The 57,671-nt window shown below is 39.0% G+C and carries 53 protein-coding genes (1 of these 53 running past the window's edge); 34 read left to right on the top strand and 19 right to left on the bottom strand.

Translation table 11 applies throughout. The annotated features are described in order from the left end of the window. From HMPREF1210_RS10380 to HMPREF1210_RS10370, 3 genes are all read right to left on the bottom strand, one after another. Positions 1-526 carry the 5' portion of a glycerophosphodiester phosphodiesterase family protein gene (locus HMPREF1210_RS10380; RefSeq protein WP_016428633.1) on the bottom strand. Its footprint begins 359 nt before the window's first position, so the window shows 526 of its 885 coding nt (coding positions 1-526); it begins with the start codon at positions 524-526; its stop codon lies off the left edge, out of view. 192 nt (positions 527-718) lie between these two features. Then, positions 719-1,702, bottom strand: coding sequence for a GMP reductase (gene guaC, locus HMPREF1210_RS10375; protein WP_016428632.1), 984 nt, complete (start codon positions 1,700-1,702; stop codon positions 719-721). Positions 1,703-1,850: 148 nt separating this feature from the next. Beyond that, positions 1,851-2,039 carry a hypothetical protein gene (locus tag HMPREF1210_RS10370; protein ID WP_016428631.1) on the bottom strand — a complete coding sequence of 63 codons (189 nt, stop codon included), beginning with the start codon at positions 2,037-2,039 and terminating at the stop codon, positions 1,851-1,853. A gap of 224 nt (positions 2,040-2,263) precedes the next feature. Between HMPREF1210_RS10370 and HMPREF1210_RS10365 the strand changes: the two genes are divergently transcribed. The 5 genes from HMPREF1210_RS10365 (at position 2,264) to HMPREF1210_RS10345 (ending at position 6,259) form a co-directional block, all read left to right on the top strand. Continuing rightward, entirely contained in the window at positions 2,264-2,677 is a 414-nt protein-coding gene (locus HMPREF1210_RS10365) for a hypothetical protein (RefSeq protein ID WP_016428630.1), read from the top strand. A 394-nt stretch (positions 2,678-3,071) separates the two neighbouring features. Next, a complete protein-coding gene (locus HMPREF1210_RS10360) occupies positions 3,072-3,974 on the top strand; it encodes an ABC transporter ATP-binding protein (RefSeq protein ID WP_147640306.1) in 903 nt (300 codons plus the stop codon). After that, entirely contained in the window at positions 3,975-4,712 is a 738-nt protein-coding gene (locus tag HMPREF1210_RS10355) for an ABC transporter permease (protein ID WP_016428628.1), read from the top strand. It abuts the gene before it with no gap. 199 nt (positions 4,713-4,911) lie between these two features. Beyond that, positions 4,912-5,259: a PadR family transcriptional regulator gene (locus HMPREF1210_RS10350; RefSeq protein ID WP_016428627.1), complete on the top strand. Its 348-nt coding sequence runs from the start codon at positions 4,912-4,914 to the stop codon at positions 5,257-5,259. Continuing rightward, positions 5,246-6,259 (top strand): hypothetical protein, encoded by a 1,014-nt coding sequence (locus HMPREF1210_RS10345; RefSeq protein ID WP_016428626.1) that lies wholly within the window; start codon positions 5,246-5,248, stop codon positions 6,257-6,259. The genes HMPREF1210_RS10350 and HMPREF1210_RS10345 overlap by 14 nt, the downstream gene beginning before the upstream one ends. A 232-nt stretch (positions 6,260-6,491) precedes the next feature. On the opposite strand, the gene HMPREF1210_RS10340 is transcribed toward HMPREF1210_RS10345, so the two are convergent. After that, on the bottom strand, positions 6,492-7,037 hold the full coding sequence (locus HMPREF1210_RS10340) for a hypothetical protein (RefSeq protein WP_016428625.1): 546 nt from the start codon (positions 7,035-7,037) through the stop codon (positions 6,492-6,494). A gap of 120 nt (positions 7,038-7,157) precedes the next feature. On the opposite strand from HMPREF1210_RS10340, the gene HMPREF1210_RS10335 reads away from it, so the two are divergent. The 9 genes from HMPREF1210_RS10335 to HMPREF1210_RS10300 all read left to right on the top strand — a co-directional run bounded on the left by HMPREF1210_RS10335 (position 7,158) and on the right by HMPREF1210_RS10300 (position 17,699). Beyond that, complete coding sequence (locus tag HMPREF1210_RS10335; RefSeq protein ID WP_016428624.1) at positions 7,158-7,763, top strand: TetR/AcrR family transcriptional regulator; 606 nt, start codon at positions 7,158-7,160, stop codon at positions 7,761-7,763. A 206-nt stretch (positions 7,764-7,969) separates the two neighbouring features. Beyond that, complete coding sequence (locus tag HMPREF1210_RS10330; RefSeq protein ID WP_016428623.1) at positions 7,970-8,503, top strand: sigma-70 family RNA polymerase sigma factor; 534 nt, start codon at positions 7,970-7,972, stop codon at positions 8,501-8,503. Then, entirely contained in the window at positions 8,487-9,647 is a 1,161-nt protein-coding gene (locus tag HMPREF1210_RS10325) for a hypothetical protein (protein WP_016428622.1), read from the top strand. Before HMPREF1210_RS10330 ends, HMPREF1210_RS10325 begins: the two co-directional genes overlap by 17 nt. A gap of 436 nt (positions 9,648-10,083) precedes the next feature. Then, the gene (locus HMPREF1210_RS10320; protein WP_016428621.1) at positions 10,084-13,911 is read left to right on the top strand and encodes an AAA domain-containing protein; all 3,828 of its coding nucleotides are present in this window, start codon (positions 10,084-10,086) and stop codon (positions 13,909-13,911) included. 4 nt (positions 13,912-13,915) lie between these two features. Next, a complete protein-coding gene (locus HMPREF1210_RS10315; RefSeq protein WP_016428620.1) occupies positions 13,916-14,704 on the top strand; it encodes a hypothetical protein in 789 nt (262 codons plus the stop codon). A gap of 239 nt (positions 14,705-14,943) precedes the next feature. Further along, a complete protein-coding gene (locus HMPREF1210_RS10310) occupies positions 14,944-15,396 on the top strand; it encodes an HIT family protein (RefSeq protein ID WP_016428619.1) in 453 nt (150 codons plus the stop codon). A 237-nt stretch (positions 15,397-15,633) separates the two neighbouring features. Continuing rightward, positions 15,634-16,770 carry a DNA polymerase III subunit beta gene (gene dnaN, locus HMPREF1210_RS10305; RefSeq protein WP_016428618.1) on the top strand — a complete coding sequence of 379 codons (1,137 nt, stop codon included), beginning with the start codon at positions 15,634-15,636 and terminating at the stop codon, positions 16,768-16,770. A gap of 141 nt (positions 16,771-16,911) precedes the next feature. Then, positions 16,912-17,058 (top strand): hypothetical protein, encoded by a 147-nt coding sequence (locus HMPREF1210_RS18055; protein ID WP_016428617.1) that lies wholly within the window; start codon positions 16,912-16,914, stop codon positions 17,056-17,058. Next, on the top strand, positions 17,055-17,699 hold the full coding sequence (locus HMPREF1210_RS10300) for a hypothetical protein (protein WP_016428616.1): 645 nt from the start codon (positions 17,055-17,057) through the stop codon (positions 17,697-17,699). The genes HMPREF1210_RS18055 and HMPREF1210_RS10300 overlap by 4 nt, the downstream gene beginning before the upstream one ends. Positions 17,700-17,947: 248 nt before the next feature. Here HMPREF1210_RS10300 and HMPREF1210_RS10295 read toward each other — a convergent pair whose 3' ends face one another. The 4 genes from HMPREF1210_RS10295 to HMPREF1210_RS10285 all read right to left on the bottom strand — a co-directional run bounded on the left by HMPREF1210_RS10295 (position 17,948) and on the right by HMPREF1210_RS10285 (position 20,194). Further along, positions 17,948-18,208: a helix-turn-helix domain-containing protein gene (locus HMPREF1210_RS10295; protein WP_016428615.1), complete on the bottom strand. Its 261-nt coding sequence runs from the start codon at positions 18,206-18,208 to the stop codon at positions 17,948-17,950. Continuing rightward, the gene (locus tag HMPREF1210_RS10290; RefSeq protein ID WP_016428614.1) at positions 18,208-18,825 is read right to left on the bottom strand and encodes a sigma-70 family RNA polymerase sigma factor; all 618 of its coding nucleotides are present in this window, start codon (positions 18,823-18,825) and stop codon (positions 18,208-18,210) included. Before HMPREF1210_RS10290 ends, HMPREF1210_RS10295 begins: the two co-directional genes overlap by 1 nt. Positions 18,826-18,898: 73 nt before the next feature. Next, complete coding sequence (locus HMPREF1210_RS17710; RefSeq protein ID WP_016428613.1) at positions 18,899-19,057, bottom strand: YvrJ family protein; 159 nt, start codon at positions 19,055-19,057, stop codon at positions 18,899-18,901. A 174-nt stretch (positions 19,058-19,231) separates the two neighbouring features. Beyond that, positions 19,232-20,194, bottom strand: coding sequence for a S8 family peptidase (locus HMPREF1210_RS10285; RefSeq protein ID WP_016428612.1), 963 nt, complete (start codon positions 20,192-20,194; stop codon positions 19,232-19,234). A gap of 327 nt (positions 20,195-20,521) precedes the next feature. Between HMPREF1210_RS10285 and HMPREF1210_RS10280 the strand changes: the two genes are divergently transcribed. Next, on the top strand, positions 20,522-22,549 hold the full coding sequence (locus tag HMPREF1210_RS10280; RefSeq protein WP_016428611.1) for a penicillin-binding transpeptidase domain-containing protein: 2,028 nt from the start codon (positions 20,522-20,524) through the stop codon (positions 22,547-22,549). 59 nt (positions 22,550-22,608) lie between these two features. Here the strand turns inward: HMPREF1210_RS10280 and HMPREF1210_RS10275 are convergent, their stop codons facing one another. Then, the gene (locus tag HMPREF1210_RS10275; RefSeq protein ID WP_016428610.1) at positions 22,609-23,673 is read right to left on the bottom strand and encodes an NAD(P)/FAD-dependent oxidoreductase; all 1,065 of its coding nucleotides are present in this window, start codon (positions 23,671-23,673) and stop codon (positions 22,609-22,611) included. A 161-nt stretch (positions 23,674-23,834) separates the two neighbouring features. Here HMPREF1210_RS10275 and HMPREF1210_RS10270 point away from each other — a divergent pair, with 161 nt between their 5' ends. From HMPREF1210_RS10270 to HMPREF1210_RS10220, 10 genes are all read left to right on the top strand, one after another. Continuing rightward, entirely contained in the window at positions 23,835-24,626 is a 792-nt protein-coding gene (locus tag HMPREF1210_RS10270; RefSeq protein ID WP_016428609.1) for an ABC transporter ATP-binding protein, read from the top strand. Between the two features lie 6 nt (positions 24,627-24,632). Continuing rightward, positions 24,633-25,562, top strand: a complete 930-nt coding sequence (locus HMPREF1210_RS10265; RefSeq protein ID WP_016428608.1) for an iron-hydroxamate ABC transporter substrate-binding protein — start codon at positions 24,633-24,635, stop codon at positions 25,560-25,562. A gap of 3 nt (positions 25,563-25,565) precedes the next feature. Next, positions 25,566-26,576, top strand: coding sequence for an iron ABC transporter permease (locus HMPREF1210_RS10260; protein WP_016428607.1), 1,011 nt, complete (start codon positions 25,566-25,568; stop codon positions 26,574-26,576). Then, a complete protein-coding gene (locus tag HMPREF1210_RS10255) occupies positions 26,573-27,580 on the top strand; it encodes an iron ABC transporter permease (RefSeq protein ID WP_016428606.1) in 1,008 nt (335 codons plus the stop codon). Before HMPREF1210_RS10260 ends, HMPREF1210_RS10255 begins: the two co-directional genes overlap by 4 nt. Before the next feature lie 458 nt (positions 27,581-28,038). After that, complete coding sequence (locus tag HMPREF1210_RS10250; RefSeq protein ID WP_016428605.1) at positions 28,039-28,767, top strand: GntR family transcriptional regulator; 729 nt, start codon at positions 28,039-28,041, stop codon at positions 28,765-28,767. Continuing rightward, positions 28,764-30,314 (top strand): gluconokinase, encoded by a 1,551-nt coding sequence (gene gntK, locus HMPREF1210_RS10245; protein WP_016428604.1) that lies wholly within the window; start codon positions 28,764-28,766, stop codon positions 30,312-30,314. The genes HMPREF1210_RS10250 and gntK overlap by 4 nt, the downstream gene beginning before the upstream one ends. A gap of 18 nt (positions 30,315-30,332) precedes the next feature. Next, positions 30,333-31,679, top strand: a complete 1,347-nt coding sequence (locus HMPREF1210_RS10240; protein WP_016428603.1) for a GntP family permease — start codon at positions 30,333-30,335, stop codon at positions 31,677-31,679. Positions 31,680-31,697: 18 nt separating this feature from the next. Beyond that, positions 31,698-33,095: a decarboxylating NADP(+)-dependent phosphogluconate dehydrogenase gene (gnd, locus tag HMPREF1210_RS10235; protein WP_016428602.1), complete on the top strand. Its 1,398-nt coding sequence runs from the start codon at positions 31,698-31,700 to the stop codon at positions 33,093-33,095. 366 nt (positions 33,096-33,461) lie between these two features. Beyond that, positions 33,462-34,121 (top strand): GTP pyrophosphokinase family protein, encoded by a 660-nt coding sequence (locus HMPREF1210_RS10225; protein ID WP_016428601.1) that lies wholly within the window; start codon positions 33,462-33,464, stop codon positions 34,119-34,121. A 448-nt stretch (positions 34,122-34,569) separates the two neighbouring features. Then, the gene (locus tag HMPREF1210_RS10220) at positions 34,570-38,763 is read left to right on the top strand and encodes a S8 family serine peptidase (RefSeq protein WP_016428600.1); all 4,194 of its coding nucleotides are present in this window, start codon (positions 34,570-34,572) and stop codon (positions 38,761-38,763) included. A 350-nt stretch (positions 38,764-39,113) separates the two neighbouring features. On the opposite strand, the gene HMPREF1210_RS10215 is transcribed toward HMPREF1210_RS10220, so the two are convergent. Further along, complete coding sequence (locus tag HMPREF1210_RS10215; RefSeq protein WP_016428599.1) at positions 39,114-40,337, bottom strand: helix-turn-helix domain-containing protein; 1,224 nt, start codon at positions 40,335-40,337, stop codon at positions 39,114-39,116. A gap of 594 nt (positions 40,338-40,931) precedes the next feature. Beyond that, the gene (locus HMPREF1210_RS10210; RefSeq protein ID WP_016428597.1) at positions 40,932-41,516 is read right to left on the bottom strand and encodes a biotin transporter BioY; all 585 of its coding nucleotides are present in this window, start codon (positions 41,514-41,516) and stop codon (positions 40,932-40,934) included. Positions 41,517-41,701: 185 nt separating this feature from the next. Here HMPREF1210_RS10210 and HMPREF1210_RS10205 point away from each other — a divergent pair, with 185 nt between their 5' ends. After that, the gene (locus HMPREF1210_RS10205) at positions 41,702-42,340 is read left to right on the top strand and encodes a DUF2238 domain-containing protein (RefSeq protein ID WP_036659903.1); all 639 of its coding nucleotides are present in this window, start codon (positions 41,702-41,704) and stop codon (positions 42,338-42,340) included. A gap of 53 nt (positions 42,341-42,393) precedes the next feature. On the opposite strand, the gene HMPREF1210_RS10200 is transcribed toward HMPREF1210_RS10205, so the two are convergent. Both HMPREF1210_RS10200 and HMPREF1210_RS17370 read right to left on the bottom strand, forming a co-directional pair. Beyond that, positions 42,394-43,227: an alpha/beta fold hydrolase gene (locus HMPREF1210_RS10200; protein ID WP_016428595.1), complete on the bottom strand. Its 834-nt coding sequence runs from the start codon at positions 43,225-43,227 to the stop codon at positions 42,394-42,396. A 43-nt stretch (positions 43,228-43,270) separates the two neighbouring features. Next, complete coding sequence (locus HMPREF1210_RS17370) at positions 43,271-43,621, bottom strand: helix-turn-helix domain-containing protein (RefSeq protein ID WP_231391132.1); 351 nt, start codon at positions 43,619-43,621, stop codon at positions 43,271-43,273. A 249-nt stretch (positions 43,622-43,870) separates the two neighbouring features. Between HMPREF1210_RS17370 and HMPREF1210_RS10190 the strand changes: the two genes are divergently transcribed. The 3 genes from HMPREF1210_RS10190 to HMPREF1210_RS10180 all read left to right on the top strand — a co-directional run bounded on the left by HMPREF1210_RS10190 (position 43,871) and on the right by HMPREF1210_RS10180 (position 46,550). Then, positions 43,871-45,133: an ATP-binding protein gene (locus HMPREF1210_RS10190; RefSeq protein WP_016428593.1), complete on the top strand. Its 1,263-nt coding sequence runs from the start codon at positions 43,871-43,873 to the stop codon at positions 45,131-45,133. A 380-nt stretch (positions 45,134-45,513) separates the two neighbouring features. Further along, positions 45,514-45,852: a hypothetical protein gene (locus HMPREF1210_RS10185; protein ID WP_016428592.1), complete on the top strand. Its 339-nt coding sequence runs from the start codon at positions 45,514-45,516 to the stop codon at positions 45,850-45,852. 41 nt (positions 45,853-45,893) lie between these two features. After that, positions 45,894-46,550: an alpha/beta family hydrolase gene (locus tag HMPREF1210_RS10180; protein ID WP_016428591.1), complete on the top strand. Its 657-nt coding sequence runs from the start codon at positions 45,894-45,896 to the stop codon at positions 46,548-46,550. A 162-nt stretch (positions 46,551-46,712) separates the two neighbouring features. Here the strand turns inward: HMPREF1210_RS10180 and HMPREF1210_RS10175 are convergent, their stop codons facing one another. Continuing rightward, the gene (locus HMPREF1210_RS10175; protein ID WP_016428590.1) at positions 46,713-48,002 is read right to left on the bottom strand and encodes a hypothetical protein; all 1,290 of its coding nucleotides are present in this window, start codon (positions 48,000-48,002) and stop codon (positions 46,713-46,715) included. A gap of 353 nt (positions 48,003-48,355) precedes the next feature. On the opposite strand from HMPREF1210_RS10175, the gene HMPREF1210_RS10170 reads away from it, so the two are divergent. The 3 genes from HMPREF1210_RS10170 (at position 48,356) to aceA (ending at position 52,066) form a co-directional block, all read left to right on the top strand. Beyond that, the gene (locus HMPREF1210_RS10170; protein WP_016428589.1) at positions 48,356-50,524 is read left to right on the top strand and encodes a malate synthase G; all 2,169 of its coding nucleotides are present in this window, start codon (positions 48,356-48,358) and stop codon (positions 50,522-50,524) included. 36 nt (positions 50,525-50,560) lie between these two features. Then, entirely contained in the window at positions 50,561-50,719 is a 159-nt protein-coding gene (locus HMPREF1210_RS18050) for a hypothetical protein (RefSeq protein WP_016428588.1), read from the top strand. 63 nt (positions 50,720-50,782) lie between these two features. Beyond that, positions 50,783-52,066 carry an isocitrate lyase gene (gene aceA, locus HMPREF1210_RS10165; RefSeq protein ID WP_016428587.1) on the top strand — a complete coding sequence of 428 codons (1,284 nt, stop codon included), beginning with the start codon at positions 50,783-50,785 and terminating at the stop codon, positions 52,064-52,066. A 198-nt stretch (positions 52,067-52,264) separates the two neighbouring features. Here the strand turns inward: aceA and HMPREF1210_RS10160 are convergent, their stop codons facing one another. From HMPREF1210_RS10160 to HMPREF1210_RS10150, 3 genes are all read right to left on the bottom strand, one after another. After that, positions 52,265-52,987, bottom strand: a complete 723-nt coding sequence (locus HMPREF1210_RS10160; RefSeq protein ID WP_016428586.1) for an amino acid ABC transporter ATP-binding protein — start codon at positions 52,985-52,987, stop codon at positions 52,265-52,267. Next, a complete protein-coding gene (locus HMPREF1210_RS10155; protein WP_016428585.1) occupies positions 52,974-53,639 on the bottom strand; it encodes an amino acid ABC transporter permease in 666 nt (221 codons plus the stop codon). Before HMPREF1210_RS10155 ends, HMPREF1210_RS10160 begins: the two co-directional genes overlap by 14 nt. A 61-nt stretch (positions 53,640-53,700) precedes the next feature. Beyond that, positions 53,701-54,486 carry a transporter substrate-binding domain-containing protein gene (locus tag HMPREF1210_RS10150; protein ID WP_016428584.1) on the bottom strand — a complete coding sequence of 262 codons (786 nt, stop codon included), beginning with the start codon at positions 54,484-54,486 and terminating at the stop codon, positions 53,701-53,703. A 410-nt stretch (positions 54,487-54,896) separates the two neighbouring features. On the opposite strand from HMPREF1210_RS10150, the gene HMPREF1210_RS10145 reads away from it, so the two are divergent. Beyond that, positions 54,897-55,139 carry a YqhV family protein gene (locus tag HMPREF1210_RS10145; protein ID WP_016428583.1) on the top strand — a complete coding sequence of 81 codons (243 nt, stop codon included), beginning with the start codon at positions 54,897-54,899 and terminating at the stop codon, positions 55,137-55,139. 228 nt (positions 55,140-55,367) lie between these two features. Here HMPREF1210_RS10145 and HMPREF1210_RS10140 read toward each other — a convergent pair whose 3' ends face one another. Continuing rightward, complete coding sequence (locus HMPREF1210_RS10140) at positions 55,368-56,093, bottom strand: BsuPI-related putative proteinase inhibitor (RefSeq protein ID WP_016428582.1); 726 nt, start codon at positions 56,091-56,093, stop codon at positions 55,368-55,370. Positions 56,094-56,259: 166 nt separating this feature from the next. Between HMPREF1210_RS10140 and HMPREF1210_RS10135 the strand changes: the two genes are divergently transcribed. Then, a complete protein-coding gene (locus HMPREF1210_RS10135) occupies positions 56,260-57,108 on the top strand; it encodes a class I SAM-dependent methyltransferase (protein WP_016428581.1) in 849 nt (282 codons plus the stop codon). A gap of 92 nt (positions 57,109-57,200) precedes the next feature. Here HMPREF1210_RS10135 and HMPREF1210_RS10130 read toward each other — a convergent pair whose 3' ends face one another. Next, positions 57,201-57,575: a hypothetical protein gene (locus HMPREF1210_RS10130; RefSeq protein WP_016428580.1), complete on the bottom strand. Its 375-nt coding sequence runs from the start codon at positions 57,573-57,575 to the stop codon at positions 57,201-57,203. Positions 57,576-57,671 lie beyond the last annotated feature (96 nt).

Genomic DNA, 57,671 nt, shown 5'->3' with positions numbered 1-57,671 from the left:
CACCCCTATTTAGGAGGTTATGTTCACGTAATTGTTTCAACAGCTCCTCTTCGATCCCTGGATACGTTTTGGGTGATTTTATTTCAATGTAATAATTGACGGTATCACCGAAATGAAGGAGAATCTCCTCCAAATCAACAATTCGCAAATCATCATAATGCGGTAGGGTGTACTCAAGATGGTTTTTATCGAACGCTTTTTCAGGAGAATGAAGCTGGATTTCATCAAACGTGACATCCGTTACCGCTTGTTGAGCGTTGTGAAAAGTGACGACAGTATCATGCATCGCTACTAATTTTCCGTCTTTCGTCATTTGAAGATCAATTTCAATGTAGTCAGCACCCATCTGGATGGCCATCTCGTATGAAGAAAGTGTGTGCTCTGCAGCATAGGCAGATGCACCGCGATGGGCAATGATCAGAAAATCATTCTTGGGAAGAGTCGTACGCTCAGTTGGAGGTTCACTAGGTGGTTGCGTGCATCCATATGTGAAAAGCATGACAATAAGGAGCAACATTTTTTTCATGGATTCCAACCTCCGCACAAAAAATAAAAGAGTCCTAAAGGATATGGCGGTAAGTAGGAAAACATTCGATAACGGTCTTATTTACTTGAATTTTTAGAGAAAACGGGCGGCTGAAGTACAATCTTCAGCCGCCCGTTTTATATGAATATGCCAATCATTTTACTGGAAATTCATAAGAAATTCAGCGTAATCTTAATACACTTTGTCACCGTTAAAAATAGAATTCTTGACGATTACATAATCCACGTTGCGGATGGCTTCTAACTTGTTTCCACCCGAATAGGAGATAGCGGATTGAAGATCTTGTTCCATTTCCATCAACGTATCTTCCAAAGAACCTTTATGCTCAACAAACATTTTCTTGCCTTCAACATTCTTCTTTTCGCCTTTTTGGAATTCCGAAGCGGAACCAAAATATTCTTTAAATAGCTTGCCATCTTTTTCAACTGTTTCTCCTGGAGATTCATCATGACCGGCAAATAATGAACCAATCATAACCATGGAAGCACCAAATCGGACTGATTTCGCAATATCGCCATGTGTACGAATACCACCATCAGCAATAATCGGCTTGCTTGCAGCTTTGGCACACCAACGAAGTGCAGCCAATTGCCAACCACCCGTTCCAAATCCGGTCTTAATCTTTGTGATACAGACTTTCCCTGGTCCAATGCCCACTTTAGTCGCATCCGCACCTGCATTCTCTAATTCTCTAACTGCTTCCGGAGTTCCGACATTTCCGGCAATAACAAAACTTTTAGGCAAGTGCTTCTTGATATGCTGAATCATCTCAATCACAGCGTTAGAATGCCCGTGAGCAATATCAATCGTGATGTATTCCGGTATAAGTTGCTCATCAGCCAATTGTTGGATGAAATGATATTCTTCTTCTTTGACTCCAACACTAATTGATGCGATTAATTCACGGGAATGCATATCTTTGATAAAGTCTACTCGCTTCTCAGGTTGAAAACGATGCATTACATAGAAGTAACCATTTTCAGCTAAGTAAATCGCAATCTTTTCGTCAATAATCGTCTGCATATTTGCTGGCACCACAGGCAACTTGAAAGTATGTTCGCCCAAAGCAACTGTTGTATCACATTCTGACCGACTATTAACTATACATTTTGCCGGAATCAATTGAATATCTTCATAATCAAACACATTTTCCATAATAAGCACCCCTAAACACGAATATTAAAGCTAAGTTAATTGTAATTGTTCGTCCATAGGGTAACTTATAACAAATTAACTTGTATGTCAAAGTTTTTATCAAGATAATGAAAGAAGTAACGCAATTCCCTCATGCTTATCTAAGCTTCTAGCAATTTTCACAATAATCGTCCTTGCTATTTCTTCGGTTGCTGAACGTTTTCTTGAACAGTTCCAACAGACTCAAACTTTCTTTTGTCTGCTCTCCCTGTAAGAAATAAGACTGCATTTCAATTTGACGATCTATCTCCATTCTTTTCGCTTCCATCATTTGTTGCAATTCATAATGATTAATCATGTACTCACCTTCTCTTTTTAGTTTTTGCGTATGATCATTTCATTACATGTCATTCTAATGAAAACATGGTTTCAATTTTGACCACATTCAATATGTATATGCCATAAATAATCAAATGATACAAAAAATAAAAAAATAATTGGTAAAAATTGAACAGATGTAAGCTGTTACTTTTTGTGTTCCCAGACGTCTGTTATAGAATGCACCGTAAAAGGAGTGAGAAGATGAAGAAATTGTTAGTTGTAATCCTGATTTTAGGACTAGCAGGCTATGGACTTTATTATTTCGGAACCAATGTCGCTTCGGAAAAAGTGGTTGATTCCGTTTCAACGGAACTCGAGGCTAGTGGGCAAATAAATGAAGTGAAATCCTATATAGAAAATGACCCTGAACTGATGGAAATGATGAAGGAAGCCGAGTCGGCAGATGAAAGTACATTGCCTTTTACTACTAAAGGAGAAGCCACACGCGTCCTGGTCAAAAAGGTTGGCGTCACTAAGCTTCAAGATTTACAAGCAAAAGTGAAAAGTGGATCTGCATCTAAAGAAGAAGTATTGCAGGCCCTCAACGAGGACTTAACGGAAGAAGAAATGTTGGCGTTGCAAGTCATTGCTTATAAAGAAATCTATAAGAAGTAATTGATCATGGTCAGTCCAATGTGGATTGGCCATTTTTTTGTGTAAAGGACCAACTCGTCCAACCAGAGCCAACATGGACTACACATTAGTTAATAGAGAAGGCATGGCGCGGGATAACTTAGCGAAACTTTATATTAGTTATTGTAAAAAAGAGGGATTTCTGTAACTCTTAACGAAAACAAAAATGTACACTTGCGCAATTGTTTACATGCATGAAGGAATTTATAACAAGTCATTGATAATGGACATTCAACTAGTGGGATTCATTTTGCCATCGAGATGGAAGGGATGTAACAAAGGGGAGAGCCAAATGCGTGTATCTCAAGACATAATCGACTGGATATGAACGTAAATTTCAAAGAGAAAAAGCATAATGCTAATGGGGGCTGAAGGATTGGGAAAAGTTGTTGAAATTATAGGACTTACAAAAACATTTAAAGACAATAAAGCGGTGGACGATGTTTCGTTTTCGGTTGAGAAAGGAGAAGTCGTTGCGATTCTAGGTCCTAATGGGGCTGGCAAGAGCACGACCATCCTCATGATGCTTGGCCTATTGCATCCGACAAGTGGCGAATCCAAGTTGTTCCAATCAAATGCGAAAGAGTTAAAGGTTCGTGAAAGAATAGGCGTGATGCTGCAGGAAGTCAGTCTGATGGATGGTCTAAAGGTGAAGGAAATCATCCGTCTGTTTAGAAGTTACTATCCAGAACCGCTGTCGCTCGATCAGCTAATCGGCTTAACGGGATTAAACGAAGAAGAATTGAACAAACGAACTGAAAAGCTATCGGGTGGCCAAAAACGTAGAGTCGGATTTGCTTTAGCACTTGCGGGTAATCCGGATCTTTTGTTTTTTGATGAGCCGACGGTCGGAATGGATATAGCAGCACGTAAAGTTTTTTGGGATACCGTGAGAACACTGGCCGACCAAGGAAAGACGATTCTATTTTCCACGCATTACTTGCAAGAAGCGGATGATATAGCTGACCGAATCATTTTATTCCATAAAGGAAAAATAGTTGCGGACGGAAGCCCTGAAAAAATCAAAGGCAATCTTTTGACTCAGTCTATTTCATTCATTGCCTCAAAAGTGGAATCTGAAATGCTTTTCCTTCAAGAGCCCTACGTGTCAAAAGTCCTTGAAAAGAACGGACGGATTCATGTGTTCACCAGTAACACAGATGCGGTCTTACATAAAATTTTTGAATCTAAATTTGAAGTAAGTGATATTGCGGTTGAAAAAGGACGTCTTGAGGAAGCATTTGAACAATTGACAATTGAACCGCAGGAGGTCATCTAAATGAATATGTTCCTAAATCAATGCAAAATTGAAGGTTTACGGATTTTCCGTAACCCATATTATCTTTTCTGGTCACTTTTTATGCCAATTGTGTTTTATGTGATCTTTACAAAAATCATGAATACGGATGTTCCTGACAGAGAACTATGGAATGCTCACTTCCTGATGTCCATTACGACGTTCAGTGTAATGGGAAGTGCCATCATGACGTTGGGCATACGGATGGTACAGGAACAATCACAGGGCTGGACAACATTCATGAAAGTGACGCCGCTCTCTGGAATGGTCTATTTCCTGTCGAAAATGTTGGGGCAAACGATGATTCATGTATTGTCAATTGTTGTGCTTTTCGTTGCAGGGGTTTTGATTAATGGGGTATCCTTGCCTGCGATGGACTGGATAATGAGTGGATTGTGGATTTTATTGGGTTCTATTCCTTTCCTTGGTATTGGTGTCCTGGTTGGGACAATGAAGAAGGTAGAAACAGCAAGTGGGGTCAGTAACATGGTTTATATGCTTCTGGCTATCACAGGTGGTATGTGGATGCCAATGGAAGTCTTGCCGAAAACAATCCAAACATTGGGGTCTTGGTTGCCCGCATACAATTACGGCAACGGGGCATGGGAAATCATTCGTGGAAATGTCCCTGAAGTGAAAAACATAGCCATTTTGGCATTTTATCTAGTATTGTTCATGTGTCTGTCCCTGTATATTCGTAAAAAACAGCAAGCGGTGTAAGAAATCTGGCGATAATGATTAAGTTCCCGTGATTCATTTTTTCTTTCAGCTACAAAAAGAGACTTTCAATTAATAATTAATTGAAAGTCTCTTTTTCTTTTTCATAAGTCTTCATTTTAATTTACTATTCAGAATACAATAATGTATGATGTACAGTATGAAGGTGTGCGACATACAGTATAGAGAAAGAGGTGAAATAATGAATCAACTATTGGGTTCTTTGACGACTGAATTGCGCAGGGGGACATTAACTTTGGCGGTATTGAGTCAATTGAGAACTCCACAATACGGCTATTCACTCGTCCAAAGATTGGAAAAGAACGGCATCAAAATTGATCAAAGTACACTTTATCCATTATTGAGGCGTTTAGAAAAACAAGAGCTCGTGACCAGTACATGGGAGACAACAGAGAGCAGACCGCGCCGATATTACGTATTGAGTGCATTCGGTGTGAAAATTTTTGAACAGCTAAAAGAAGAATGGGAAAAAACATCACAAGAACTGTACGGATTATTGAAAGGAGACGAACAAGATGAAGTGGATTGATTTGTACATCCATGAAGTTACAAGAAGGTTGCCTGAAAACACAAGGGAAGACATTGCTTTAGAATTGCGTTCTACCATAGAAGACATGCTTCCCGATGAACCGACCGAAGCTCAAGTGAAGGCAGTGCTCGCCGAGCTTGGCAATCCGTCAGTGATGGCACACAATTATTTGGATCGGCCCATGCATCTAATCGGACCGAAGTATTTCGATATATATATCAATCTGTTGAAACTTATCCTACCAATCGCTTTGACAATCACACTGATTGCTTCGGTGGCGGATGCACTTGTTTCGGTTAAAGGGGATGAAGAAATAATAACCGTCATTTTCAACGTTTTCGGAATAGCCATTTGGAAATTGTTGAGCACGGCCATGCAAACAGCGTTTTGGTTGACTTTGGTCTTTGCTGTCATTGAATGGACGGACAAATCCAGAGACCAGGCACCACTCACGATGAGTATGAAGAAATGGACTCCGGAAGATTTAAAGGACGTAAATCCAATTCCAAAGAAAAAAGCCATTCAAAAATGTATGATTTTAGGCAGTCTAATATGGACGGCCACCTGGGTAGCTATTTACTTCAACGCTGCTAAATTGGTAGGAATCTATGAAGATGGAGCGAACGGAATCAAATTTCAATTCCCCATTTTTAATCAGGAAATACTGAATTCTTACTGGCTGCTAGTAGTCCTTGTAATTGTATTGGAGGTAGCTCTGGCATTGTATAAAGGTTTTGTCGGACAATGGACGATAAAAGTTGCAAGTCTGAATACCATTACACACCTCATTACTTTGGTGGTTTTAGCGACAATCATTGGAAACGATTCGATTTTGAGTGAGCAGTTCGTTGTCTATTTGCAACAACTGAAGATTGATTCCAACCTGTATGATTGGGCATATCAAAGCATCATCATCGTGTGTGTAGTGTTTGCGGCCATTGATATTTTTGAGGGATACCGAAAAGCAAAAATTTCACTACTGGGTCCACTTAAACAATAAGCTTGGCTTTTATTAGGTTGAACATAACTTAACTGGCCATAACATGCGTAACGAAAAGCGTCCGCTTGGTGTTAAAAAATGAGAAACTATAACATATGCAGGCGTTAAAATTCATTTCTTATATCCAATATCAAGCAAATTAAAAGAGACTTTCAATTTATGGAGTCTCTTTTAATTATGGCTGAATTTCACTTGTAAAGCTGTTCCTTTATTTTTATCAATACTTGCAGAGTTAGGCTGAATGCCTCGCTGGGCGTGGCCAGATAAAGTAACTCAAGGTGATGAGTAAATCAATGCCGAGTACAATCGCCCATACGCAAAGAATTTGTTGAAAAGCTTCCGTTCTGTCGGCATTGCCCACCCATATTGTCAAACCGAGTAATAACCCAGCACCGATTAAAAAGGCGAAGAGATGCCTAATCCAATTGAGGAAATCTTGTTTAGCAAAAGCCATTCCCGTTTTTTTTGCGGGCTTCTTCCTGCTTTTTAGGATATAAAAACAAAACTGATCATCAGCCCAGCGAATCATCGATTTACCGTAAGCCACGGAAACCCCGATGTAGATAGCAGCAATTCCATGTGCCATCGTGGCAGTCGAACCTCTGTACAAGTCGAATCCCGTTAATACAAGTAGTGCCAAATCCACCAAAGGTGTCATTGCTAAAAGTATAAACCCAAGTTTTTCTCTTTTTCCTAGATAGCGAACAACAAGCCCACTGACGATAAATAACCAAAATAAAATTTCACAGATGACAATGGCCCAAGCAATTCCATTCATGTGCACACCTCCATGTTTTATTTAGTACGTTCGTATTAATTAAAATATACCACAAGTTTTATTTAATACAAGTGTTCTAAAAAGATTGTCTGACTGTACATTAGTCGCTATAATAAACCTATGCCAAAACAAGTGAATCACGAAGAACGAAGACAAATTATTGCAGAAGCCACGTGGGAAATGATTATGAAGAAAGGGATTGAAGGAACAACTGTCCGGGCGATTGCCGATGAAGCCAATCTATCATTAGGTTCTTTGCGCCATTATTTTTCTTCTCAAGAAGAGCTGTTGAGCTATTCGATGGAGTTGGTGAAAGAAAGAGTGACGGAACGGATTGAGAAAAAGTTTGCACAGGACATACCAATGGATGAGTTGCTTGTTCATTTCTCTTTGGAAATTATTCCTTTGGATGACCAGTCCCGTCTCGAAATGACAGTTTGGTTCCACTTCATGGCCAATGTCCAATTCCGTCATAAATTCGAGGGAGATGATGGGATTTTGCAGGCGCTAGAGCAACTCCTTTCTCTACTGGAAGCACACGGAAGATTGAAACCAGGAATTGAACTTCAGGAAGAAATCGAAACACTGTATGCGTTGGTGGATGGACTCGCCATCCATTGCCTGTTTGCACCTGTGCGCCTGACGAGAGAGCGTATCGTTCCTATTATTGTTAAACACGTTAATCTCCTACTTCTTCATCCATTAAATAGTTCTATATTTTTGTGAATTGAATTGAAAAAGAAGCACCTCCAATCGACTGTCAATCCGATTAGGGGTGCTTTTCTATTAATAACAGGGATGGTATCCAGAAGAAAAACTTCTTGGATCGTATATCCATCCAAAATGCAAAAGAATTTTCAAAAAAATGAAACCAACATTCGTTTTGCTTTGTCTAACAGGTAAGAAAGAAAGAAAGAAAGGAGGGGAAGGATTTGGATAAGCAAGAAAGAGACAGATTACTGACCGCAGCAATGAATGAATATGGACATTATTTAATCCGCCTCGCCTATGCCTTTGTAAAAGATCAGACAAAAGCAGAAGATATTGTCCAAGAAGTATTTATCCGCTATTACATACACCTTGAAGACTTTGAGGGACGCTCCAGTGTCAAAACATATTTATATAGCATAACAGTCAACGAATGTCATAACTACTTTAAAAGCTGGACTTACCGAAAGACAGAACTGACCAATCTGGCGGGAGCTTTGCTTGTAAATATACAAACTCCGGAAGACACGTTGTTAAAGAATGAAAGCATCCATTATGTAGCACAATTGATTGAAAAACTTCCCCTTAAAAATAAAGAAGTATTGTGGCTTCATTACTATGCCGAACTTTCGGTCAAAGAAATCGCAGAAGTGTTGAAGTGTTCCGCAAACACAGTGAAAACTAGATTGGCCCGAGGCCGGGAAAAAGCGAGATTAACGATGAGCGAGGAGGAGATTGAACATGCAAGAGAACATTAAACGTCAATTGGACGCTACTATACCAGAACAACTTACGTTATCCGAAGAGCACAAACGTAAAATTTTGATGGAAGCGAACCAACGAATGTCTCGACCGAACATTTTCAATCAGCGGCTTTTGAAACCCCTCGTTGGCGTGGCAATTATTGGCTTGTCCTGTTTTCTTGCATTCCCGTATATACAAGAATGGTCTGAGGAAAAAGCGTTGCATTCATCTGAACATGATTTGTTAACAGAAGTCACCATTCCAGGTGTTGAGTATGATTCGTTAATCAACGCTCACTATGTGGATGAAACAAATGAAATGATATACACCGATCATGAAGCCATTTATTCTTATTCAATTGCGACAAAGACGAAAGAGGTATTAATTGAACCAAAAGAAGACGCTCGTATTTTTAACCTGGCCGTCAATGATGAATGGCTCGTATGGGAAGAAATTAGCTCATTGAAATTATATGTATTAAATCGGACGAGTTCGGAAATCAAAGAATTTCCAAATATGGGTCTCAGTGATCTGCAAATAGAAGGAGATACATTGACATATATGTTTATGGGAAATGAAGATCACAGTTATACAGGTTATGTCGCGATGGATTTACCGACTGGAGAAACAAAAGAGATCCAGGAACTGGTGAACGGATCAAATAGTAAAGCGGCTATTAATGATGGCTTGATTGTAATTCCTGAAAGACAGCAATTCGGTGAAGATGGCATGGTGACATTCTATGTACACGATTTGCAAGGATCCTCAGAAGTGAGGGAATACACGGTACCTTATGAAATGGCAGTAAATGTTACGCTGACCAACGATAAAATATTTGCTCAGCTCCAAAACGAGGATGAAGAAGTAGTCCTAGGCTATATCGATTTTAAGGACGGTAAATTTTATGAAGTAGACGTACCAACATTTGAAGCTTACGCCGTGTATGGTGATTATGTAGCCCTGAGTGTTCCAGTAAAAGATACAAATACAGTGAAATTGTTTCAATTCAAGAAAGATGGTGTTGTAGCACTTTCGACTTTCGAACAACTAAACGAACGACTCGTGAAACCCAGATTCACGAAGGACGGCACATTAGTTGTGAATGGGGAAGGTGCGCAACGCTCGATGTACCTGCATAAAGTTAATGAATCTAAATAGGTGATCGAGGATAGTCAGCCCACTCATGCTGGGTTGACTATTTTTGGCATTTTAAAAGAAATCAGCTTGGTTGTTTCTTTGAATACATAAGTGAGACAAAAAAACGAAAAAAATTATAGCATACTAGGTCATATAGAAGTTTAGTAACCATCTTCTTTTGTAAAACTCCCATGAAAATTCGATGGTTGATGGTACATTATTTGAACAAGAACACCTTAAAAGGGACCTTATAATTCCTTAAAATAAGATCATTGAAATATTGTTGGAATTTCATAACGAAATTCGAAAGCGGCTGAAATACAACTTCAGTCGCTTTTTTCTGTGATAATGAATTCCAAAAAAGGGCAAAAAGGATTCTTCATGAGCGGTCGATTTGAGGACAACTATCCTTTACAATAGGAAGATATGGTTTGGACGGGTTAGGAGTGTTTTAGAGGTGAGTGTGATAGTAAGTGAAATAACACGGTGTAACTTAGCCGTGAGCAGCCGGTTTAAGAAAAATAAACCGAAAATGGCTGAAGAGATGACGAACTTGTTGAATGTATCTCCAGTTGTGGATGTTCATATGGAACGCCTTTCAGATGGACAGACGAATCAAAAACGCGTGTCTTTATATATAGAGTCAGAAGCCATTGAAGGTACGCCAGTCATGGAGTGCGAATGGATTGGTAACGGACTTGAGGTCGTTCATTTCTATATAACTAAAAAGCGTATTCAATTAGGAAATAACCGCCATTTGCAGATGAGGATGGCATTTGACCGTAAAGGTTTGGTGTCTACGGAAATGACGCTCGCTCTTTATAGGATTATTCAGTCTCTACCTATTGCTTCCGACCGATCGGAGTACGTAAAAAAACGGATTTCAAGCTGGGAATCTTATTTACGGGTAATGGAGCGTAATGCCGATGTAGAAAGACTTGAAATTGGCATCCGGAATGCCCGTTTAAGTCTGGATTTCCGTAAAGTCACATTTGAGCTACACAAACTGCCGAATGGGTTTGATAAGTATTACAAAAAGTCGGCTGTTAAGTTAGTAGCTACGAACCAAAGTCTTGGGAATGTTGTGCAGGTGCAAATGGGCAAACGAACCATTGATGTAGAACTTGCTAGGGATCTTCAGGAAAAAGCACGAACGGGAAAATGGCGAGTGCCGGCAAACGGGAAGCTCGCATTCGATAATGTAGCGGAAATGGCACAAATTAATCGTTTGAAAGATGGGTTCAAGCGTCTGGAAAATGGCTGGGCAGTTAATGCGAACCTGGAAAAGCTGTTATTCGAGAAACGTCCGACTGTGCGAAAAGGGAAGGTTCCGGAAGATTTGACCTTCAAGCAAAATCTGAATGAATTTCAGCGACAGGCAGTAGAAGGCGCTATTGCCGCACAGGATATGTATGTCATACAAGGGCCACCCGGAACAGGAAAGACCACGGTTATTTCTGAAATTTGTTATCAGCATGCGAAAATGGGTTTGAAAACGCTAGTAGCCTCACAATCGAATTTGGCGGTTGATAATGCACTGGGTAAATTACTGACGGATCAGGACATTCGAATTTTACGAATCGGTCGAAGTGAAAGCATCGAGGAAGAAGGGCAGCGTTTTGTTGAAGAACAAGTTGCTCTTTACTGGAAGCAACAGACGCTTTTGTCGATCCAGACGCATGTAAACCAGTTTGAAAAAGATGGACAGGTTCTTCTTACTTCTATTAAAGAAACTGAAGCAACAATCGACCGTCTGAAGGGTGAAATAGAGACTCTTGAAACGAAGAAAACGGAAAAGAATCAAGCCAAAGAAAATTTGAACAGACTTCAGCACGAACTGAAGTCAAGTCAGTCATACGTTCAAGAGTTGAAGCGAAAAAAAGATCAATTTGATTTTCAATTGATTATGAGTCAGGACATTTTTGAGGATGCAAAAAGCCGATATGAACGGTTGAATGACCAAGTATCTCTTTTTTCGGGCACAGGTGAATTTGCTAAACTTCACATTAAACTCAATGATGAAGTTCAAGTACTTCAAAAACAGTTAGCATATTTACAAACGGCAACATCTCTTCAACAGAGAAGAAATGAGCATCAGGATTATGTGGACCAATTGAAGAAGGCCTCTGCTCAGCAAGCGACTTTAGAACATATAGCGAAACAAATCCCAAATGTTAAGAAAATCCCTGAATTACAAAAGTTGATGGGGCAGGAATCATGGGCTCGTTCTTCTGAAATCAACTCGATTCTTCATCATATGGAACAGTTGCGTATGAACTATCAAGCTTCGATTCAAACTGGGAATCATTCCGAAGTGGATGACACGTTGAATAAAGCCATTATTTATGCAGAACAGCAACTAAACGCGCATCAATACAATATGAAGATGCTCGCAAAAAAGATATCGATGATGCCTCATGTTGTTGGAGTGAAGCTTGAAGATCGGTATGTAAAAAAAGTGGTAGACGCATTTCGGGATTATGCCAAACAAATGAACGCATTCCGGGAGCCGTTAAATCAAACGGACCGACAAAAATTGTCGGCAATTTATGAACATATGATGGTCCTGAAAGCATCCAGAAATGTTGGATTAACACGTAATGGTGCACAAGGAAACGAGCAAATAAAGAATGAAATTTTGACTTCATTTGAACAGCTGAAAGAAGTCGTTGGACAAACTCTTGTAACACGTCTGCAGGAGTTAGCTTCAGAGACCACTTTATTGACTCCAAAACTTTCTGCACTGGTTGAAGAAATTGATTCTATTGAAAAGAATCTTTCCGGTATGCGTGAAACGATACCCAATCAAGAAGTACTTGTTCCAATGGTCGAAATCAAAAAGGCTCTTGTGGAAAAAGAGGCAGAGCTTGAGCGGATGGGAACAGAAGAGAGCTACGTAGAAGGTTTGGTACAAGCAACTTCCGTGCAACAAGAGGTTATGCAAAAACGTGAAAACGAAATGAACCTAATCCAAGATACGATGGCAGATTTAGCACAAAAATTGACTGACGAACAGTTCAAGCAATCGACGATCAATAATGAAGTGGTTGAATTAGAAGCAATCATCATTATCGATATAGATGCTTTATTGAACGAAGTGAAAACGAACTTCGAGAATACGTCAGCACAATTAATCGAATTAAAACGAAAAGAAACTTTCCTGAACGTTTCCAACGACATTCGCCTCGAGTGGCAGGATATGCTGGGACAATCAACTGCTTATGATATGGATGAAATCAAGAAGTTGTATATTCAGTATGCGAATGTGATTGGTGTGACGTGTTCGATTTCGGCAAGTAAGGATTTTGTGACACAGTATCCCGATTTTGATGTGGTCATTATTGATGAAGTATCAAAAGCAACACCACCTGAATTACTGCTGCCGATGTTAAAAGGGAAGAAAATCATTTTGGTTGGCGACCATCATCAACTGCCTCCGTTGGTGGGACAGGACACAATGGACGAAGTGCTCGAAGATATGACCGATGCACAAGAGAAAGCTGATTTGACATCGATTTTGAAAGAGTCCATTTTTGAACGGTTGTTCAATGATTTGCCTGAAGACAGTAAGGCAACGCTTCGCATTCAATACCGCATGCATGAGCACATAATGGAAACAATCAACCCATTTTACCGTGAAAACAATTACGGTTTGGAATGCGGATTGGCTGATTCGAACAAAGATCGGGATCACTTGCTGGATGGCAAGCTGTTCAAACGTGGGCAGCATATCATTTGGTACGATATGCCGAATGAGCAAGGATTTCTTGAGGAGCGGGAGCAGCATAGCCGTAGCTATTACAACGCAGCTGAGCTCAAACAAATCCGTGAATTATTACTGGATTTGGATCAGGCGACAGCTCACGCGAAAAAAGATGGCCGTCTGAATGCCAACGTGAAGAAGAAAGTAGGCGTCATAAGTTTTTACGGGGAACAAGTGAAAAAAGTGGATCGTCTTCTCAGCCAAGAACTCGACCTGCCTCACCTTCATTGCCGAACAGGAACAGTCGATAAATTCCAAGGGATGGAGATGGATGTTATCATTCTGAGCTTCGTGCGTAATCATCACCAGAAGGATGGGAACATTGGGTTCTTAAAGGATTACCGACGATTAAACGTGGCACTTTCTCGAGCACGTGAACTTCTTATGATTGTCGGCAGTGCGGACATGTTCACGAAAAAAGCCCACGGCGAATCCCAAAAGATCATGTTCCAACACGTATTGAATGTCGTAGAGAAATACGAGGGATTGAAACAATTGGAAACTAACGCAGGCAGGAAGTGATTTTATGAGCAAACAACTTGATACAGAAATGTCGAAAGTATCGACCGTGTTGCTGGAACAACGCCATCTGCGCTTGCTTGGAAGTGAGAGTTGGGGGTTTCTGCTTCAGCTTGCGAACATTCAGATGACAACGGGTATCCGAAGTCAAATGGATGTCCTGATGAAAATGATCTTGAAGATTTTGGGGAAACTGGACGTCAAACACACTGAAGAAATCAGCGAATTGCTGGCGGTGGAAAACATTTTTGTGGATCATATGCTGAAGCTGATGATACAAAATCAGATGGTTGAGATAAATGAAGGTTTCTATCGACTGACCGACCTTGGGATGGAACAACTGAAAGTAGGTACGTTCGTACATGATTCCTTGGAGGAAGAGGTCGAAGTTGCATTCAGTCCCTATCATAACGATGCTCTCATTAGGGAAACCAATCAAACGTCAGTAGAGACAGACGATCAACTTCCTGTTTATCGTTTTGGTGAAGACAACAATCAATTAAATGTGAACGAACTGGAAGACTCACAAATTATACAAATCATCGAGGACTCTGGCTTCGAATTTATAGTGGAGAACGGTCAGAAACAGATTGAAGAGATTTGCTCAATTGAACTGCAAGACACATTACGAGTAGCTTGCTTCGAATTCCACATGCATGACACAACTGAAGATACTGTTTTTATTCGTGTCTGGAATACGTGGACGGGTCAATTCGATGTGCAATTTGAAACGGAACTTAACCAAAAGGAAGCAAGCCGTTTAAGAAAACAATACTTTGATCAGCCGATATCATAACTTTTAAAATAAGCTCTGTTAAACAATATTGTTGATCTCAGTTCCAACGCACTTACATGTTTCGAAGCTAGCTTAGCGATGCAACAATCTACCATTTTTCAAAGCTAGCGTAGCGATGCCGAAACAGAAACACCGGTTTCCCAAGCGCCGAGGAGTCTTGGCGCTCGCCCTAGGAAAGCGTAGCTGTTTTGCGGAACATCAACATTTAACGTAGCTTTAATATAAATGAGGTGAGCTAAATGACAGTTAATCATAAGCTTGAAGGTATGGAATGTATGGGCTGCGCGTTGGCAAAAAAAGATTTATCTGTTCACGTGGTTTATGAAGATGAGTTCGTTTGTTGCATTTTAGACCATGATCCATTTAACGAAGGACATACTTTAATATTACCTAAGCAGCATTTTCGCTATGTTGATGAATTTGATTCAGAAACTGCAATTGCTGTAATGAAAGCATCTCAACTACTTTCAAAAGCCTTAAAAAATATATTTAATCCCAATGGAATAACGGTTTGTCAAAACGGTGGCACAATCGATGAATTATCACATTACCACATGCACATTGTGCCAAGATATGAAAATCAATCATTCGCAAGTTTCTATACAGAAGAACCTTGGGACAATGAAGACCTTAAAGAAAAACTACCTAGAACACGCAATGAATTAGCAAAGGTGATTAGTGAGTTATTCTAACCATAACATTCTAATTATTATCAGACCGCTGAATTTTAATCTTCAGCGGTCTTTAAATATTTGTCGTGGTTCGACATGAAGCGACAAAAAGATGAGTGGATAGCCTTTACAATATGAAAAGACAGATCAAATTGAAGAAGTAATGAGGTTACCCATTTCAATCCAGTCAGTATTAATCGTCATCGTATTACTTTTTAATGTTCAATTTTAAAAAATACATACAAGTGAGGTATCATAATGAAATTTGAAATCAAACGTGAACGATTATTAGATGGGTTAAATGATGTAATGAAAGCCGTAAGTTCTAAGACAACGATTCCCATTTTAACCGGGATTAAATTAGAACTTACAGAAGAAGGTTTACATATTACGGGTAGTGATTCCGATATCACGATTCAAACTTTTATAAAAGCCGAAGAAAATGGCGAACAGGTTATCAATATTTTTGAAAACGGAACTATTGTGTTACAAGCCAGAATGTTTAATGAGATTGTACGAAAACTGCCAACAAATGCTGTTGAAATTGAAGTCAATGAGCAAAATCGGACGCATATTCGTTCAGGTAAGTCAGAATTTCATTTAATCGGATTGGATGCTTCTGATTATCCCTTACTTCCTGAAATTCAAGATAATCGACAGTTTAGCATTCCAGCAGATTTACTAAAATCCACTATTCGTGAAACAGTATTTGCAGTCTCTACATCAGAAACCCGTCTAGTATTAACCGGTGTTCACTGGCAATTGAAAAGCGGAGTTCTTCAGTGTGTAGCGACGGATAGTCACCGTTTGGCACGGCGGAAAATGAACTTAAAGCAATTGCCCGAGGAAGAGTTCAGTGTAGTAATCCCTGGTAAAAGCTTAAGTGAATTAAATAAAGTCATTGCTGATTCTTCCCAGCCTGTACATATTATGATGACACAACAGCAAGTGTTGTTTAAAACAGAAGGTGTATTATTCTATTCGCGTTTGCTAGAAGGGAATTATCCAGACACATCCCGGCTGATTCCAAACGAATATAATACGACAATCTCGCTTGATGGAAAGGCTTTACTTCAAGCAATTGATCGTGCTTCGTTACTCGCACGTGAAGAACGTAATAATATTGTGAGATTAACTTCATTGGGTGGAAACGTCATTGAAATATCCTCCAGTTCACCCGAAGTGGGACAAGTAGAAGAAGAAATTCAGGCAACATCTATTGAAGGAGAAGAGCTGAAAATTTCCTTCAGTGCAAAATATATGATGGATGCGTTAAAAGCTTTTGGTGGCCACGATATAAAAGTTCAATTTACAGGAACCATGCGTCCATTTATCTTGAATTCTGTTCACGATGACGCAGTACTGCAATTAATAGTACCTGTTCGAACGTATTAAATGACAAAAATTAAGAAACGAGTTGTGACCTAGTCGCAGCTCGTTTCTTCTATTTACTTACAGCTCATAACCATTTTTTTCTTCTACCCGTGGGAATTTAGAAAATAAAAGTACCTTATATAAGTAGAAGGAGAGATGAATATGAAAAACTTGAAAATAGAGCATATCGGTGGAACGTACACTGTAATTGAGCATGGAAAGGACCGATACCAGCTCGTTCGAATTATCGGGGAGTATGAAGTGGAAGATGTTTATAAAGCAAAGAAGATGGGAGTAATGAACGGATGATTGATTTCATTGAGAAAATAGTAGATGCAGAACAATTAATTCACGGATTCGATTATGCAATTGTCTCGATAATCGTTCTTGACGACGACTTTGAAACTTATTCTGTAGATGAATGGTATAACATGGATAGCCTAGCCTATTTCGAAACGGAACGATTGAAGAAGAATCACTATCAAGCTTTTCTGGAATTATGGAAAGGGAGCAGGTATGGGAATGTGGGGATGGGAATCACCCCGACTCAGTATATCCGTAATGCCACATTCTATTTACCGAAAGTGAGAATCGATTTGAGTGCAGCTATTACATTTAGCCTTGGCGTTGTGGAAATATTAAGAGGAGAGTATGCAGGTCAATTCATGCTTTATTATTCAATGAAAATGAATGAAGAAGATTTGGTAGAAGCAGATGCTCTTGATGAAATTCTTATGCTTAAACTTTATTTCCAATACACCAACCCGTTTGATTACTATGACAAAGGCGTAGATTTCCTGATCAAGAACAAATGGGGCTACACCGAACATTTGATCATGAATAAGAGAGAAGAAGTGAAAGCACGGTTTAAGGAAATATCGGAATATCATGTAAGTGGTGGCACTAGTCATCTATTGGAGAAGAGTCAGAGGGAGGCTATAGTCAATTAGTGATGAGTGGACGGAAAGTCATCACTAATGGTCAGAAACACTCTGCGAGTGGACGAAAACCTATCGCCAGCGGACAAAGAAACAAACTGAGTGGACGGAAATGTATCCCGAATGGACGAAAACACACCATCTTTGGATAATCCCAGTACAAAAATTCACCAACTTCAGCAAAAGACCTCCGATCAACTTAGAAAGGAGGAGTTTTAGGAAATGGCTATGCTTTGTCGGTGTCGCCAAAAACAAGCCAATTATTTTTGCTCATAGTATTGAGCATCTTGTCCTTCCAAGAGGTCGAGCATTTGAAAATAGCCGGGAATGTTATCGACTTCATAATTTCGGATGCATTCAAGCAATTTGATTTTCAGTTCTTGGGACAAGTCTTCCCTGTGTTGCCATTTTGTCTGATGTAAAGAGCGATCAATTTTCGGAGCAAACAAATCAATGACGATGGCCAGTGAATCGTTATCCGTTCTTGACTGCTTTACTAAAGTAAATAAACTTTCACTCATTACTGCCCCTTCCTTCTCAGTTCGGTTTCTATTATCTCTCTAATCTTTCTTAATGCTTTTGTATGACTTTTGGAAACGGCTTGCTGGGATTTATTCAGGCTGCATGCGATTTCGGAATCGTTCAACCCATAAATGTAAGCCAAACTCAGTACTTGCTGCTGATTTTCTGTGAGTGATTGAATCGCATGAAAAATCTCATAGCTTGTCAAATGGTCCCCAATAGTGGATGAAGCAATGAAAATATCCGTATTTTCCATGTTTTCCGAAGAACTCAGTAAATCAAGGAATGTTAATTCACCATCTTCTTTTAAAGGTCTGTCCAAAACTAACTGGTACCGTTCGGAGATCAGTTTAATTTTCTTATCGTAATTGATTGCATTAAAATAAATGGTTTGTGATAAATAAGTGGTAAATCTGATGTTGAAGTAAAATTCCCTGAACGTATCATCTAATTTCTTCTTTAATTCGGCAGTGGGTTGATTCCTGACTTCTATCAACAATGCAATATGTTCTGGAATTTCCAAAAACGATTTGATGATAGGATTTTGACGGTGTTTCTCCAGTTTATCCCAGTAAGTCTCAACACTTTGATTATGATGATCGAATAACTCTTTCATCTTTATACCCCCCGCAAAGAACGCTAGTTCGGTTAAGCGGTTAAAAAAATTTAAAGAAACTTCAATTTCGTTGTTATAAATAATCTTTGATGTCTTCATTCAACTGAAAAATGACATCTTCCAATTTTTCAATTTTCTTCTCAAATCGATAGAAAAGATAAATAGTGATGGCAATCGGAAATCCAAAATTACCTATTACTGTCGTCCATAATGGAACATCTACTGTACTCATGAAATATCCCCGCCTTCTTTATTAGTATTTATTTGATAAAGAAGATAGATGCGACCATTTCACAACTCCTTGAAAAAGTTTATTGAAAAAAATTGATATTTATGCATAGAACTAGGTAAGCAACGAAACAATCGCAAATACAGATGCCTTTTAATCAAAGGCACCTGCTATTTATTATATTGAAACAAGTGATTCTACTATTTTTTGATCGAAAACTGTTTTAATATAATCTGGAAGTGTCAAATAAATTAAGCCATTTCCTTCAATATTGGGAGAGTTTCCAAGCGGTACCGTCCGTTTGATTAGTTGGGCATACAATTCGGGAACGGTCAGCTCTCTTTTAAACGATGAATTCGCCATTATTTTAATTAATGCCAAGGCACCCGTTACGTGAGGGGTCGCCATTGAAGTGCCGCTTAAAGTGGCATACGTTCCGTTTAAATATGTGGACGTCACTTTTTCACCGGGTGCGACCAAATCAACTTCGTTATTGGAATTGGTAAATTCAGAGGACTCGCGCTCCATATTAACAGCCCCAACACTAATTACCTCGTTGTAACAGGCAGGATATCCAAGTTCATCCGTTGAATCTTGGCCGTCGCCTGAATTACCCGCAGCACACACTACCAAAATCTTTTGATTGACCGCTTCGATAATAGCTTCGTGAAGTTCTTTCACATCTGATGGCCCACCTAAAGACATCGAGATAATATCTACTTTTTGTTCAATTGCATAATGGATGGCATTGATGATCCAATCATATTGACCAGAACCGTTTCTTCCAAGAACCTTCAATATCAAGAGGCTTGCTTCCGGAGCAACACCAACGACACCTTGGTTATTGAGCGTTGCCGCAATCGTTCCACACACATGGGTTCCATGACCATTATTATCCTCGAATTTCTCAGGGTCTTTTTTGTAATCATTCGTAAAATTGCGCCCCCCTATGATACGTTCCTTTAAATCAGGATGGTTCGTATCACAGCCTGTATCCAAAATTGCGACGGTAATGCCTTTTCCTTTTGTTTCGTTCCACATTTCAGGGGCTTGAATGATTTCGACCCCTTTTGGAATTTCGTTCACCATGTCCAGTTGCTCTACTACGCTGTACGGTATTAATTGTACTAATTTTTCCATGTTCCCCCTCCTCAAATTATTAGTAAGCGAAATCTGGATGTATAATAATAGTATCAATATTCTGAAAAGTAAAATAGATTCAAAGGTAGCATTAATTGGAAGAAAATAATAGGTAATTTATAACAATATTTTACTATAAATTACTATTTGGCTGTTATTTTTAAAGTTCATAGCAATAAAAAGTAATATTTGAGCAATTTTTCCCACCTCAATCTTATTTGAAATTAGGAACTAGGGAGATTTTATCAAGTTCAACCATAGTGTGTTACCATTAATATACAAATATCACTGGCCGTTAGAAACGCTACTAAAGAAGGAGGGTAAAAAATGAAAAAGGGATGGGCAGTATTCGCTGCATTTTTTTTGATCGTCATCTTCCTCTCAGGTTGTCGGGATAAGGTGACACCGGAGGAACGATTGGCGAAATATTTGGGGCATTGGAACAATGGGGAATTCGCTGATATGTATAGCAACTATCTGAATGAAGAAACGAAAGACACATATGGAAAGAAAGGTTTTGTGGAAAGGCAGGAAAAGCTGCAAAAAGATTTAGGTATCGAAAATGTGGAAGTAACGTATACGAAGCCAGCTAAAGATATTGAGTGGGACAGCGAGAAACCGGCAAGTTTTCCAATACAAGTAAAAATGGAAACAGTTGCTGGACCGGTTGAATTCGAGAAAACAATGACTTTGGTCTACGAAACAAACGATGAGATAGAGGATTGGTTTGTGGAGTGGGATTCATCATTCATTTTTCCTGAGCTAGGAGAAAAAGATACGATTCGGATTTCAACATCGACTTTTGCACGTGGTGAAATTCTTGACCGCAACGGACTCCCGATTGCTGTGAATGGAACTGGTTATGAAATCGGAATTGTGCCAGGGAAGTTCACAGATGACGAGAAAAAAGCGGAGTTAACCGAGCTCCTCGGTACTACAGCAAAATACATTGACAGTCAGTTGAACCAGAGTTGGGTCAAGCCTGATTATTTTGTGCCGATTGCAAAAGTTTCGAACAATGACATTCCATTACTGGAAAAGCTTGCTGAAATTCCAGGCGTCACTCGGAAGGAAACACCGATGCGTGAATATCCGTATGGAGAAGCACTTTCCCATTTATCTGGCTTTATCGGTGTGATTACAGCGGAACAGTTGGAAAAGCACAAAGATGAAGGGTATACAGAAAGCGACCTAATTGGCAGACAAGGGTTGGAACGATTACTCGAAGATCGACTGCGGGGAGAAAACGGGATTCGTATCTACATCGATAAAGCAGAAGAAGGTGCCGAAGCGGTAACGGTTGCAGAAAGGCCGGCAGTAGACGGGGAAACGGTTTCATTGACGATTGATGCCCAGTTACAAAAACAAACGTATCAAGCCATGCGTGGCGAAGCGGGTACGAGTGCGGCCGTAAATCCCAAAACTGGTGAGACACTAACTCTTGTCAGTTCCCCGGGTTTCAATCCGACTGAGTTTATGCTGGGAATCAGTGGCGAGCGCTACAAAGCACTTGAGACGAACCCGTTGAAACCGTTGTTCAATCGTTTTACAGCCTCTTACGCTCCGGGATCGACATTAAAACCGATCACGGCAACAATCGGGTTGGAGGCGGGAACACTTAATCCAACTGAAGGGCTGACGATTAACGGAAAGACATGGCAAAAAGATGCATCTTGGGGCGATTACAAGGTCACGCGTGTCCACGCCGAAGCACCAAATCCGATTGATTTGAATAAAGCTCTCGTCTATTCGGACAATATTTACTTTGCGCAGCAAGCACTTGATATGGGGAGTAAGACATTTGTGGAAGGACTGAAGCGTTTCGGTTTCGATGAAGAAATCCCGTTCACTTATGGGATGAAGCCTTCCCAAATTTCAAATGAGGGGACAATTGGGTCACAAGGTCAGCTTGCGGATACGTCATTCGGCCAAGGCGAAATGTTGACCAATATCCTTCATCTTGCATCGATGTATGAAGTCTTTCTGACAGAAGGTCTGATGTATAAACCTACCTTGTTTTTGGAGGAAGAAGACGCTCAAGTTTGGAAGGAAGGACTTGTGAGTGCAAAAAATGCGTCGATTATTAGAACTAGCCTACGGAACGTTGTAGTGGATGGATTTGCACAAGTTGCCAATTTGCCGTCGGTTCCACTTGCAGGAAAAACGGGAACGGCAGAACTTAAAGCGGCTTCGGAAGATAAGGGTAGGGAAAATGGATTTTTTGTTACTTACAACTCAGAGAATCCAGATTTCATTTTGGCGATGATGATTGAAGGGGTGGAAGATAACGGAGGCAGTGCTTATGTAGCTGAGCTTGTATCGAGAGTCTTTGCACCTACGGGAGAAAATCAATAGAAAAGCATCGAAAAAGGGGACTGAATGAATATTATTCAGTCCCCTTTTTCAGCATCTACTTATGAATGAACACTTTCTTTAAGTAGTTCTTTCACAAGTTCCTTATTGCGTGCTTTAAAGACATCATTGTGTGAAGAGACCATGGCTATTTGATCCGCTTCAGGTTCAATATATTTCTTTGCTTTATTTACTGCATTCGCAGCGTCGTGGAAAGTTCCTGCAATCAGGTTAAGTTTTCCTTCATGCTTCAAAATATCGCCAGCTGCAAAAATACCTGGAATCGAGGATTCACTGTTCACGCTTCCTGCGATAAAGTAGCCATCTGCTAGTTCCATTTTCACAGAACTATTTTCAAGCAACGCGATATCTTGTTCGAATCCATGGTTAATAACGATTTCATCCACTGACAAGTATTGTTTTTCACCAGTCATGGCATCTGTTAATTCGACCGTTTCAATGCGAGAATTATCCGTAGAAGCAATCAATTTAGATATGGACGTTTGGAATATGCAAATTGCATTACTTTCCAAAAGCTTGGTGACCTGTGCTTCATGTCCCGTGAAATCGTCTTTTCTGCAGACCACGATGACTTGTTTGGCAATCGGTGCGAGTTCATTGGCCCAGTCAATGGCTGAATTCCCTCCACCTGAAATGATTACCTTTTTATCTTTAAAGTGCATCAAGGACTTAATGGTATAATTCAAGTTACTTACTTCAAATCGGTCAGCACCTTCAATTTGAAGCTTTTGTGGAGTAAGGATACCGCTTCCAGTTGCGACGATGATTGTTTTGGATAAATGCTGTTCATTCTTATCGGTAATCAGTTCGAATAATTGATCTGCCCTCTGATGGATGGCCACAATTTTTGTGTTCAGCACGACGGTTGGCTGAAACGTCAATCCTTGCTCAACCAGTTTATCGATTAACATGGCTCCTGGCAGTGGGGGGTGTCCGCCAACATCCCAAATCATTTTTTCAGGATATACATGAATTTTGCCGCCAAGTTGAGGTTGGAATTCAATAATTTTCGTTTTTAGTCCGCGAAGTCCACTGTAAAAACTGGCATATAAACCTGCAGGTCCTCCACCAATGATGGTTACATCATACTCTTCTAAATGCTTCATTTTTTCAATCCTTCCTCAACAGGTAAAATCGTGTGATTTCGAATTTTATATATAGTATAGTGCTATTGACAGGCTTAGCTTACCCTATTATAGTTAGTTTGTAAATGATATTGATAATCGTTATCAGTAAATATAAATAATTTGGTGAAAGGAGGTTGAAAATGGTTCGGCTAAAAGCAAAAGAACTGCAAATCCGATATGGTGATCGAACAATTGTTGAGAACTTATCTGTTTCCATACCAGATGAAAAAATCACTGTCATTATCGGTCCGAATGGCTGTGGGAAATCCACCTTATTAAAAGCAATGACTCGTATCATTCCTCATCAAAAAGGCTCCGTTGTTCTTGACGGCGAAAGCATTGTCAAAGAACCCACAAAAAGGCTTGCACAGAAAATTGCAGTACTGCCTCAGACTCCAGAAAGTGCAGGTGCACTGACTGTTGGAGAATTGGTTTCATATGGACGATTTCCGCATCAGAATCGATTCGGCCGCTTGACCAAAAAGGATTTGGAGATGATTGACTGGGCACTTGAAGTTACAGGAACTAAATTCTTCAAGTCACATCCCGTTGATTCACTCTCGGGTGGACAGCGTCAACGTGTGTGGATTGCCCTGGCCCTTGCTCAGGAAACCGATATGATTTTTTTGGATGAACCAACAACCTATCTGGATATGGCGCATCAACTGGAGATTCTTGAATTGTTGCAGCAGTTGAACGTTACGGAAAAACGCACCATTGTGATGGTGTTGCATGATTTGAATCATGCTGCCCGTTTTGCGGATTACATTATCGGGATGAAGTTTGGGAAAATCGTGAAGTCTGGTCCCAGTGAAGAAATTATCACGAAACCTGTATTACGCGAACTGTTTCAAATCGATGCTGAAATTGGCGAAGATCCACGTACAGGAAAACCGATTTGTATTACCTATAATTTAGTAAGAGGAGAATGACATAAAATGAAAAAATACTCATACCTATTCATAGCGCTACTTGTGATGTTTGTATTAGCTGCATGCGGCGGCAATAAAGAAGAAGGAAAATCATCTTCCAAAGAAGGTGACTCTTCAGAGCCATCAACAATCACGTATGAATCCGAAAACGGACCTGTTGAAGTGCCTGCTGACCCACAACGTGTCGTAGTTTTATCATCATTTGCAGGTAATGTCATGGCATTAGATGTTCCTTTAGTTGGTGTTGACTCTTGGTCAAAAATGAATCCACGCTTTGAAGAAAAACTTGAAGGCGTTGAGGAAGTAACGGATGAAAACCTGGAGAAAATCATTGAAATGGAACCGGATTTAATTATCGGTCTTTCTAATATCAAAAATGTGGACAAGCTGAATGAAATTGCACCAACTGTTACCTTTACGTATGGAGCGGTTGACTATTTAACGCAGCACGTAGAAATAGGGAAACTACTTAATAAAGAAGAAGAAGCACAAGCTTGGGTAGACGATTTCAAAAAACGTACGCAAGAAGCAGGCGATGAAATCAAAGCGAAAATTGGTGAAGATGCGACTGTCACTGTAATTGAAAGCTTTGACAAAGAATTGTATGTATTCGGCGACAACTGGGGCCGCGGTACAGAAATCCTTTATCAGGAAATGGGTCTGGGAATGCCTGAGAAAGTAAAAGAAATGGCATTGAAAGATGGTTACTATGCATTATCTGCTGAAGTTTTACCTGAGTATGTTGGAGACTATTTAATCTTCAGCAAAAATAAAGATGCAGACAACTCATTTGAAGGCACAGAAACATTCAAGAATATCCCGGCAGTAAAAAACAACCAGATGTATACAGTTGATGCAATGGAGTTTTACTTCAACGATCCTTTGACACTGGATTATCAATTGGAATTCTTTAAAGAATCTTTCTTGGGGAACTAAATCATGTTCAAATTTCGGATTCAACGCATTCCTTATTCAATTAAACTGGGGATGAGTTTGATTCTGATGATCGTACTTTTCGGCATGGCGTTAGTTTTCGGAGCGGCCGATACAAGCGTGAAAGATGTTTTATCTGCCTTACTATCAAGTGCTCCGAATGACCAAGCCATAATGTTGCGGGAGATACGTTTTCCGCGAGAAGTAGCCGCTGCCCTAATAGGCGCGGCTCTTGCCGTTTCAGGTGCTATTATTCAGGGGATGACTCGTAACCCACTTGCCGATCCAGGCTTACTCGGATTGACTGCCGGTGCCAATGCGGCGCTTGCTATAACGTTGGCATTTTGGCCAACTGTTAATTATTTTGGTGTGATGCTCGCATGTTTCGCAGGAGCGGCAGTCGGAGCGATTCTCGTATTCGGGTTCAGCTCGTTTCATCCAGAAGGCTTTACAACTTTACGGATCGTGCTTGCAGGAGCAACCATTTCAGCTTTTCTCTATGCCATTGCTGAAGGTGTCGGTTTATATTTTAAAATATCGCAACAGGTTTCCATGTGGACTGCAGGTGGCATGGTCGGAACGACTTGGAATCAAGTGTTGTTAATTGCACCAATTGTTCTGGTCGGGATTATCATTTCTTTGATGTGTTCACGCCAATTAACCATTCTTTCACTGAGTGAAGAAATGGCACTTGGGCTCGGGCAACGTGTCCGATTGATTAAGTCCATATTGTTTGTACTCGTCATCATTTTGACAGGCGCGTCTGTGGCACTTGTCGGCAATTTGGCATTCTTCGGGCTGATGGTGCCTCATATTGTGCGGGCAATAGTCGGTACGGATTATCGCTTTGTGCTTCCGATGTCAGCCATACTTGGAGCGGCTTTCATGTTGCTCGCGGATACCGTCGCTCGTACAATTAACGCTCCGTATGAAACTCCCGTGGCGGCTGTTGTTGCCATTATGGGCTTGCCATTCTTCTTGTACATTGTACGTAAAGGAGGGCAAAGTTTCTCATGATCGAAAAATCCATTATTCGAAAACAACGGTTATTGCTGATTGTCTTTTCAATATTGATTGTGACCACTGCGGTCATCAGTCTTGGTCTCGGCTATTCGTCCGTTTCCTACGACCGAATCATTCCGACAATTCTTGGACAAGGGGAATTTAAAGAAGAATTCGTTCTTTTCTCGGTCCGTCTGCCTCGGATAGTCATTACGCTTTTGGCGGGAATGGCGCTAGCCTTATCAGGTGCGTTGTTGCAGGGGATTACCCGCAATGAATTGGCGGATCCCGGTATTATCGGCATCAATTCTGGAGCAGGGGTTGCCGTTGCTATTTTCTTTTTGTACTTCCCAGTGGAGGTGGGGGCATTTATTTATGTATTGCCTTTCGTTGCTTTCATCGGTGCTTTGCTGACAGCTGGAATTATTTATGCGTTTTCTTACAGCCGTACGAATGGTATGCAACCAGTGCGTCTAGTATTGGTAGGGGTCGGTATGTCCATGGCATTGTCAGGTGCCATGATTGTATTGATTTCTTCTGCTGACCGAATTAAAGTCGATTTCATTGCTCGTTGGCTTGCCGGGGGTATTTGGGGGACGGACTGGCCGTTTGTATTGGCAATTTTGCCATGGTTGGTCGTACTAATCCCGTTTGCTATCATTAAAGCGAACCGGTTGAACATCCTTGGGCTGGGTGAACCAGTAGCAATTGGCGTAGGTCTGTCCGTTCAGAAAGAGCGTATTGTCCTAACACTTGCAGCTGTGGCACTTGCAGCATCAGCTGTTTCTGTAACAGGAGGGATTTCGTTCATCGGGTTGATGGCACCACATATTGCACGTACGCTTATTGGTCCCAGACACCAGCTGTTTCTACCGCTATGCGTACTCATTGGTGGCTGGCTCCTGCTCATTGCGGATACAATCGGCCGCAATATTGTTGAACCGAATGGACTTCCGGCAGGCGTCATGGTGGCACTGATCGGTGCACCATATTTTATTTACCTACTAACTAAAAAGTGATTTCCAAGTGAATTAAGAGTAACCTTAAATTCATAATGAACAAGTCGAGCTGGGGTGAATCCCTAGCTCTTTTTTTATTTAGGCTCTGGTAAACGATAGGGTTGTTTATCGTACATATGTGCTAGCCGCACGTTCCACATGAGGCAACAAGTATGAAAACCAACATACTTGTGGGTCTCACTTTTCAAAAGTGCCGCTCCTGCGGTTACTTGTCGCAAAATGCAATTTTGTGGCAACGCCTTCGTGACCAACATCCTGTTGGCCAGAGGAGGCTTGCCTGGTACGTCCGTGGAACGGGAGCCGATTCCCTTTAATTTTTATAAAGAATCAACCATAAAGTTAAACTGAGCCTTTATCGATGGAAGAAAGTACATGAGGTAAAAGCGTTTACATTTTCATTTAAGTCCATTACTATACTTGTATACAAGTATGTCAGTTGTGGAAGTAGGAAGGTACGAATGAGTGAAAAACAAAAATTTATCTATCCTGAAAAGTGGAATGCAAACGCTTCCATGGGTGTACGGTTAGCGTGTGAGCTAAGAATCAGAATAATTGCCGGTCTTATTGAGCCTGCCACCGTACTTTCGGAAAACAAATTAGCTACAGAATTTAATGTGAGCCGTTCGCCTATTCGTGAGGCTCTTAAAATATTGGCATCGGAAAATATCATTCGTCTCGAACGGATGGGGGCTGTTGTCGTTGGATTAGCAGAAAAGGACATAAAAGAGCTATATGACGTTCGACTAATGATTGAAACATTTGTATATGAACGGATATTGAAAATAGATACGACTGTTTTGGTGAAGGAACTTAGCAAAATACGTGAAATGATGGAAGTTGCCATTAAGTATAAAGATGCGGATGAGTTCTCTTACCAGGACGTGTTATTCCATGAAACGATTGTTCGATCAATCAACCATTCCTATATCCTGTTGATTTGGAACAATACAAAACCGGTCATGGAAAGTTTGATTCTTTTATCCATGCGCATGCGAATGGAAGAAAAGTTTGAAGACTATTCACGTGTCTTAAACAATCACGATATTTATATAAAAGCGATTCAAACTAAAGATCGGGATGTCATGGTTCAAGCGTTGCATCAAAACTTCGAGGATGTTCAAGAGAAAGTGGAAGACCTTTGGATGTCTCAACAAATGCTCACAAAAGAAAGGGAGCAAAATATATGACTAACTATATGCTAGGTGTGGACATAGGGACAACGAGTACGAAAGCGGTTTTATTTACTGAATCAGGTGAAATCGTTCAACAAGAGAATATCGGTTATCCATTGTATACACCGGATATTTCGACTGCGGAACAAGATCCTGAAGAAATATTTCAAGCAGTCGTAAAATCAATCTCCAATGTCATGAGCCTTTCCCGGATTGCCCCGGATAAATTGTTATTCATTTCGTTCAGCAGTGCGATGCACAGTGTCATTGCGATTGATGAAAATGATCAGCCACTTACTCAGTGCATCACATGGGCGGACAACCGTAGCGAGGCTTGGGCACGTAAAATAAAGCAAGAATTAAATGGCCATGAGGTTTATAAACGGACAGGAACGCCTATTCACCCAATGTCACCATTGAGCAAGATTGCTTGGATTGTGAATGATCATCCTGAGCTTGCGGCCAAAGTGAAAAAATATATAGGCATCAAAGAATATGTTTTCAACAAGTTCTTTAATCGATATGTTGTCGATCATTCATTGGCTTCGGCTATGGGGATGATGAATCTCAAAAACCTGGCTTGGGATGAAGAGGCATTGCAAATCGCTGGCGTTACATCAGACCAGTTATCTGAACTTGTGCCGACAACCGAGATTTTCAGTGACTGTAATCCGAAGCTGGCAAAAAAACTTGGCATCAGTCCTCAAACATCATTTGTCATTGGAGCAAGCGATGGAGTGCTGTCAAACATAGGTGTGAATGCGATTGGTAAAGGGGAAGTGGCCGTTACAATCGGTACCAGTGGAGCCATCCGTACGGTCATTGACCATCCACAAACAGATGAAAAGGGACGCATATTCTGCTACGCATTGACTGAAAAACATTGGGTCATTGGCGGGCCTGTAAATAATGGAGGTATGGTGCTTCGATGGATCAGAGATGAATTTGCCTCTGCAGAAGTGGAGACAGCGAAAAGACTTGGCATTGATCCATATGAAGTGTTAACCAAGATAGCAGAACGTGTAAGACCAGGTGCAGATGGTTTATTGTTCCATCCATACTTGGCAGGTGAACGTGCACCGTTATGGAATCCTGACGTTAGAGGTTCGTTTTTCGGACTGACGATGTCCCATAAAAAAGAACATATGATTCGGGCTGCCCTGGAAGGTGTAATTTATAATCTTTACACCGTATTTTTGGCATTGCTTGAAGTGATGGATGAACCTGTCGTTCGAATTCAGGCAACTGGTGGTTTCGCAAGATCAGATGTTTGGCGCCAAATGATGGCAGACATATTCGATCTTGAAGTTGTTGTTCCGGAAAGTTATGAAAGTTCTTGTCTTGGGGCTTGTATTTTAGGACTTTATGCTACAGGAAAAATTGACTCATTTAATGTAGTTTCCGATATGATCGGCAGTACATTCGAGCACACTCCTATAGAATCCGATGTACAGGAATATAGAGAGCTGCTGCCCATATTTATTAATTTATCTAGAGTTTTGGAAAAAGAATATTCAAGTATCGCTAAGTATCAAAGAAGGTTAATAAAAAATAATAACTAAGAAAATGGAGGTATTGTCATGCCGTTAATTATTGTTGCAATAGGGATTGTCTCGTTACTTGTTTTGATTATGGGCTTTAAATTGAACACATTCGTTTCATTGATCATTGTTGCATTTGGGGTTGCATTAGCTTTAGGTATGCCGCTTGATAGCATTGTTGCATCCATTGAAGGTGGACTGGGCGGTACGCTTGGTCATTTGGCATTGATATTTGGACTTGGTGCCATGTTGGGAAGATTGATTGCTGATGCAGGCGGTGCACAACGCATCGCGATGACTCTGATTGATAAATTCGGGGAGAAAAGAATCCAATGGGCAGTGGTAGTGGCTTCATTCATTATCGGTGTCGCTTTGTTCTTCGAAGTAGGATTAGTGTTATTAATTCCAATCGTATTTTCAATTTCTAAGCAATTGAAAGTGTCCATTTTACATTTGGGAATTCCGATGGTAGCTGCGTTATCCGTAACACACGGCTTCTTGCCGCCGCATCCGGGCCCGACAGTTATTGCCGGTGAATACGGAGCGAATATCGGTGAAGTATTGCTATACGGCTTCATCATTGCGATCCCTACTGTAATTATTGCGGGACCTATATTTACGAAAATTGCCCGACGAATCGTACCGAACTCATTCAATAAAACTGGTGATATCGCCTCACTTGGTGAACAAAAAACATTTAAGCTTGAAGAAACTCCTGGTTTCGGAATCAGTGTATTCACAGCTATGTTCCCGGTTATCCTAATGGCCATTGCAACAGTCATCACAATGGTGCAAAAAACAAATGGCATTGAAGATAACGCTATATTTGCAACTGTTCGTTTTGTTGGGAATGCTTCAACAGCGATGCTTCTATCATTATTGCTAGCAGTATATACAATGGGATTGGCACGCAAAATCCCGATGAAATCCATCATGGATTCATGCTCTAGTGCCATTGCAAGTATCGGAATGATGCTACTGATTATCGGTGGCGGTGGTGCGTTTAAACAAGTGTTGATTGATGGTGGAGTCGGTGATTATGTAGCGGAATTGTTTAGTGACAGCACACTTTCCCCAATCATTCTTGCATGGGTGATTGCTGCCATTTTGCGTATTTCTTTAGGATCAGCAACTGTTGCTTCATTAACTACTGCAGGCTTGGTTATTCCGATGTTAGGTGCAACAGACGTCAACTTAGCGTTGGTAGTTCTAGCAACTGGTGCAGGTAGTTTAATAGCATCGCATGTAAATGATGCTGGCTTCTGGATGTTTAAAGAATTCTTCGGTTTAACGTTAAAAGAAACGTTTGCAACATGGACATTGCTTGAGACTATTATTTCGGTATCGGGATTACTATTCATTCTATTGTTAAGTTTATTCGTATAAGAAGGGATTGGATTAGATATGAACAACACGATTGGTGTTTTAGGTCTGGGTGTAATGGGTAAGAGCATCGCGTTGAACATGGCTAGTAAAGGTGAAAAGGTAGCAGTCTATAACTATACGAGAGATTTAACAGACTTACTCTTGCAAGAAACAGAACAAGTGAATGGCTATTATAGTGTAGAAGAATTTGTTCAGTCTCTGCAGTCTCCAAGAAAAGTGTTTCTTATGGTTACTGCAGGTGATATCGTAGATTCTGTCATTCAATCATTAGTACCTTATCTAGAACCGGGAGACATTATTATGGACGGCGGGAATTCTCATTTCGAAGACACGTCACGCCGATATGATGAATTGAAGTCCAAGGGAATCGACTATTTAGGCATAGGTGTTTCTGGTGGTGAAGAAGGAGCACTAAAAGGTCCTTCTATCATGCCGGGTGGAGATAAAGAAGTGTATGAAAAAGTGGCACCTGTTCTGACTAAAATTGCCGCGCAAGTAGATGGAACGCCTTGTTGTGCGTATATGGGTCCAAAAGGCGCTGGCCATTTTGTGAAAATGGTCCATAACGGTATTGAATATGCGGATATGCAGCTCATTGCGGAAGCTTATTCTTTCTTGAGAGAAAGACTTCATATCCCTCTAGACGAAATTGCGGATATCTTTGAAACGTGGAACCATGGGGAATTAAAAAGCTACCTGGTTGAAATCACGTCGAATATTTTAAGAAAAGTGGATGAAAAAACAGGTATGCCACTTGTGGATGTGATTCTAGATAAAACGGGACAAAAAGGGACAGGGAAATGGACGAGCGTGCAAGCTATCGACCATGGTATTCCTGTTACCATCATTGCGGAATCGCTATTTGCCCGCTACATTTCCCACCAGAAAGCGGAAAGAGTTCATGCTTCAACCATATTGGCTGGACCTAAACTGGCGAATGAAGATTTAGATCGTGAATTGTGGATTGAATACGTAAGACAAGCATTATATATGGGGAAAATTTGTGCTTATGCACAAGGGTTCGCCCAATATAAAATGACTTCAGTACTGAATGACTGGAACTTGCCGTTAAAAGATATCGCACTTATTTTCCGTGGTGGTTGCATTATTCGCGCTGAATTTTTAAACACAATCAGTGAAGCGTATGAAGAACAGACAACGACAGATAATTTATTGATTGCTCCATACTTTGTTGGAAAAACGAAAGACTATCAAACAGGTATGAGAAAAGTTTTGGCTGAAAGCACTGTGTCCGGCATGGCTTTCCCAGCACTGAGTGCAGCGCTCGCCTACTATGATGGCTATCGAACGGGACAATCCAGCGCCAATTTATTACAAGCACAACGTGATTATTTCGGGGCACATACGTATGAACGTACGGATATGGAAGGTTCTTTTCACACGAATTGGAAATAAATAAGTTTAATATGCAAGAGACGGCTGAAATTTTTTGTTCAGTCGTCTTTTTCTATATTTTGAATCAACTCGCTAATTCTCCGATTGACAGTAGACCCAAGAGAATCATCAGCAAACCAGCGATTTTATTGACGATTGCCAGATGGGGTTGTCCAATAAATAAGAAAATCGTTGAAACGGCTCCCTTTCCGCGGGCGTTGCCTCAGCCGCCTCGCTTCGCAGCGGGGTCTTCTGCTAACGCTATTCCCGCAGGAGTGTCGCCTTTTCATCCCCTGGCGAGTCATTCTCATATATCTTTCCGATTCAAACCACCTGTGATATGATGACAGAATAATAAAGTGTGATTTTAATCAAGGGGTGTTTAATATGTATCCAGAGATACATAAGATCGATTTAGTGCAAACGGTTATAAAAAACTGGAAAGGCTTTTTCATCCCATATGAGATGGCATTATATGAGTTGAAGAGTGATTTCAATATTATTGATCTTGAATGGAAATCGAAACACGGATACTCTCCCATTGAGCATATGAAAACACGCATGAAAACTATTATGTCATTGGTTGAGAAGATTGAAAATAAAGAAATACCGCTGACTCAAGAATCCATTAAACAAGAAATACGAGATATTGTTGGAGTACGAATTGTCACTAGCTTTATTGAGGATGTATATTTGCTGAAGGAACATATCGAGCAGCGTGAAGATATTCGTATGATTAGAGTGAAAGACTATATTAAAGAACCTAAAAAGAGTGGCTACAAAAGCCTTCATCTTGTTGTAGAAACGCAAGTCATCTTATCTAATGAAGTGATATGGGTTCCCGCAGAAATCCAAATCCGAACATCCGCTATGGATTTTTGGGCATCAACAGAACATAAACTCAACTATAAATATCAAGGTGAATCGATACCAGAAGAAGCTCAAAAACAATTAATTGAGCTATCCAATGCTTCCTCGTTACTGGACAAAGAGATGTCTAAATTAAGAATTCAACTACTATCTAGTGAAACAGATTCAAATGGATAAATAATGAAAACAGAGAAAATCTACTTGATAGATTTTCTCTGTTTTTTGTTATTTCTATAATAGTTTTTAATTGTTCTTAAGAATCTAGATCGTATTGAAAAAATATTTTATACCAAATCAACAGTATTTAATAGTTTTGTACAATATTCCCCCAAGTTTAGATTCCCATCATTCATCGTTTTGACAAAACAAATAACATAATAGGGCATAACTACATCTTAATGACTAAAAAACTGATTAAAAAAACGTATATTGAATCATTTATTTATTCAATATTCCCCCAATTTACATAACTACGAATATTCTTAATAATAACAGGTGTGTAATTGTAATGAACCCAATGAAAATAGATGAATTCTATATAAATTCTTAAAACCTATTAGAATCATTTTTTCGTAAATCATTTCACTACATATGTAATAAAAAGACAGATACTTGGAGGAAGAAAATGGGGAAAAAAGCAAACAATAAAAGTAAGGTTTTAAAAAACTTAGCGGTATTTGCTCTATCATCTAGTTTTATTTTAAGTTCTATTGTACAAGTACCAACTACTGCGAAAGCGGTTAGTTATTCGAATACCGAAAATTTACTTGCTAATTTAACACCAGAACAAAGAGCAGCACTTAACCAAATGACTACAAATGAATCAACAGGTCTTCAAATTTCTTCTGATATTGATTTAACGACAACGGAACAAACCCATGTAATTGTCGAGTTTGCAAATAAACCAGCAAAAGTTGCTAAGATTGAAGCGGCATCAGAAGGTCAACAATTATCAGATTCTGAAGCATCAAATTTAGTTGATCAAGATCATGAAACATTTCAAAAAGATTTAGGACAAGTATTAGTTGATGAAAAGAGTAAAAAAGTAAATTATAAGATTAATCGCTCATATAAAAATGCATTAAATGGTGTTTCAATGAGTTTACCTGCAAATCAAATTCAGAATCTATTAAAATCAAAAGTTGTCAAATCAGTTTGGAGTAACGAAACGTTTACGATTGATCCGCCTGTTCAAGGAAAAGATAATGATCCATTAAAAGCAGATGAATTCAATATCGCAAATTATACACCTTATGATGGATTAAACCGTTTACATGCAGAAGGCTATACCGGTAAAGGGATTAAAGTCGGTATTCTAGATACTGGAATTGATTATAACCATCCAGATTTAAAGGATGCCTATAAAGGCGGATTTGATTTTGTCGATGATGATAATGATCCAATGGAAACAACTTATGCGGATTGGAAGAAATCAGGAAAACCTGAATCTAATGGATCATCGGTTTATTACACAGAACATGGTACTCATGTTGCTGGGATTATTGGAAGCCGTGGAGTAACGGATAGTGAGTATACAACAATTGGAGCAGCACCAGAAGCAGATATTTATGCGTACCGAGTGCTTGGACCATATGGCAGCGGACAAAGTGATGACATAATTGCAGCTGTCGATCGAGCTGTGAAGGATGATATGGATGTTATTAATATGTCATTAGGTAATTCACTTAATGATCCATTATATGCAACTTCAATTGCTGTAAACAATGCAGTATTAAGTGGAGTAACAACCGTTGTTGCAGCGGGGAATAGTGGCGATAAAAATTATACGCTAGGTTCACCAGGTGCTGCAGCCTTAGCGTTAACTGTCGGTGCATCATCTGTTGCAATTGATATTTATCAATATGCAGGTGCACATAATGGGGAGAATTACAATTTAAGACAATTATCAAAAAACTATAAAGATGATTTATCTACATTAAAAGGAAAAACTCTCCAACTTGTTGATGTGGGGCTCGGAGATCCAACGGGTTATGCGGGAAAAGACATAAAAGGGAAATTTGTACTCATGAGCCGAGGAGTTTATACATTGGACTCTAAAATTGCGTATGCCAAGGAACAAGGTGCTGCTGGCGTTATCATGTATAATGATGAAGCAAACAAGGCCGAGGGTGCAATTCAGTCCTTTTTAGGTGAATCAGTTAATGCGATTCCTTCATTCTCTGTTTCAAATGAAGAAGGATTAACGATCTTGGAAGCATTAAAAACTGGTAAAACTGATTTCACATTTGGCGATTTTACTAAGATACAAACAGCATCCGATGAGTTAGCACCATTTAGTTCTAGAGGTCCTTCTCGTGTAAATTATGATATTAAACCAGAGGTTGTCGCACCTGGAGTATCAATCCTTTCAACCGTTCCATTTTATATAAATGATAAAACTGTTGATGGTTCAAAAGCTGAAGACTACAAGTATGCTTATCAACGATTATCAGGTACATCGATGGCAACACCTTATGTGGCAGGTGTTTCAGCATTACTATTACAATCCAATAAGAGTCTCCAGCCTGAAGACATTAAATCAATTTTAATGAATACGGCTGATCCACTTTCAAAAAATTATAGTGTATTTGAAATCGGTAGTGGACGAGTTGATGCATATGAAGCAATTCATTCGAATGTTGAATTTGAAGTAGTAGATCAAACACCTACAAGTATCAATGGAAAACAAAAGTTAATCAAAGAATTAACGGGTGGAATCAGTTTTGGTTCATATGGATTTGATGACCAAGATATTAATGATTCACGTAAGATTACAGTGAATAATAGAAGTGAACAAGCAAAAACATTTAGTGTAAATGTTAAATTCCAAACAGGATTAAGAGGTTCCAAAGATGCAGCTCAAAATGGAGTGACCTTAACAGGTCCAACTTCAGTTAAATTAAATGGAATTAGTCAAAAATCAATTAAATTTGAATTAAACATTCCAAAAACAGCTGAAAAAGGAACATACGAAGGATATATAGTATTTACAAATAAAGAAGATCCAACAGAAACGTATCAAATTCCATTTGGTAGTCGTGTAGTAAGTGAAGGTTTTGATACACTAACCATTGCTAATCCAATGTATTCTGGTGATACACGTTGGCCAGAACAAGCAGCTCCAGGCATGTCATTTAGTTTTTCAGTAAGATCGCACATGAAAACTATTGACGTGGTAGTCCAAGATGCAACAACTGGTGAAGATATTGGATACCTTGGAACTTTCAATGGTTTTGGAGTAAATGAAAACACAGTTTACGGGATTCCATATGCATTTACAGGGGGTTATTTCCCATTCACTGGTGATCCGAAAAATCCGATTAACAGTAATTATGTTTATGCAAAAACAGGTAACTATAAATTAAAAATGATTGGAACAAATGATCAAGGGAAAACATTCTCAAAATCAGCTGATTTCATCTATGAAAAAGGCGCACCAACAATGTCTTCAAGCTTTGATTCGTTAGATCAAAAGGTTATTGAATATAAAGACAGTCAATTTGATTCAAATGGAGAATATTTATATGATTTCAATATTAATGTAAATGATCCTGAAGTGGCTGATGCTAATCGTGTTGGAATTCCAATTGATCAATCTAGCAATGCAGTGGTTTCATTTTACGATAGTGCATATTCAGCATTACCAATTAACACTGATAAAAAGGGAAATTACAATGATCAAATTTTAGTTAAAAAAAGAACGAAACCTATAAAAGTTCAGTTTTATGCTTATGATGCTGCAAGAAACTTTACTTCAGATGCTACGTCAATGCTAAGGGTAGCTTTTGTTTCTAATACTTACCCTTACTATTACTTAAAAGCAAATAAACAAGTCGCTTCAACCGGAGATACTATAAATTATTCAATTCGTTCGAATAATATTAAAAACCTAAAAACATCAAAGATTACAATTCCAGTAGCAAAAGACAATGGTGACTTAGCTACAATTAATAATGTTGTTGTAAGTGATGCAGTTAAGCAATATGGGGATGCACAAGTATCTGTAACATCAACATCTGATGATATTGAGACGATTTATACAATTACTTTTAACTATTTAGGAAATAAAGCATTACCAGAAGATATGCAATTAGTTAATTTCGATTTAAATACAGTTAAACATTATACGCCAAATACAAATTTCTCTGTCGACTGGTTTGACATGGAAATGACTGGAACTACAGTTGATCAATCAAATGTAGTAACAAATAATGTATATACTAGTATGGAAAGTGTTAAAATGAAAAACACATATTCAAGGATAGTGGGTACCTTGAATTTAGAAGGAACGACTGATCCTTTAACAGGCCAACAGAATTACGCGTTAGATCAAACCAAACTTGGTGCAAAAGTAACTGTAACGTCTTATGATGGTAAAACTGTTATTGAGGCACCAATACAAAACAAATATGGAAGCTACATTGCAGATGGAATAAAAGCTGATAAAAATGCTTCTACATTAAAAGTAGATGTACCAGGTCATTTTACGATGTATAAGTCGTTAGTACTATCTTATGACGTTCGAGGAGAAGCAATCGGAAATGGATATGGTTCTGCACTTGCTCGAGCTAAAGCTGGGGATGCAAATAAAGATAATGTAATCGATATAATGGATGCATTATATCTACAAACAAATTGGGGAACAAATAAATCAGGTGCAGATTTGAACTTCGATGGAGTTGTTGATAAAAAGGATATGGATCTTCTTATTAAAAACTATGGATTACAAAATAGTACAGTTCCGAATGCACCTAAAGCGAAAACTTCGTATAAAGGTTCTACATTAGATACTGTGTTAATTCAGTTAGGATTAAAATAATCCTAAGCTAGTTTCTATAATCAAATGAAGAACCAGAATAGACAGTAATAAAATAGGATTTTAAGAAACCTTAGCCCTGTATTTTATTGGGTTAAGGTTTTTTATTACTTTTGAAATCAATCTCTCTGCGTTCCAAAAGCATCAGTTCCATAAGGGTACATTTTAAATGTCTTCAACAATCGGGCGCTTTCTTCAGAAAGAGAAATGCACTTTTTATTTAACTAAATAGAATTTAGTAGAGGCCGGGAATTTGTGAATGGTTTACTATTAGCTATTCTAGGTGCTTTTGCTGGTTGGTTGATTTGTGGTGGTAAAAAAAGGCATATCACTTATGATAAGTGACACGCCTTTTATTCATGATTGATTAGTAATTCCGCCATTTTTAAAGCTTTATTAGTTTGCTCTAATTTAATGTAATAGTTAAACAATTCTTTTTTTGAGCGATTGATCCAATAGACAATACCAAATTGTTTAAACGTAGGTAATGCATGATCACGTAAGAATTGATGGTATTCTTGTTCCTTATCTTGAATTAAATAACAAAGTAGGTTAAATAAATTTATATATATCTTTTCATTTTTCTTAATAGCAGTTTCAAGTCCCTCTTTTGCTATCTGCAATAATTTATCACGTGGAAGTATGCTCCCATTTAATAAACTTCGAATATAACCCTCTAAAGAAAGTAAATAAGGGTTAGATTCATTATCTTTCATACTCATTGAATCTTTATAGTACTTACTTGCTAGTTCAAAATTATTTCTTCTATAGTATTCAAAAGCTAAGTTGTGTAATAACCTTGCTTTCCGAACAGGTGAATTACAAAGTTCGCAGCTTTTGATTAACTTTTCGAACCTTTGAATGGATTCATTAAAATCTCCATCACCTTTTACTTGAATCAGCATTAGCATTTCTGCATCAATTACTCTGAGATAGTTATTAATTTCTTTAAAAAATTCACGTGATTTATCTGCGTAAAAATAAGCCATGACTGGTGATTCGATGGAATGATATGCGGCTGCTAAATGGTATGTATACTCTTTGTTATTATAATCTGTTTCATTAATTGATTTTAACGCTTGTATTGCTTTAAGATGTTCATGTTTGGCTAAATAGTAAATACCTAATACGTGTTTTAATAGATTAGCTTCGTAAGATGATAATTTATCTTCATTCTTTTGTATTTCATAGATGATGTTTAATGCATCCTCAGTTAAATTATGCATAAGTAAATATCTAACCCGAAGTAATTTATAAAGATTTTTATAATCTGAGATTTGAATTAAGTCTTCTTGCTCAAGTTCTTGATTGATAAGATCCATTTCATCAAACAATTGCATGATAATAACATCTTGCCAATCATTTAAGAGGTTTTTTATATTATTTAGTTTTGTTATTTCGGATTCAATATTTATACCTAGACGTTCTGATAAAAGAGTAATAATTTCAGGTGCATATTCAGTGTGTAAACGCTCAATTTTACTAAGATGTGTACCAGAACAAATACCTTTTCCTAATTGTTCTTGAGTTAATTTGTTTTTTTCGCGATAATATTTAATGATTTTCCCCTCAATCATAAGGAAATTCTCCTTTTAGAAAAATATTATTTAACAAATATTATTTAACGTGTTCGAGTAATAGAAAACCAAGATTCCCCCCCAAGTTATGGTGATATTTTCTGTAAAATTTAATATTTTAATATACATTGCTTTGAAATATGAGCAACTTGATGAACAATTTCCTTACATAAATGCTTAAGTATAATATAAATTAATGGAGTTTTCAAATTATTTGCATTCTTATATTACACTATCCTTCTTTCGGGAGGAATGCAATGTACTAAGGAACTACTATGGAATATCCAACCATTTTACTACCAGTAAATGTTATTTTGCTATTTTATTATAAGGAGAGTGTTGATGGATGAAATTTCGAAAGAAGAAAAAACTTCGAAATTATTAGCATCAAGTTTTCTTACATCTTTTACATTGCCGCAACAAAAATCTTATGCAATCTCAAATTACTAAATCGATTTTAAATCGACTATCAGAAGAACAAAGACAATTTTATAAAATGATTAACATCACAAGAAGGCTTTTGTTATTGTTTAGAAAAACACCCATACCAATCGGAGATTAACCTGATTGGTGTGGGTGTTTGTGTGACCACATTTATTTTTGTTTTTGAATAATCGGTTTTAAACGATAGCCGAACAAACCGGCAAGTACCGCTAGCAGGAGATCTTTTGGCAATGGTACGGCCATCCAAGCCCAAGCCATTTGGTATGAAAAGCCTTCTGGTGCTGCAAACCAAAGCTTATATGCAGCGTACATCCAATTCGTTCCTAATAGGTAGTTGACTGCAGTTCCGACCAATGCAGCAATTACAAAACCAACTTTCGTTGGGAACTTTTCAACAATGAGACCTGCGAAATATGCTACAAAAATGAAGGAAACAATAAAGCCAAACGTTGGGCTTAGAATTGTGTCAAATCCACCGGAAAAGTTTGCGAATACAGGTAACCCTGCCAAACCAATCAATGCATATACAAGCATGGCGATGGCGCCAGTGCGTTTTCCTAATAAGAGACCAGCAAGTATGGCGAAGAACGTTTGAAGAGTGATTGGGACACCGCCGATTATTAGAAATGAAGATATGTTTGCTCCAATCATCATTAATGCGGCAAACATCGCTGTTTGTACCAATTGTAAAGTACGTGAATGATTGACTGTTCTTGTTGCTGTGCTACTCGTCATGTTTGTGAACCCTCCCAAAACTCAATATAGCATCAGTATAGAAAAACAGAGTTTATTAGTCAACCTATTTTTAAAATAGGTTAACACATAAATTGGAGAGTTAAGTGTTACTTTTTTCAATAGGTCTGGTGACTGGTATATACCAATCTGTTTTTTCGCATACTGTTAAGCGGAAGGACGTGAAAATGGTGGGTTTTAGTAAGGAGACAAAGGTACATATATTTCTATTTATATTGGTTATAGCTGTTTTCGTGTGGTCTGTTATCAAACCGGCCGTTTTTATGACATGGGTGGCAGAGGTGGGTCCAGCAGTGGCCGCATTAATTGTAGTAGTGGCTACATATAATAAGTTTCGCCTGACAACCCTTTCTTATTTCATTATCGCACTCTTGTCCATCCTTACATTTATCGGTGGTCACTATACCTATGCCGAGGTTCCTCTATTTAATTGGCTAAAAGAAGAGTTTCATTTAGCTCGCAATCATTACGATCGATTTGGACATTTTCTAAAAGGGCTATCAGTTATTGTTATTAGGGAAATTTTATTGAGGAAAACCCCGTTATTTAAAGGGAGTTGGCTGACAGGCATATCCATCAGTATGGTACTTGCCCTTGCAGCTTTGTATGAAATCGTTGAATGGTTGAGTACAAAATTGCCAAATGCCAAAAAAGTAGCCAAAGACTTTTTAGGCATGCAAGGAGATCAGTGGGACGCGCAATGGGATATGTCGTGTGCCTTGTTGGGTGCCATTTTATCCATCCTTATATTGAACGGTTTACACAACAGACTAATGACTAAACTGGATGATCTGAAGGAAAGATAGCCAAATAATCGTGAATATTAACCTATTCACAAGAATTGTTAGCATTCGTTTAATTAAATGGTCTTCGCAATCATGTCCAAGAATTTTTGGGGTTCTTCAGTGAAAGGGAAATGGTTGCTTTCTCTAAATGTAAATAGGTTTGCATTTGGGATGGCATGTGCGATTTGTTCAGAAAACAAATAAGGACACTGAGCATCATACGAACCACAGTAAACTGTTGTCGGTACAGTGATCGTCTTTAAGTGAGGCACAAGGTCATAGTTAGGAAGTTCAGAGTAGGAATAATAATTGAGTCGCGCAGGAACTACACTTCCACTATTTGGGGTATTGAAATACTCCTCGTATTTCTCCGGGTGGTAAATGGACATTTCAGTCCACTCCCGTCCTGCAGCCCTCTTTATTTCATTAGCGCTTGTAGGTGAGTTTAGTATACTGAGTATTTCAAGCAGACGTTTGTTATTCGGATTGTCTTTACAATAAATACTTCCTGGATGATTCATATATTCTTTAGATGCTGAAGCTCCTCCAATAACGATTTTCGTTAATGAATGTGGTGTTTGTATGGCATACACGAGCCCAAGCATGCCTCCCGTGGAATGGCCGGCAAATGCCCATTTTTCGAAATGAAGCGCCTCTCGAATGGCTTCCAAATCGCTGATGGACTCTTTCATGCTTAAATCTTCATCACGTATGTATTTGGCTGATTTGCCTGCGCCGCGCAAGTTAACGAGATAAACAGTGTAATAATCAGTAAATGCATTTGCAAATGTATTTCCGTTCGCATTATAGGCGCTATACAAATGAGTCACACAGATGGGTGCGCCATTTCCTTTTATGAAAATCTCGAAAGTTCCCCTAGCTGTTTCAACGTGTTGTTGATTCCACATGCCTTGTAGCCTCCATTAAATTCCCCATGTATTGGCGTATTATCTATTTAACTAGATTTTGAGCTATCATGATTCTTTTGGCTTTAATAAAAGCAATTGAATCCAACAATTCTTCTTTGCCTATCGGATGATTGTCGATCAAGAAAGTGTATTTATCGATGATGTCATCGAAAGGATACTGAAAATTAACCGTATTGTTCTTCTGTTCCCGACCCAATAAATAATCCACCGAGACATCAAAAAAATCAGCAATTTTAATTAAATGACTATTGCTTGGCTCTTTTTTATTTAGTTCGTAACTCCAGATAATGCTTTTTGCAACATCCAGATTTTCAGCTAACTGTTCAGATGTGATACATTTTTTCGTTCTTAATTCTTTTAGTTTGTTCCCCATTTTAAACAATAAGTTCATTCCCTTTTCATGTAAAATATTTGAATTATATTTAAAAAAATACAATAGTTAGAATATTATAACATTTGAGAGTCGGAATGTATTGCTAAAAGATTTAATTTCTTTTTCAAAAAGAATAAACGAATTGAAAGAAAATATTATTAATATTGCTAAGCAAGGGAATTTTAGATAATCTAAGTTAGAATATTCAAATATTATAGCAGCAAAATAATTAGAAGGATCGGTGAATAAATGGAGATTATCACGAAAGATTTACTTATCAATTTTCTATTCATTCTTCTTCCATTATTATTACTGCAAATGTTTTATTTGTTAAAGTTCGTTTATCGAATTGAAAAAATGAAAGAAAATCTCTTTACGGTTCTCTCCCTGTTCTCCATTTTTCTTTGCATGTTATTTCCTTTTCCAGTAGGGGATGGTCTTATCTGGGATTTGAGGAGAATACCATTCGTTATAGGTGTTTTATATGGCGGGCCGAAAAATGGGTTCTTACTGCTCATATTCGTGATTGTAACGCGTTATTTTATGTTGGGAGTAAATGATGGGTTTTATATAACCATTATTACGTTCACTCTTTTGGCGGTTACCGTCAGTTTTGTCTCCCGCTATTATCTGAAAATGACGCTGGAGCAAAAGGTATTAACGAGCAGTTCATTAGTATTATTGTCGACGATCATCACATTTATTGTGGTATCCCTATTTTTCAATGTAATCGTGAGTGTGAATATGTGGCTTCAGTTTTTTTTCATCACTTTTTTAGGAACAGTGATTGTCACTCTACTAATTGAAGTAATCCGAATAAACTCGGATCTGTTGGAAAAACTCATGAAAGCAGAGAAATTGGAGGTAGTCAGCCATCTTGCAGCGAGCATTTCCCATGAAGTGAGAAACCCGCTGACAACTTGCAAAGGATTTTTGCAATTATCCTATGATGAAGAACGATCGCCAGAAATCAAACAATACCTCGGTACTGCTTTACAGGAACTCGATCGAGCATCGGATATTATTAATGATTACTTGACTTTTGCGAAACCTGTTCCAGATAAGGTAGAAAAAGTCTTCGTAAATGAAGCGGTTCAAAATGTCTTGAACATTCTTACACCTTTGGCAAATATGCAGGATGTCCAAATTTTTTACCACCCAGATCAAAGTGGGCATGCCAATATTTCAGGTGATCGAAAAAAACTGGAACAATCCTTGATTAATATTGTGAAAAATGGAATTGAATCCATGCAGAAAGGCGGGAAATTGGAAATTTATACAGTTGCAGAATATCCTAAAGTCCGCATCGCGATAAGTGATGAAGGAAAAGGCATGACTCAACAGCAAATCAATCGTCTTGGCGAACCTTATTTCACGATGAAAGACAACGGTACAGGACTAGGAATGATGGTATCGTTCAGTCTGATTAAAGGAATGGGTGGGGAAATTCATGTGGAGAGTGAACTCGGCAATTTCACAATATTTACGATTGAATTTCCAATGGTGACGTAGAGAAACAGTAACATATGGAAAGAGTGGTAGCTGGGGAATTAAAGATCCAGTCATCACATTTATACTTAGGTGTGTGCACATGACAGTTTGTCTGATACTCAATTATTTGAATGATGAGCAGTCCCAACATCATGCATTGTTGATGAATAGAAAAATCCTTATAAAACAAATACGTGAATAAAGAATCAAATATAGTTAAGGTGGCTGGAAATTTATTTTCAGCCATCTTTTTGTGTCTAATTGATAACTTTATCAAATATTCCCAATGTGATTTCCTTGAAATTGTAAAATAATGCTAACGAATCAATATATCGTGTGTTATTATGATGGGTATAATTTACAAATTTTCGAGGGTGTTTAATGAGGAAGGGGAAAGCTTTATGATGAAGATTTTTGGGTGGGTGATTGCCGTCTTAGTATTTATTGGGGTTGGTTTATATTCAACAACCGTATTTGCCTATCACTCTTCGAAAGAGTTGTTTAACTTTCCTGTACCTAAACATGCCGAACTTATTGAAGAAAATACAAATTGTAAGACGTACGAGTGGTCTCATGCATCCGAAGAGCATGGAATACCGGTAGCATACGAACTTGTGCTAAAAGTAAATGGGTGGGAAAAAGGAGAAAGCGAAGGCTCCTCGGTTTATTACATAAAAGGCAATCATCAAATTGATGTGATTTCTAACACGGATTTATTAACACTCCGAAAGATAAAATAATTAACAACAAAATTTCACTAAAGAAAACAGGGTGATTTCAGTTGAAGAATAGCTCGTCTATTGTAAAAGGTTACAAAGAAATGAACATCCCCTATACTTTGCTGAGCAATCAAAATCACTCAAAGAATTTAGTCGTTTTTCTACCTGGAACTGGATATACCGTACAAAGTCCGCTTTTTCACTATGTCAAAGATTTATTCAGTCAGAGGGACTTTGATGTGTTGCAGATCAATTACCAGTATAAAGACAAATCTTATACTGAATTCACCAAGGAAGAAATAATCGAAGCGATAAAATTCGATGTAAACACGGTTATTGATGAGGTTTTAAAGAATGATTCTTATGAAAACTCATTCATAATGGGTAAGTCATTGGGGACAATTGCTATGAATTCTGTCTTAAATAGGATGGAGTTCATGGAGGCCAAAGCTATTTGGTTAACACCGTTAATACAACTAGATGAGGTTTTTTCTGCAATGGCTGCAAGCAATCATAATGGGTTGTGTTTCATTGGGGATGGAGATGAGTGTTACATAAAAGAACGATACGATGTATTGAAAAACAATCCGAATATCGTTTCTCGTCTGATTCCTAATGTCAATCATAGTCTAGAATACGATAATTATTCGGTAGAATCTATTGATGTGATGAAGAGCGTGGTTGTTGATATTCAAAATTTTGTTCAGCAAAACGTGTAATAGATGCATAGGTCCAGCAAATTTTTACTTCTTTGTACGAGCGGGACGTCATTTCATGTATAGTCCACGAAAATGACTATACATGAAATGACGTCCTTCCCTTTTTGGAGGCAAGGGCTCTTTCAATGAGTAAGAAATTTTATTAATGAACAGTAAGCGAGGTCAAATGTCTTCCGTATTTGATTTTCGAAGGTTTTGCATTCGTTGGTGTAACAGGCCGTCTGACTGTTTGTTTTCTCCTGTAATAAACTCGGTCATATAATGCGATAAATATTTTCCGTAATTGTTCTCGGTATTCAATATTAATTCATCTACATAATATGCTCCTTTAGGTATTTGATCCAAGAGCAACACGCTTAGGGAGGCATAGACTCCACAGGCTACTTGGAAATAAGTTGCATTTGTTTTGTACTTAGAAAAGATGGCTTCATTGTTCAATACATTATACATGTACCGTTCTTTGTCCGGATAAACAAGCAACACACCTACTAAATCTTCGCCAGTTAATGCTGCGTCTCGAGGGTCGAGAACCTTCATCTCATAATTCCACAATTTATCCACGTCTTCTATATTTTCACGAATCAAGTTCGTGGTATGGTCATTTACCTTGTACAAGAATCCAAATTCCATATCATATAGCTTACCAAGTGAACAAACTTCTTCATGGGGCATTAAACAGCCCCAAAATCGTTTTTTTCCCAACGTTACCTTGAATTCAAGATCATAGACTTTCTCATATAAGAAGAGGGGGTTATGGTGCTTTATGAACATGGGATGGCTAAGAATAGCCTCGTCGAGGAAACATTCGGGTGACCATGTGGTGTAAATCACATTCTTTTTGGCTAGTTTAGGATTTTTATAAAACGAGTTGTCATGCTCTACGATGTAACAGGCGATTGGCTGATTTTCTGATGAATCTTTCTTTAGAAGTTCCAGAGCCATCCACTGAACGACACCTGGATTCATACCAGAACTAATAATAGCTGTGTGGTTCAGGAGTTTATTTTTATGTTTTTCCAAATGCCTAAATCGTTCAATCAAACCAAACCCTTCATATAATTCTTCGTTCTCATCTATCATGGTATTCTCCAATGCGGTATTCACATAGCTTACACCGAGCTGATCACAACAGTGCAACATATCAACCGTATCCGCCCAAGAAAGGTCAATGACAACAGATGTCTGGGTGTTTCTTAAATGAGCCATAAATTGCTCGGTGTCTCTCAAATTGAATTCATGATATTCAAATTTATCTTGTAAGTGTGGATAAGAGAGAGCAAATTGAGATGCATCTTTCTGTTCATGATCAATTAAATGAATACAGCAATTATTCACTACTTCATTTAATGGATCCTGCTTATCCTGCACGGAGTTATCTAGAATTGATAGTATCCCGTTCGCTACACCGCCTGCACTTCCCAATATCGTTATTACGTGTTTAGTGTTATTCATATCAAAGCCTCTTTTAGTTTTTATACATAATCTATGTGATAGAAAATAATAGGTTTAGGTGTATGGTGTATGTCATCTAAGTATTGTTGTTAGTTGGATTCACAATAAAGAATAGATTCGCTTTAGCGATTATTCCCACGGTTTTTTATAAAAAGAAACATCTGCAAACTATTGAAGAAAGGGATTTGTTTCACTTTAAAACCACTGTGAAAGCAGTAAATGTCAAAGCGTCAAATTGTAAATGAATAAAATTAAATAACTAATAAAAAAGGATGAAAAGGACTGCACGAAAGTATTTGTTATGTAATAGAATAATAAAAATCAGCTGTACTATAACAACAGGAGGCGGATATGTGATTGAGCGTAACCGTTTAAAAATTGCGAATGAATTTTATCGGTTTGTTGAGGAGGAAGCATTGCCAGGGAGTGAAGTTTCAAGCGACAGGTTTTGGGAAGGATTCAGTCAGCTTATCCATGACATGGCTCCAAACAATCGGGTAATGTTGACTGTTCGAGAACAGTTGCAGGCAAAAATTAATGATTGGCACACCAAACACAATTGGTTTGAGAATCGGGAGCAATATGAAGCTTTATTAAAAGAGATAGGTTATTTGGAAACAAGGGGAGAGCCTTTTCAGATTACAACAACTCAAGTTGATAACGAGATTGCAAAACTTGCGGGACCTCAGCTTGTCGTACCAGTCAATAATGCCCGGTATGCAATAAATGCGGCCAATGCGAGGTGGGGAAGTCTTTATGATGCGCTATACGGATCGGATGTCATCGATGAACAAAATGGTGCACAACGAGGGATTACGTATAATCCGCTACGCGGACAGCATGTAGTTTTGTATGCCCGTAAGTTTTTGGACCAAATTATACCGCTTGAAAAAGGATCTCACACGCAATCGACTGGATATCGCATCGAAAAGAATCAAATAATCGTTGATTTGGGAAGCGAATATTCAGCTTTGCAGGAGCCATCCAAATTTATTGGATTCACGGGAGATAAAGCGTTGCCGTCATCCATTTTCTTGCGAAACAATGGTCTCCATTTGGAAATTCAAATCGATCGGCAGCATCCAATCGGTAAGGCTGACCCTGCAGGAGTAAAGGATTTATTCATCGAATCGGCTTTATCGACCATTATGGATTTTGAAGATTCGGTGGCGGCAGTTGATGCGGAAGACAAAGTGTTCGTGTATCGAAATTGGCTCGGTTTGATGAAAGGGACACTGAAAGCGACATTCACTAAGGGGAAAAGTGAAGTAATTAGAGAGTTAAACGCCGACCGTTCGTACTTGACGCCAACTGGAGCAGAACGAAAGTTACGCGGTCGTTCATTAATGATTGTACGAAATGTTGGTCACTTAATGACTTCCAATATGGTACTTGATGAACGAAATCAGGAAGTGCCGGAAGGTATCATCGATACGGTGATATCCAGTTTACTTGCAAAACATGATCTTTTGAAAACAGCAAGTTTCCGTAATTCCGAGCAAGGTTCAGTTTATATCGTGAAGCCGAAAATGCACGGCTCGGCTGAAGTTGCCTTTGCAAATGAACTGTTTAATAAAGTGGAAGATTTGCTGGGAATGGAACGCTATACGTTAAAGATAGGCGTGATGGATGAAGAGCGAAGAACTTCTCTTAATCTTGAAAATTGTATACGTGAAGTAAAAGACCGGATTGTCTTTATTAATACAGGCTTTTTGGACCGAACGGGTGATGAAATCCATACATCGATGCTCGCAGGTCCCGTCATTCGAAAAAATAACATGAAATATTCATCATGGCTACAGTCATATGAGAAATCCAATGTTGATAATGGATTGGTTTGTGGTTTTCCTGGACGCGCTCAAATCGGGAAAGGCATGTGGGCGATGCCTGATCGTATGAAGGAAATGATGGAGCTGAAAATCGGTCATTTAGAAGCGGGGGGAAATACTGCCTGGGTACCTTCTCCGACAGCCGCAACTTTGCATGCACTTCATTACCACCAAGTCTGTGTGACAAAGGTTCAAGACAGGCTGAAACATGAGATTCAAGACAGAACGACCGATATTTTAACCCTTCCTTTAGCTAAGGAAGAATGGTCATCACATACAATTCAACAAGAACTGGATAACAATGCACAAGGACTGCTTGGCTATGTGGTGCGTTGGGTGGAGCAGGGAGTGGGCTGTTCAAAAGTGCCTGACATTCATAACGTAGGATTGATGGAAGACCGTGCAACATTGCGCATATCAAGTCAGCATTTGGCAAATTGGCTACAACACGGAATTTGTACAAAAGAGCAAGTTTTGGAGTCTTTAAAGCGAATGGCCAAAATAGTAGATGAGCAAAACGGGGAGGATCCGATGTATCATCCAATGTCTGCTGATTTTGATGGATCTATTGCTGTTCAAGCAGCTTGTGAACTAATTTTTGATGGGAAAGACCAGCCGAGTGGCTATACGGAGCCGATATTGCATCGCAGAAGACTGCAATATAAAGCGCAAAATTCGAGTGAAAATAACTAACTTTTGAGTAAAGAAAAATGAAAAGGAGGAAACCCTATGTTTGAAAATCAACCGGATATCAATACAAACGAGATTACACCAACTGTTATGTATCAATCCAAAATGGATAGAAAACCTTTGAATATTTGTCTCGCTTGCGGACAGGAATTTGATAGTTTCAAAGAGTCGATTCAATGTTGCGCAGATTTGGACTAATTTATCCAGTCAACTGTTTTAAAACCATTTGAAAATTAAATGAATGAAAGAGGAGATTGTGACATGATAAACCGGAAACAACAAGCTGACCAATTAAAGGAAAGTTGGAGTTCCAGCCGCTGGCAAGGAGTGGAACGACCATATAGCGCGGAAGATGTCGTAAAGTTAAGAGGGTCTATCGTCATTGAACAGACACTTGCAACTTTAGGTGCTAAGCGTCTCTGGGAGCTTGTCAATACGGAGGACTACGTCAATGCACTAGGCGCGCTGACAGGAAACCAGGCGATGCAGCAGGTGAAGGCAGGGTTGAAGGCAATCTACTTAAGTGGTTGGCAAGTGGCTGCAGATGCCAATCTCTCTGGGCACATGTATCCCGATCAAAGTTTATATCCGAGCAACAGCGTACCTCAGGTAGTGAAAAGAATTAATCAGGCGTTACAACGTGCTGATCAAATTCAGCAAGCTGAAGGAAAGGGCGATACATATTGGTACGCCCCCATTGTAGCGGATATGGAAGCGGGTTTTGGCGGAACACTGAATGTATTTGAGTTGACCAAATCAATGATCGAAGCTGGGGCTGGTGGTGTGCATTTGGAAGACCAATTATCCTCAGAAAAGAAATGTGGTCACTTGGGTGGGAAAGTATTACTTCCGACACAAACAGCCGTCCGCAACCTCATTGCTGCCCGTTTGGCTGCTGACGTGATGGGTGTTCCAACGGTTATCATTGCGCGGACGGATGCGAATGCGGCCAATTTGATTACGAGTGATGTGGATCCATATGATCATCTTTTCATTACGGGTGAGCGGACGCCGGAAGGTTTTTACCATACTAACGACGGAATTGACCAGGCAATCGCCAGGGGACTTGCGTATGCTCCATATGCCGACTTAATCTGGTGCGAAACGTCCGAGCCAAACTTGGATGAAGCAAGGAGGTTTGCAGAAGCAATTCACGAGAAATTTCCCGGGAAACTTCTGGCATACAACTGCTCGCCATCGTTTAACTGGAAAAAGAAATTGGATGAAGAAACGATTGCCAACTTCCAGCAAGACCTAGGTAGGATGGGGTACAAATTTCAATTCGTCACACTTGCTGGATTCCATGTTCTGAATTACGGGATGTTTGAGCTTGCAAGAGGGTACAAGGAGCGGGGAATGGCTGCTTATTCTGAGTTGCAGGAAGCTGAGTTTGCGGCTGAAGAAAGTGGTTACACGGCTACCCGTCACCAACGCGAGGTGGGAACAGGTTACTTTGATGAGGTATCACTTGTTATTTCAGGAGGCACATCGTCGACGACTGCGTTAACCGGTTCTACTGAAGCGGAGCAGTTCCAACAAGATTAATATATCAAGGAAAAAACCAGTAGAGCATATGCCTACTGGTTTTACATGCATTTTTATTTTTTGACCATTCAGCTTAGGTTTTCGACCAGTCGGAGCGGGTTATTGTCCATCCAGTCTTATTTTTTGACCACTCAACCGACGTTATTGTCCAGTCACAAGTAATTTCCGACCATTCAGCGTTTTAGTCAATACCATTAATTATAAGATCTTATCCAGAAATTCTTTTGCTCTCGCCGTTTGTGGCTGAGTGAAAAATTCAGCTGGTTTGCCTTCTTCTAGTAAAACACCATGATCAAGGAACAGAATGCGGTCAGCAACTTCGCGGGCAAAGCCCATTTCATGTGTGACCACGACCATCGTCATCCCAGACTTGGCAAGATCTTTCATGACATCCAATACTTCTTTCACCATTTCTGGATCAAGAGCTGATGTAGGTTCATCGAACAACATGAGCTCAGGTTCCATGGCAAGCGCACGGGCGATAGCGACACGTTGTTTCTGACCCCCAGAAAGACTACCTGGATAAGCCTTTTCTTTCTCGGATAAGCCTACTTTTTTCAGCAGTTGTCGTGCCTTTTCCTCAGCATCTGGCTTTTTAACGCCTTTAGCTTTCATTGGTGCATACGTTAAATTCTCAAGAACGGTAAGGTGAGGAAACAAGTGAAAGTGTTGAAAAACCATGCCAATTTGTTGTCTCAACTTATGAATCGGCGTTTTTGAATCGGTTAGGTCTTGGTTTTCAATCAGTATCTTACCTGACGTTGGTGTTTCCAACATATTCATGCAACGTAGAAACGTTGATTTTCCAGAGCCTGAAGGTCCGATAATGGAAACAACTTCTCCTTTGGCAATCTCAGTGGAAATATCATGCAGTACTTCGTTGTTGCCGAATTTTTTAGATAGTTTCTCAATTTTGATCACTGACCTTCAACCTCCTTTCAATCATTCGACCGATTGTCGATAGACCAACGACCATGATCCAATAGATAAAGCCGACGAACAGCAGCGGTTCGAAATTACGGTAAATATCCGCACCAACTACTTGTGCACGACGCATTAAATCCAATACGGAAATCGTTGAAACAAGCGCGGACTCTTTCGTCAGAGTGATGACTTCATTCATGAGTGCCGGTAGAATGTTTTTCATTGCTTGCGGTAAAATAATGTCTTTCATCATTTGTCTGTATGGAACACCCAATGCCATAGCTGCTTCTGTCTGTCCTCGATCCACTGCCTGAATACCGGCACGGATGATTTCAGAAATGTAGGCAGCAGAATTCAATCCAAAAGCCAAAACGGCTGATAAAAATGGAGAGATATCATAGCCTGTCAGTTGAGGAACGGCAAAATAAAATGTCATCAACTGTAGAATTAGTGGCGTCCCTCTGAAAATCGAAGTATACGCACGAGCAAACCAATTCAATGGCTTAATGTGACTAATCTTGAACAATGCCAATATCGTTCCAAGGATAAATCCAACGATTAATGCGACGGCGACAAATTTTAACGTTACCCAAATTCCTTCTAACATAAAAGGAATATAAGGCGTGATTTGCGTAAAGTCCAAATTCATGCCTTACACCTCATTTCTATTTTTCTCTTTTTGTTTGATTCAGTAAGTTTATATAGACTCTTTATTCTTCAGACAACCACTTGTCTTTTAATTCCTGTAGTTTTCCGTTTTCTTCCGCTTCTTTTAGAACCTCATTCACTTTTTCAGTCAGTTCGCTTCCTTTAGGGAAAGCCACTGCCATCCCTGGAGAGCTTGACGTAGTGTCGTCAAAACCAACCAGATTCTGTTCAGCAATAAATCCTTCAGCGACCGCTTTATCCATGTAAGCAACATCAATTCGGTTTGACAACAATTCCTGAATTAATACGTTGGCACTATCGACAGCTTTGATTTCAAAGTCGACTGTATCTTTTTTGATTTTGTTAGCGCCGTCTTCTTGGATAGTACCAAGTTGGACACCAAGTTTCTTGCCTTCCAAATCTTCAATTGTTTCAATATCTGAATCCTTTAATGTAACGAACATTTCACCAGATTGGTTATATTCAGTAGAAAAATCAACATTTTTTTTACGGTCCTCAGTTGCAGACATACCGGATAGTACCATATCGATTCGATCGCTTTGCAAAGCGCCAATTAAACCATCAAACTTCATGTCATTAATTTTAAGCTCATATCCTAGTTCGTCTGCAATGTAGTTGGCCAAATCAATATCAAATCCTTCGAATTCACCCGCAGTATTTCGTGATTCAAAAGGAGGGAAGTCTGCAGATGTAGCCATTTCCAATACTTTTTTATCACCAGAACCTGCCGTATCATTTCCTGTTTCATTCGAAGCGGTGTCTCCACACGCGCTCATAAGCATTGCTCCAAGTGTAAGCGTTCCAATTAAACTCCATTTTTTCATCATGTATAATCACTCCCGTTAATATATAGTTTTGTGTTAAATGGAGTTTATCACGATATTTATAAGTTGGGAAGCATTTTTATTCAAAAAATAAAAATTTAATTTTTCAGAACTTTATAGGTAAAAAGTTGTAGTAAAGGCGTTGAAAGGGTTTGTGAGTGCTAATGTTTTATATATTTCTCTTTTTTGTGTATAAAAAAATGCATATTTATGCGAAGAGTTGTAGGTGTAAGTAAGTGGTTTTCACAAAAGGAAGAACAGGTGATGGAGAATGATACTTCAAATTAACAAGTTAATTTTCAATATTTACGGTCGTGCATACATATAGTAGAAAGCAGGTTGATATTACATAGAAAACGTTTACCCGGGAGAAGGTGATCAAGATCAATCACATTGAGAAGGCACTTCTTTTCATGATAGTATTACGACTTATTGGGGGAAGTGTAGAAGTAACAGCGGCTTTATTAATGCTCAAATTCAATGACTTGGAGAAAGCGTTTTATATTAATACTCTACTCGCTTTAGTGGGGCCTACTATTTTAATCCTTACCACAGGAATTGGATTAGTTGGACTAGCCGATAAAATCTCGTTAACCAAAATGATTTGTCTCTTCAGTGGAATTCTTTTGATTTTATTTAGTTTGAAATCTCACTAAGAATGAGTTTCATAAAGATTTTCCACTATGGTAGAAGAAAATCGAGAAATCAGGGTCCAGGTAGACAGAATGGCTGTCCAGGTAGACACATTGAGGTTCCAGGTAGACAGATTAAGGGTCCAGGTAGACAGAATGCCTCGCCAGGTTGCACAAAATGATTTTCGCACCAACAAAAAGGACCGAATCAGTTCAAAAAGACTGATTCGGTCCTAATTTTTTTGCAGTGGTTTATTCTTTTTCTGCAGATTGAATGACTTTTTGTCCATCAATGATCACGTAGAATACTTTAATTTTTGCGCCTTCTTCCAATTCAGCAAAGAATGGTTTCGCTGTTTCAGACAATCTCATTGCTTCCGCTTCATTTTGTTCATTTTTCACTTCGATGGAGTTCACATCCTGGAGTCCCACATAAGTAACTGATGTTTCTTCAACCTTCAATTTATCTCCAGCAGATGAAGAACCAGTGCCATTCCAACTTACTTCTGTGGAGGCCTTCCAATCTTCAGCTTCATTGGCAGTTGACCAAACCTCAAGTGTGTATTTTCCAGCCGGCAACTTAGAGAGACCTTCCGTTGCATCAAATTGCATCTCAAGAATTTCACCGGGTTTCAAGATTTTTTCCTGCAACATTTGTGCGTACATCTTGTTTTCGGAATCCTTGTAGACAACTTTATCTGAGCTATCGATAAGTTGATAATCAAAGAGCTGCGAACTATTCATCGATAATTTAACGTCTTCCTCTTTGTCATTCCTCAGCTGGAAAGTAAATTGGTGGGCGCCATCTGTACTTTCTTCTGACAGACTTGGCACAACGGAGCCAGCGACGATTTCGTTATTTTTACTTCCAGAGCCTGTGTTTCCTTCTTCTGATTCACTTGAATTTGCAGATGTTCCACAGCCTCCCAATGCAATGAGGATGATTGCTGTTGAAGTCACTTTTAGCATATTTTTCATCTTTAAAACCACCTTTCATTAATAATAATTAGACCGTGAGAAAGCAAAAAGAGTTACGGGAAAAGATAGAAAATTGAATAAAAAGGATTTTTGACCTACATTCTCCAATGGATAATCAACCGAATTAAAGATGGAATGATATGATAAAACAAAAAAGAGGTGTCCGATGAGCATTGAAAAAACTCGACACATAGTGGACTGTATGGCGACGAATGTACAAATGAAAGACGTACAGTTCGTGCAAACTGAACACCGCCTGAAGCTTGTAGAGTTTTGGGGAATTCGAGAAGGTAGTCGTGTACTTGAGATAGGTTGTGGACAAGGTGATACGACGGCGGTTCTTGCGTATTTAGTAGGGGATAGAGGCTTTGTGCACGGAGTGGACATTGCTCCACCTAGTTATGGAAGTCCAATAACTGTTGGAGACGCAGCAGAATATTTAATGAAGTCAAAGCTCGGAAAACAAATACGCATGGAGTTTGAATTGGATGTGTTAGCTTCAGAAGTCGATTTTCCTGAAAACTCATTTGATTACGTTGTTCTGTCGCATTGTTCCTGGTATTTGAAATCGGCAGATGAATTACAAGCATTGTTGGAGAAAACGAAGAAATGGGCGAAACAATTGTGTTTTGCTGAATGGGATCCACGACTTCAAAACATTGAGCAATATCCTCATTTTTTAGCGGTGCATATTCAAGCTCAATACGAGTGCTTCAAAGAGAACAGCTTCTCAAATGTACGGACATTGTTCACACCAAAAGATTTAACGACTATTGCTGAGAGTGCTGGTTGGACGATTTACGATGAGCAATCCATATCTTCTACAAAGCTCCAAGATGGGAAATGGGAAGTTGATATGACTTTAAGTGATTACCAAAAAGAACTCGAGGAAATTAACCATATGCCATTGAAATTAAAAGAGCTAATCAAATCCGAAGTGAATTTGTTGGAAGAAGCCGTAAAGAATTATCCTTCTTTACAATCGTTGTCTACTTTCGTTTTTAGTGCGAGATAGTAATGTAAGGGCTAATAGAAAAAAGATTCTATAAATAGATCAATTGAAATAGAGCATAAAAGAAAAATAGACATGCCTGTTCTTGAATGAAGTTATTCAACTTCAAACGTATACGTAGCTTGGAACTTGAATGATCCAGTGTACGCTTGACCGAAACCGAAGACTGAGATACGCGTTACGTCGTCATAAATAAATGACAAAGATGAATGGGCTAAAATAGTACGCGTGATATTTCCAGAGCTTCTTTCAAAAATGACGTTAATTCCGTCATTGCTGAAGTTCTCAATTGTTCCAGCCAAAACAACGGGCAAGGAATTTGGTTCTACGTCAAAAATGATGTTAGCAACTGTGTTCGAGGTACCAGCGAAAGGGGCACAGTTTTCAAACGTTAAGACTTTAAAGCGATCATTTCCAGGTCGTTTCGGACACTTGCTACAATGTGGTGCATGATGTTTTTTATAAGGCAATATTTTCACCTCCTTTGTTAATAGAGTATAAAAATGATAGAAAAGTGAGTGGGCTAATAGAATAAAAAGAATCTATTTAATTTTGAAATAGAAATA

This window comes from Paenisporosarcina sp. HGH0030 (assembly GCF_000411295.1).
Taxonomy (GTDB): domain Bacteria; phylum Bacillota; class Bacilli; order Bacillales_A; family Planococcaceae; genus Paenisporosarcina.
The sequence above is the reverse complement of the archived record's forward strand: the minus strand, read 5'-3'. Positions and strand labels throughout refer to the sequence as shown.

Excerpts from the sequence above, each read along its gene's own strand:
- guaC (WP_016428632.1), bottom strand. The coding sequence starts at position 1,702 with ATGGAAAATGTGTTTGATTATGAAGATATTCAATTGATTCCGGCAAAA.
- HMPREF1210_RS10370 (WP_016428631.1), bottom strand. The coding sequence starts at position 2,039 with ATGATTAATCATTATGAATTGCAACAAATGATGGAAGCGAAAAGAATG.
- HMPREF1210_RS10365 (WP_016428630.1), top strand. The coding sequence starts at position 2,264 with ATGAAGAAATTGTTAGTTGTAATCCTGATTTTAGGACTAGCAGGCTAT.
- HMPREF1210_RS10355 (WP_016428628.1), top strand. The coding sequence starts at position 3,975 with ATGAATATGTTCCTAAATCAATGCAAAATTGAAGGTTTACGGATTTTC.
- HMPREF1210_RS10350 (WP_016428627.1), top strand. The coding sequence starts at position 4,912 with ATGAATCAACTATTGGGTTCTTTGACGACTGAATTGCGCAGGGGGACA.
- HMPREF1210_RS10345 (WP_016428626.1), top strand. The coding sequence starts at position 5,246 with ATGAAGTGGATTGATTTGTACATCCATGAAGTTACAAGAAGGTTGCCT.
- HMPREF1210_RS10340 (WP_016428625.1), bottom strand. The coding sequence starts at position 7,037 with ATGAATGGAATTGCTTGGGCCATTGTCATCTGTGAAATTTTATTTTGG.
- HMPREF1210_RS10335 (WP_016428624.1), top strand. The coding sequence starts at position 7,158 with ATGCCAAAACAAGTGAATCACGAAGAACGAAGACAAATTATTGCAGAA.
- HMPREF1210_RS10325 (WP_016428622.1), top strand. The coding sequence starts at position 8,487 with ATGCAAGAGAACATTAAACGTCAATTGGACGCTACTATACCAGAACAA.
- HMPREF1210_RS10315 (WP_016428620.1), top strand. The coding sequence starts at position 13,916 with ATGAGCAAACAACTTGATACAGAAATGTCGAAAGTATCGACCGTGTTG.
- HMPREF1210_RS10310 (WP_016428619.1), top strand. The coding sequence starts at position 14,944 with ATGACAGTTAATCATAAGCTTGAAGGTATGGAATGTATGGGCTGCGCG.
- dnaN (WP_016428618.1), top strand. The coding sequence starts at position 15,634 with ATGAAATTTGAAATCAAACGTGAACGATTATTAGATGGGTTAAATGAT.
- HMPREF1210_RS18055 (WP_016428617.1), top strand. The coding sequence starts at position 16,912 with ATGAAAAACTTGAAAATAGAGCATATCGGTGGAACGTACACTGTAATT.
- HMPREF1210_RS10300 (WP_016428616.1), top strand. The coding sequence starts at position 17,055 with ATGATTGATTTCATTGAGAAAATAGTAGATGCAGAACAATTAATTCAC.
- HMPREF1210_RS10295 (WP_016428615.1), bottom strand. The coding sequence starts at position 18,208 with ATGAGTGAAAGTTTATTTACTTTAGTAAAGCAGTCAAGAACGGATAAC.
- HMPREF1210_RS10290 (WP_016428614.1), bottom strand. The coding sequence starts at position 18,825 with ATGAAAGAGTTATTCGATCATCATAATCAAAGTGTTGAGACTTACTGG.
- HMPREF1210_RS17710 (WP_016428613.1), bottom strand. The coding sequence starts at position 19,057 with ATGAGTACAGTAGATGTTCCATTATGGACGACAGTAATAGGTAATTTT.
- HMPREF1210_RS10285 (WP_016428612.1), bottom strand. The coding sequence starts at position 20,194 with ATGGAAAAATTAGTACAATTAATACCGTACAGCGTAGTAGAGCAACTG.
- HMPREF1210_RS10280 (WP_016428611.1), top strand. The coding sequence starts at position 20,522 with ATGAAAAAGGGATGGGCAGTATTCGCTGCATTTTTTTTGATCGTCATC.
- HMPREF1210_RS10275 (WP_016428610.1), bottom strand. The coding sequence starts at position 23,673 with ATGAAGCATTTAGAAGAGTATGATGTAACCATCATTGGTGGAGGACCT.
- HMPREF1210_RS10270 (WP_016428609.1), top strand. The coding sequence starts at position 23,835 with ATGGTTCGGCTAAAAGCAAAAGAACTGCAAATCCGATATGGTGATCGA.
- HMPREF1210_RS10265 (WP_016428608.1), top strand. The coding sequence starts at position 24,633 with ATGAAAAAATACTCATACCTATTCATAGCGCTACTTGTGATGTTTGTA.
- HMPREF1210_RS10260 (WP_016428607.1), top strand. The coding sequence starts at position 25,566 with ATGTTCAAATTTCGGATTCAACGCATTCCTTATTCAATTAAACTGGGG.
- HMPREF1210_RS10255 (WP_016428606.1), top strand. The coding sequence starts at position 26,573 with ATGATCGAAAAATCCATTATTCGAAAACAACGGTTATTGCTGATTGTC.
- HMPREF1210_RS10250 (WP_016428605.1), top strand. The coding sequence starts at position 28,039 with ATGAGTGAAAAACAAAAATTTATCTATCCTGAAAAGTGGAATGCAAAC.
- gntK (WP_016428604.1), top strand. The coding sequence starts at position 28,764 with ATGACTAACTATATGCTAGGTGTGGACATAGGGACAACGAGTACGAAA.
- HMPREF1210_RS10240 (WP_016428603.1), top strand. The coding sequence starts at position 30,333 with ATGCCGTTAATTATTGTTGCAATAGGGATTGTCTCGTTACTTGTTTTG.
- gnd (WP_016428602.1), top strand. The coding sequence starts at position 31,698 with ATGAACAACACGATTGGTGTTTTAGGTCTGGGTGTAATGGGTAAGAGC.
- HMPREF1210_RS10225 (WP_016428601.1), top strand. The coding sequence starts at position 33,462 with ATGTATCCAGAGATACATAAGATCGATTTAGTGCAAACGGTTATAAAA.
- HMPREF1210_RS10220 (WP_016428600.1), top strand. The coding sequence starts at position 34,570 with ATGGGGAAAAAAGCAAACAATAAAAGTAAGGTTTTAAAAAACTTAGCG.
- HMPREF1210_RS10215 (WP_016428599.1), bottom strand. The coding sequence starts at position 40,337 with ATGATTGAGGGGAAAATCATTAAATATTATCGCGAAAAAAACAAATTA.
- HMPREF1210_RS10210 (WP_016428597.1), bottom strand. The coding sequence starts at position 41,516 with ATGACGAGTAGCACAGCAACAAGAACAGTCAATCATTCACGTACTTTA.
- HMPREF1210_RS10205 (WP_036659903.1), top strand. The coding sequence starts at position 41,702 with ATGGTGGGTTTTAGTAAGGAGACAAAGGTACATATATTTCTATTTATA.
- HMPREF1210_RS10200 (WP_016428595.1), bottom strand. The coding sequence starts at position 43,227 with ATGTGGAATCAACAACACGTTGAAACAGCTAGGGGAACTTTCGAGATT.
- HMPREF1210_RS17370 (WP_231391132.1), bottom strand. The coding sequence starts at position 43,621 with ATGGGGAACAAACTAAAAGAATTAAGAACGAAAAAATGTATCACATCT.
- HMPREF1210_RS10190 (WP_016428593.1), top strand. The coding sequence starts at position 43,871 with ATGGAGATTATCACGAAAGATTTACTTATCAATTTTCTATTCATTCTT.
- HMPREF1210_RS10185 (WP_016428592.1), top strand. The coding sequence starts at position 45,514 with ATGATGAAGATTTTTGGGTGGGTGATTGCCGTCTTAGTATTTATTGGG.
- HMPREF1210_RS10175 (WP_016428590.1), bottom strand. The coding sequence starts at position 48,002 with ATGAATAACACTAAACACGTAATAACGATATTGGGAAGTGCAGGCGGT.
- HMPREF1210_RS18050 (WP_016428588.1), top strand. The coding sequence starts at position 50,561 with ATGTTTGAAAATCAACCGGATATCAATACAAACGAGATTACACCAACT.
- aceA (WP_016428587.1), top strand. The coding sequence starts at position 50,783 with ATGATAAACCGGAAACAACAAGCTGACCAATTAAAGGAAAGTTGGAGT.
- HMPREF1210_RS10155 (WP_016428585.1), bottom strand. The coding sequence starts at position 53,639 with ATGAATTTGGACTTTACGCAAATCACGCCTTATATTCCTTTTATGTTA.
- HMPREF1210_RS10150 (WP_016428584.1), bottom strand. The coding sequence starts at position 54,486 with ATGATGAAAAAATGGAGTTTAATTGGAACGCTTACACTTGGAGCAATG.
- HMPREF1210_RS10145 (WP_016428583.1), top strand. The coding sequence starts at position 54,897 with ATGATAGTATTACGACTTATTGGGGGAAGTGTAGAAGTAACAGCGGCT.
- HMPREF1210_RS10140 (WP_016428582.1), bottom strand. The coding sequence starts at position 56,093 with ATGAAAAATATGCTAAAAGTGACTTCAACAGCAATCATCCTCATTGCA.
- HMPREF1210_RS10135 (WP_016428581.1), top strand. The coding sequence starts at position 56,260 with ATGAGCATTGAAAAAACTCGACACATAGTGGACTGTATGGCGACGAAT.